General features: G+C 63.8%; 63 protein-coding genes and 1 tRNA gene (1 of these 64 cut by a window edge). 25 read left to right on the forward strand and 39 right to left on the reverse strand.

Going from position 1 to position 54330, the window contains the following annotated elements:
* Positions 1-394 precede the first annotated feature (394 nt).
* The gene (locus MU516_RS09925) at positions 395-1015 is read left to right on the forward strand and encodes a uracil-DNA glycosylase (RefSeq protein ID WP_260277071.1); all 621 of its coding nucleotides are present in this window, start codon (positions 395-397) and stop codon (positions 1013-1015) included.
* Positions 1016-1274: 259 nt separating this feature from the next.
* On the opposite strand, the gene MU516_RS09930 is transcribed toward MU516_RS09925, so the two are convergent.
* The 9 genes from MU516_RS09930 to MU516_RS09970 all read right to left on the reverse strand — a co-directional run bounded on the left by MU516_RS09930 (position 1275) and on the right by MU516_RS09970 (position 8786).
* Positions 1275-1769, reverse strand: a complete 495-nt coding sequence (locus MU516_RS09930) for a gluconokinase (RefSeq protein ID WP_260277072.1) — start codon at positions 1767-1769, stop codon at positions 1275-1277.
* A 17-nt stretch (positions 1770-1786) separates the two neighbouring features.
* A complete protein-coding gene (locus MU516_RS09935) occupies positions 1787-3058 on the reverse strand; it encodes a TRAP transporter large permease (protein ID WP_260277073.1) in 1272 nt (423 codons plus the stop codon).
* Positions 3058-3555 carry a TRAP transporter small permease gene (locus MU516_RS09940; protein WP_311319104.1) on the reverse strand — a complete coding sequence of 166 codons (498 nt, stop codon included), beginning with the start codon at positions 3553-3555 and terminating at the stop codon, positions 3058-3060. Before MU516_RS09940 ends, MU516_RS09935 begins: the two co-directional genes overlap by 1 nt.
* Positions 3556-3612: 57 nt before the next feature.
* A complete protein-coding gene (locus MU516_RS09945; protein WP_260277074.1) occupies positions 3613-4635 on the reverse strand; it encodes a DctP family TRAP transporter solute-binding subunit in 1023 nt (340 codons plus the stop codon).
* Positions 4636-4681: 46 nt separating this feature from the next.
* The gene (locus tag MU516_RS09950; protein WP_260277075.1) at positions 4682-5557 is read right to left on the reverse strand and encodes an NAD(P)-dependent oxidoreductase; all 876 of its coding nucleotides are present in this window, start codon (positions 5555-5557) and stop codon (positions 4682-4684) included.
* Positions 5554-5847: a putative quinol monooxygenase gene (locus tag MU516_RS09955; RefSeq protein WP_260277076.1), complete on the reverse strand. Its 294-nt coding sequence runs from the start codon at positions 5845-5847 to the stop codon at positions 5554-5556. The genes MU516_RS09950 and MU516_RS09955 overlap by 4 nt, the downstream gene beginning before the upstream one ends.
* Positions 5844-7202 carry an NAD(P)H-dependent oxidoreductase gene (locus MU516_RS09960; protein ID WP_260277077.1) on the reverse strand — a complete coding sequence of 453 codons (1359 nt, stop codon included), beginning with the start codon at positions 7200-7202 and terminating at the stop codon, positions 5844-5846. The genes MU516_RS09955 and MU516_RS09960 overlap by 4 nt, the downstream gene beginning before the upstream one ends.
* A 188-nt stretch (positions 7203-7390) precedes the next feature.
* Complete coding sequence (locus tag MU516_RS09965; protein WP_260277078.1) at positions 7391-8305, reverse strand: LysR substrate-binding domain-containing protein; 915 nt, start codon at positions 8303-8305, stop codon at positions 7391-7393.
* 163 nt (positions 8306-8468) lie between these two features.
* Positions 8469-8786 carry a hypothetical protein gene (locus MU516_RS09970; protein ID WP_260277079.1) on the reverse strand — a complete coding sequence of 106 codons (318 nt, stop codon included), beginning with the start codon at positions 8784-8786 and terminating at the stop codon, positions 8469-8471.
* 210 nt (positions 8787-8996) lie between these two features.
* Between MU516_RS09970 and MU516_RS09975 the strand changes: the two genes are divergently transcribed.
* The 5 genes from MU516_RS09975 (at position 8997) to MU516_RS09995 (ending at position 11578) form a co-directional block, all read left to right on the forward strand.
* Positions 8997-10361, forward strand: coding sequence for a type I restriction-modification system subunit M (locus MU516_RS09975; protein ID WP_260277080.1), 1365 nt, complete (start codon positions 8997-8999; stop codon positions 10359-10361).
* The gene (locus MU516_RS09980) at positions 10244-10516 is read left to right on the forward strand and encodes an SAM-dependent methyltransferase (RefSeq protein ID WP_260277314.1); all 273 of its coding nucleotides are present in this window, start codon (positions 10244-10246) and stop codon (positions 10514-10516) included. The genes MU516_RS09975 and MU516_RS09980 overlap by 118 nt, the downstream gene beginning before the upstream one ends.
* A complete protein-coding gene (locus MU516_RS09985) occupies positions 10513-10905 on the forward strand; it encodes a restriction endonuclease subunit S domain-containing protein (protein WP_260277081.1) in 393 nt (130 codons plus the stop codon). The genes MU516_RS09980 and MU516_RS09985 overlap by 4 nt, the downstream gene beginning before the upstream one ends.
* Positions 10905-11090, forward strand: coding sequence for a hypothetical protein (locus tag MU516_RS09990; protein ID WP_311319105.1), 186 nt, complete (start codon positions 10905-10907; stop codon positions 11088-11090). The genes MU516_RS09985 and MU516_RS09990 overlap by 1 nt, the downstream gene beginning before the upstream one ends.
* Before the next feature lie 287 nt (positions 11091-11377).
* On the forward strand, positions 11378-11578 hold the full coding sequence (locus MU516_RS09995) for a hypothetical protein (protein ID WP_260277082.1): 201 nt from the start codon (positions 11378-11380) through the stop codon (positions 11576-11578).
* Here the strand turns inward: MU516_RS09995 and MU516_RS10000 are convergent.
* From MU516_RS10000 to MU516_RS19455, 3 genes are all read right to left on the reverse strand, one after another.
* A complete protein-coding gene (locus MU516_RS10000; protein ID WP_260277083.1) occupies positions 11560-12840 on the reverse strand; it encodes a tyrosine-type recombinase/integrase in 1281 nt (426 codons plus the stop codon). The two genes, MU516_RS09995 and MU516_RS10000, sit on opposite strands and share 19 nt — an antisense overlap.
* A 135-nt stretch (positions 12841-12975) precedes the next feature.
* Positions 12976-13065 (reverse strand) — tRNA-Ser (locus MU516_RS10005).
* A 321-nt stretch (positions 13066-13386) separates the two neighbouring features.
* Positions 13387-13914 carry an ATP-binding cassette domain-containing protein gene (locus MU516_RS19455; protein WP_425606847.1) on the reverse strand — a complete coding sequence of 176 codons (528 nt, stop codon included), beginning with the start codon at positions 13912-13914 and terminating at the stop codon, positions 13387-13389.
* Between the two features lie 578 nt (positions 13915-14492).
* Here MU516_RS19455 and MU516_RS10015 point away from each other — a divergent pair.
* A complete protein-coding gene (locus tag MU516_RS10015; protein WP_260277085.1) occupies positions 14493-14846 on the forward strand; it encodes a cupin domain-containing protein in 354 nt (117 codons plus the stop codon).
* 117 nt (positions 14847-14963) lie between these two features.
* Here the strand turns inward: MU516_RS10015 and MU516_RS10020 are convergent, their stop codons facing one another.
* Entirely contained in the window at positions 14964-15614 is a 651-nt protein-coding gene (locus MU516_RS10020) for a L,D-transpeptidase (RefSeq protein ID WP_260277086.1), read from the reverse strand.
* A gap of 223 nt (positions 15615-15837) precedes the next feature.
* On the opposite strand from MU516_RS10020, the gene dalA reads away from it, so the two are divergent.
* Positions 15838-16350, forward strand: a complete 513-nt coding sequence (gene dalA, locus MU516_RS10025; protein ID WP_260277087.1) for a divisome-associated lipoprotein DalA — start codon at positions 15838-15840, stop codon at positions 16348-16350.
* A gap of 49 nt (positions 16351-16399) precedes the next feature.
* Here dalA and MU516_RS10030 read toward each other — a convergent pair whose 3' ends face one another.
* From MU516_RS10030 to hslO, 7 genes are all read right to left on the reverse strand, one after another.
* Complete coding sequence (locus tag MU516_RS10030) at positions 16400-17344, reverse strand: alpha/beta hydrolase family protein (protein WP_260277088.1); 945 nt, start codon at positions 17342-17344, stop codon at positions 16400-16402.
* A 112-nt stretch (positions 17345-17456) separates the two neighbouring features.
* A complete protein-coding gene (locus tag MU516_RS10035; RefSeq protein ID WP_260277089.1) occupies positions 17457-17972 on the reverse strand; it encodes a L,D-transpeptidase family protein in 516 nt (171 codons plus the stop codon).
* A 63-nt stretch (positions 17973-18035) separates the two neighbouring features.
* Positions 18036-19259, reverse strand: a complete 1224-nt coding sequence (locus MU516_RS10040; RefSeq protein WP_260277090.1) for a class I SAM-dependent RNA methyltransferase — start codon at positions 19257-19259, stop codon at positions 18036-18038.
* The gene (locus MU516_RS10045; RefSeq protein WP_260277091.1) at positions 19256-21100 is read right to left on the reverse strand and encodes an ABC transporter ATP-binding protein; all 1845 of its coding nucleotides are present in this window, start codon (positions 21098-21100) and stop codon (positions 19256-19258) included. The genes MU516_RS10040 and MU516_RS10045 overlap by 4 nt, the downstream gene beginning before the upstream one ends.
* Positions 21097-22272: a CCA tRNA nucleotidyltransferase gene (locus MU516_RS10050; protein WP_260277092.1), complete on the reverse strand. Its 1176-nt coding sequence runs from the start codon at positions 22270-22272 to the stop codon at positions 21097-21099. Before MU516_RS10050 ends, MU516_RS10045 begins: the two co-directional genes overlap by 4 nt.
* Positions 22269-22859, reverse strand: a complete 591-nt coding sequence (locus MU516_RS10055; protein ID WP_260277093.1) for an NUDIX hydrolase — start codon at positions 22857-22859, stop codon at positions 22269-22271. The genes MU516_RS10050 and MU516_RS10055 overlap by 4 nt, the downstream gene beginning before the upstream one ends.
* Positions 22856-23896: an Hsp33 family molecular chaperone HslO gene (gene hslO / locus MU516_RS10060; protein ID WP_260277094.1), complete on the reverse strand. Its 1041-nt coding sequence runs from the start codon at positions 23894-23896 to the stop codon at positions 22856-22858. The genes MU516_RS10055 and hslO overlap by 4 nt, the downstream gene beginning before the upstream one ends.
* A gap of 163 nt (positions 23897-24059) precedes the next feature.
* On the opposite strand from hslO, the gene MU516_RS10065 reads away from it, so the two are divergent.
* Entirely contained in the window at positions 24060-24509 is a 450-nt protein-coding gene (locus tag MU516_RS10065; RefSeq protein ID WP_260277095.1) for an NUDIX hydrolase, read from the forward strand.
* Positions 24510-24515: 6 nt separating this feature from the next.
* Here the strand turns inward: MU516_RS10065 and MU516_RS10070 are convergent, their stop codons facing one another.
* Positions 24516-25808, reverse strand: a complete 1293-nt coding sequence (locus MU516_RS10070) for a PP2C family protein-serine/threonine phosphatase (protein ID WP_260277096.1) — start codon at positions 25806-25808, stop codon at positions 24516-24518.
* 95 nt (positions 25809-25903) lie between these two features.
* Positions 25904-27151: a threonine ammonia-lyase IlvA gene (ilvA, locus tag MU516_RS10075; protein WP_260277097.1), complete on the reverse strand. Its 1248-nt coding sequence runs from the start codon at positions 27149-27151 to the stop codon at positions 25904-25906.
* Positions 27152-27276: 125 nt separating this feature from the next.
* Between ilvA and MU516_RS10080 the strand changes: the two genes are divergently transcribed.
* Positions 27277-28503, forward strand: a complete 1227-nt coding sequence (locus MU516_RS10080; protein WP_260277098.1) for an argininosuccinate synthase — start codon at positions 27277-27279, stop codon at positions 28501-28503.
* Between the two features lie 160 nt (positions 28504-28663).
* Here the strand turns inward: MU516_RS10080 and MU516_RS10085 are convergent, their stop codons facing one another.
* Positions 28664-29032 (reverse strand): hypothetical protein, encoded by a 369-nt coding sequence (locus MU516_RS10085; RefSeq protein ID WP_260277099.1) that lies wholly within the window; start codon positions 29030-29032, stop codon positions 28664-28666.
* 117 nt (positions 29033-29149) lie between these two features.
* Here MU516_RS10085 and mog point away from each other — a divergent pair, with 117 nt between their 5' ends.
* Positions 29150-29683: a molybdopterin adenylyltransferase gene (gene mog / locus MU516_RS10090; protein WP_260277100.1), complete on the forward strand. Its 534-nt coding sequence runs from the start codon at positions 29150-29152 to the stop codon at positions 29681-29683.
* A gap of 73 nt (positions 29684-29756) precedes the next feature.
* On the opposite strand, the gene MU516_RS10095 is transcribed toward mog, so the two are convergent.
* The 3 genes from MU516_RS10095 to MU516_RS10105 all read right to left on the reverse strand — a co-directional run bounded on the left by MU516_RS10095 (position 29757) and on the right by MU516_RS10105 (position 31497).
* Positions 29757-29993 (reverse strand): hypothetical protein, encoded by a 237-nt coding sequence (locus MU516_RS10095; protein WP_260277101.1) that lies wholly within the window; start codon positions 29991-29993, stop codon positions 29757-29759.
* Positions 29994-30404: 411 nt separating this feature from the next.
* Positions 30405-31124 carry an LrgB family protein gene (locus tag MU516_RS10100; RefSeq protein WP_260277102.1) on the reverse strand — a complete coding sequence of 240 codons (720 nt, stop codon included), beginning with the start codon at positions 31122-31124 and terminating at the stop codon, positions 30405-30407.
* Entirely contained in the window at positions 31117-31497 is a 381-nt protein-coding gene (locus MU516_RS10105; protein WP_260277103.1) for a CidA/LrgA family protein, read from the reverse strand. Before MU516_RS10105 ends, MU516_RS10100 begins: the two co-directional genes overlap by 8 nt.
* 164 nt (positions 31498-31661) lie before the next feature.
* On the opposite strand from MU516_RS10105, the gene MU516_RS10110 reads away from it, so the two are divergent.
* The 4 genes from MU516_RS10110 (at position 31662) to MU516_RS10125 (ending at position 37711) form a co-directional block, all read left to right on the forward strand.
* The gene (locus MU516_RS10110; RefSeq protein ID WP_260277104.1) at positions 31662-35114 is read left to right on the forward strand and encodes a chromosome segregation SMC family protein; all 3453 of its coding nucleotides are present in this window, start codon (positions 31662-31664) and stop codon (positions 35112-35114) included.
* 66 nt (positions 35115-35180) lie between these two features.
* The gene (locus MU516_RS10115; RefSeq protein ID WP_260277105.1) at positions 35181-35636 is read left to right on the forward strand and encodes a RidA family protein; all 456 of its coding nucleotides are present in this window, start codon (positions 35181-35183) and stop codon (positions 35634-35636) included.
* Positions 35636-36391 (forward strand): glycerophosphodiester phosphodiesterase family protein, encoded by a 756-nt coding sequence (locus MU516_RS10120; RefSeq protein ID WP_260277106.1) that lies wholly within the window; start codon positions 35636-35638, stop codon positions 36389-36391. Before MU516_RS10115 ends, MU516_RS10120 begins: the two co-directional genes overlap by 1 nt.
* 186 nt (positions 36392-36577) lie before the next feature.
* Positions 36578-37711 carry a GNAT family N-acetyltransferase gene (locus tag MU516_RS10125; protein ID WP_260277107.1) on the forward strand — a complete coding sequence of 378 codons (1134 nt, stop codon included), beginning with the start codon at positions 36578-36580 and terminating at the stop codon, positions 37709-37711.
* 262 nt (positions 37712-37973) lie between these two features.
* On the opposite strand, the gene MU516_RS10130 is transcribed toward MU516_RS10125, so the two are convergent.
* Positions 37974-38459 carry a peroxiredoxin gene (locus tag MU516_RS10130; protein WP_260277108.1) on the reverse strand — a complete coding sequence of 162 codons (486 nt, stop codon included), beginning with the start codon at positions 38457-38459 and terminating at the stop codon, positions 37974-37976.
* 79 nt (positions 38460-38538) lie between these two features.
* Between MU516_RS10130 and MU516_RS10135 the strand changes: the two genes are divergently transcribed.
* The 5 genes from MU516_RS10135 to MU516_RS10155 all read left to right on the forward strand — a co-directional run bounded on the left by MU516_RS10135 (position 38539) and on the right by MU516_RS10155 (position 42023).
* Positions 38539-39738, forward strand: a complete 1200-nt coding sequence (locus MU516_RS10135; protein WP_260277109.1) for an NAD(P)/FAD-dependent oxidoreductase — start codon at positions 38539-38541, stop codon at positions 39736-39738.
* Positions 39739-39811: 73 nt separating this feature from the next.
* Positions 39812-40384, forward strand: a complete 573-nt coding sequence (gene rsmD / locus MU516_RS10140) for a 16S rRNA (guanine(966)-N(2))-methyltransferase RsmD (protein ID WP_260277110.1) — start codon at positions 39812-39814, stop codon at positions 40382-40384.
* A gap of 477 nt (positions 40385-40861) precedes the next feature.
* The gene (locus tag MU516_RS10145) at positions 40862-41278 is read left to right on the forward strand and encodes an Ig-like domain-containing protein (RefSeq protein WP_260277315.1); all 417 of its coding nucleotides are present in this window, start codon (positions 40862-40864) and stop codon (positions 41276-41278) included.
* Positions 41259-41630: a metallophosphoesterase family protein gene (locus MU516_RS10150; RefSeq protein ID WP_260277111.1), complete on the forward strand. Its 372-nt coding sequence runs from the start codon at positions 41259-41261 to the stop codon at positions 41628-41630. The genes MU516_RS10145 and MU516_RS10150 overlap by 20 nt, the downstream gene beginning before the upstream one ends.
* A 27-nt stretch (positions 41631-41657) precedes the next feature.
* Complete coding sequence (locus MU516_RS10155; protein WP_260277112.1) at positions 41658-42023, forward strand: hypothetical protein; 366 nt, start codon at positions 41658-41660, stop codon at positions 42021-42023.
* Between the two features lie 57 nt (positions 42024-42080).
* On the opposite strand, the gene MU516_RS10160 is transcribed toward MU516_RS10155, so the two are convergent.
* From MU516_RS10160 to MU516_RS10170, 3 genes are all read right to left on the reverse strand, one after another.
* Positions 42081-42572: a dihydrofolate reductase gene (locus MU516_RS10160; protein WP_260277113.1), complete on the reverse strand. Its 492-nt coding sequence runs from the start codon at positions 42570-42572 to the stop codon at positions 42081-42083.
* Between the two features lie 5 nt (positions 42573-42577).
* Entirely contained in the window at positions 42578-43384 is an 807-nt protein-coding gene (locus MU516_RS10165) for a thymidylate synthase (RefSeq protein WP_260277114.1), read from the reverse strand.
* Between the two features lie 72 nt (positions 43385-43456).
* Positions 43457-45007, reverse strand: a complete 1551-nt coding sequence (locus tag MU516_RS10170) for a M10 family metallopeptidase (protein ID WP_260277115.1) — start codon at positions 45005-45007, stop codon at positions 43457-43459.
* 219 nt (positions 45008-45226) lie between these two features.
* Between MU516_RS10170 and rfbC the strand changes: the two genes are divergently transcribed.
* The 5 genes from rfbC (at position 45227) to MU516_RS10195 (ending at position 49719) form a co-directional block, all read left to right on the forward strand.
* The gene (gene rfbC, locus MU516_RS10175; RefSeq protein WP_260277116.1) at positions 45227-45787 is read left to right on the forward strand and encodes a dTDP-4-dehydrorhamnose 3,5-epimerase; all 561 of its coding nucleotides are present in this window, start codon (positions 45227-45229) and stop codon (positions 45785-45787) included.
* Positions 45784-46821, forward strand: coding sequence for a dTDP-glucose 4,6-dehydratase (gene rfbB / locus MU516_RS10180; RefSeq protein WP_260277117.1), 1038 nt, complete (start codon positions 45784-45786; stop codon positions 46819-46821). The genes rfbC and rfbB overlap by 4 nt, the downstream gene beginning before the upstream one ends.
* The gene (gene rfbD / locus MU516_RS10185) at positions 46821-47678 is read left to right on the forward strand and encodes a dTDP-4-dehydrorhamnose reductase (RefSeq protein WP_260277118.1); all 858 of its coding nucleotides are present in this window, start codon (positions 46821-46823) and stop codon (positions 47676-47678) included. Before rfbB ends, rfbD begins: the two co-directional genes overlap by 1 nt.
* Complete coding sequence (gene rfbA, locus MU516_RS10190; RefSeq protein ID WP_260277119.1) at positions 47675-48547, forward strand: glucose-1-phosphate thymidylyltransferase RfbA; 873 nt, start codon at positions 47675-47677, stop codon at positions 48545-48547. The genes rfbD and rfbA overlap by 4 nt, the downstream gene beginning before the upstream one ends.
* 140 nt (positions 48548-48687) lie before the next feature.
* A complete protein-coding gene (locus tag MU516_RS10195; RefSeq protein WP_260277120.1) occupies positions 48688-49719 on the forward strand; it encodes a glycosyltransferase in 1032 nt (343 codons plus the stop codon).
* 47 nt (positions 49720-49766) lie between these two features.
* On the opposite strand, the gene MU516_RS10200 is transcribed toward MU516_RS10195, so the two are convergent.
* The 9 genes in view from MU516_RS10200 to MU516_RS10240 are tightly spaced (at most 24 nt apart) and all read right to left on the reverse strand, a layout consistent with a single transcriptional unit that may run on beyond the window.
* Complete coding sequence (locus MU516_RS10200) at positions 49767-50327, reverse strand: hypothetical protein (protein WP_260277121.1); 561 nt, start codon at positions 50325-50327, stop codon at positions 49767-49769.
* Positions 50328-50337: 10 nt separating this feature from the next.
* A complete protein-coding gene (flgH, locus tag MU516_RS10205; protein ID WP_260277122.1) occupies positions 50338-51063 on the reverse strand; it encodes a flagellar basal body L-ring protein FlgH in 726 nt (241 codons plus the stop codon).
* A gap of 24 nt (positions 51064-51087) precedes the next feature.
* Entirely contained in the window at positions 51088-51501 is a 414-nt protein-coding gene (gene flgA, locus MU516_RS10210) for a flagellar basal body P-ring formation chaperone FlgA (RefSeq protein WP_260277123.1), read from the reverse strand.
* A complete protein-coding gene (gene flgG / locus MU516_RS10215; RefSeq protein ID WP_260277124.1) occupies positions 51501-52286 on the reverse strand; it encodes a flagellar basal-body rod protein FlgG in 786 nt (261 codons plus the stop codon). Before flgG ends, flgA begins: the two co-directional genes overlap by 1 nt.
* A gap of 11 nt (positions 52287-52297) precedes the next feature.
* On the reverse strand, positions 52298-53014 hold the full coding sequence (locus MU516_RS10220; protein ID WP_260277125.1) for a flagellar hook-basal body complex protein: 717 nt from the start codon (positions 53012-53014) through the stop codon (positions 52298-52300).
* Between the two features lie 3 nt (positions 53015-53017).
* Complete coding sequence (locus MU516_RS10225) at positions 53018-53284, reverse strand: flagellar biosynthetic protein FliQ (protein WP_260277126.1); 267 nt, start codon at positions 53282-53284, stop codon at positions 53018-53020.
* 3 nt (positions 53285-53287) lie between these two features.
* Complete coding sequence (gene fliE / locus MU516_RS10230; protein ID WP_260277127.1) at positions 53288-53578, reverse strand: flagellar hook-basal body complex protein FliE; 291 nt, start codon at positions 53576-53578, stop codon at positions 53288-53290.
* Between the two features lie 11 nt (positions 53579-53589).
* Positions 53590-53982, reverse strand: coding sequence for a flagellar basal body rod protein FlgC (gene flgC, locus MU516_RS10235; RefSeq protein WP_260277128.1), 393 nt, complete (start codon positions 53980-53982; stop codon positions 53590-53592).
* Positions 53983-53993: 11 nt separating this feature from the next.
* Positions 53994-54330: the 3' portion of a FlgB family protein gene (locus MU516_RS10240; RefSeq protein WP_260277129.1), read on the reverse strand. The gene runs 56 nt beyond the window's last position; only the last 337 of its 393 coding nucleotides appear in the window; the start codon falls outside the window, past its right edge — the gene reads right to left on this strand; it ends in the stop codon at positions 53994-53996.

A 54330-nucleotide genomic window follows, 5' to 3' on the forward strand; every position in this document is an offset into this window, starting at 1 on the left:
GGTTGACCTGCCAAAGAATATCTCCACAGTTGTCTGAGTAGTAACACGCTCATCCCACATACCAGCGCTCCGGGCTCGGCCGAGCTTGCAATCTCGAAATCCGGCTCCATGGAATTGACGTATGATCTGTCACGTTCGAGCGATCCGAGTATCCCTTGGTCAGTGGACATGCGTCGTGCGGCAAATAGCCGTAACCCATTCGGAATACAGCGACAGCACCGGAGCGATTGCTGGCAATGCACTTGGCCTCATGTTTCTGGGTCAGGCAAGGACGCACCGATGGGCGGCATAGATGGAGTGTCGCGATCTCATCGAACGTTTGGCCAAGCATCTAGCCTTGGCAATCACCGGGCAGATGGATGATCTAGTCAAGATCTATCTAGGGGCCTGACATATGGCAGACATCAAAAAACCCAGAAGCCTGAAAACGGCCGACGACATCGCCGCGCGCCGCGCCCTTCTGGGTCGTCCGCACATCGCACGGCTGACTGACTACACAGCCAGTCTACGGGGCGAAGATCGGGGGACGGTGCCAGAGTTCGATCCGCTGGACGGAGGAGTTTCAGCGCGGCTGCTTTTCCTGATGGAGAAACCTGGGCCGATGACCGATGATCTGGCCATCGTCGGCAAGGTCGGATCAGGGTTAGTGTCGCGCGACAACAACGATCCAACGGCCGAGGCCATCTTCGGCTTCATGCGCGAAGCTGAAATCGCGCGCGAGGAAACTCTACTCTGGAATGTGATCCCGTGGTGGAACGGGACTCGCGCGATCAGGAAGGCCGAGTGGGTTGCGGGCCTGGATCGACTGGAGACGCTCTTAGACCTTCTGAAGGGACTCGAAGTCGTCATTGCCGTCGGTCGCCGTGCTGCCCGGGCAGAAAATCTTGTCAGACAACGCGGTCTTGCATTCCGCTGTTCGGCGCACCCCTCACCCATCAACCGCGCCGCCCGCCCGGAGATCTGGAAAGCCATACCTGAGATCTGGGCACAGGCGGCAGCAGCAGAAAGAACATAAGGCAATATCGCTCCTGCCCCAGGAAAAGTGGTGGATGCCAGGGCACCATGCGGTTCAAGAACAATCGACTATCCCCGAATACGCGCGACCCGCGTCGTTGAAGCTCTGGAATAGGCGAAGCACTCGAAAAGCGCTTCGTCACGCACCGATGATAGACATAAATCGATGTCCAACTATGCGAGGCAGTTCAGTGGCTCCGGGCTTAGTCGTGCTCCGGGTCGCAGACGCCCCTGAATACCATGAGGCATCGCGAGCGCTGCTACAGTTGTCGGCTACGGATCTGCCGACTCAGGCATTGAACGATCGCATCCTGTGTGTCCTCGATATCCGCGATGACAGGACACTCCGATGGCGACGGGGGCTCAAGTGCAGCCAGTTGAGTGTCGAGTAGCGTCGTCGGCATGAAGTGCCCTTCCCGCCGCTGCATCCTGGCGATCAGGGTTTCGCGACGGCCACGCAGATACAGCAGAGTCAGAGGTGTCGGCGCCGATTCCCGTAGAAGATCGCGATAAGATCTTTTGAGAGCGGAGCAAGCGACGACCGTTCCCGGCACAAGACGGCTTGCGATGATCCGCAGCCAAGGCAGTCGATCCTCGTCACGGAGTGGCTCGCCCCGCGCCATCTTGGCGATATTGGAAGCGGGGTGCAGATCGTCACCATCGAGAAATGTCAGGCTCAATTGACCGGCAAGCGCACGCCCGATCGAGCTTTTTCCGCAGCCAGAGACGCCCATGATAACATAGCTGGCCCGCAAAGGATCTCCGGCAGGCGTCATGTCAGCAACGATACAGGCCACAGCACGATCTGCGGGAACGCCGCCACGATGATCAGAACGATGATATTGATCGCGTAGAATGGCATTGCGGCACGCACGAGCACCTGCATCGGTAGCTTGGAAACGTAGGCGGTCGCAAAGAGGCATGTTCCGACCGGGGGTGATGCCAGTCCCACCGCCAGCGACGCGGTCATGAAGATCAGAAAATGCATCGGATCGACGCCAGCCTGGACGGCTGCGGGCATGAGCACAGGAATGAGCATAAGCGCCGCCGCAACGATATCCATCAACATGCCGACGACCAGGAAGATCACGCCCATGAACAGCAGGACCATGAAGCCCGATCCGTCGAACAGTGTCAGCAGGGAGGAAGCCTTTCGGGGCAGCTGATCGATGGTGAAGATATAGGTCGCTGCGCTGGCCACCATCAGGATCAACAGCACCGCCCCCGCCGATCGCCCCGCCTGGATCGAGATCTGAAGAACGTCCCGAAAGCCAATCTCGCGATGGACGAGCCCCGCGACGACAAGCGTGTAAAGGACCGCAAGGCCGGCGGCCTCGGTCGGCGTGACGATGCCAGAGAACATGCCGGTCAGGATGATGACAGGGGCACCGACCGACGGCAGGGCGCGAAGCAAGGCCAGCGCTGAACGACGTGGATCGAACGCCATCTTGGTGCCGTAGCCATGCTTTCGCGAAACGAAGTAATTGTAGAGCGCAAAGGATAGCGCCAGCAGAATACCCGGACCCAATCCACCCGCCAGCGCCCCCCCGACCGACTGCCCTGCCGCAGCAGCCGCAATGATGATCAGGATCGACGGAGGAACCAGCGTGGCGAGCGTCGCTGTGATCAGCGTGAGGGCCGCGGAATACGGCAGCGGATAGCCTCGTGACGTCATCGACCGGATGGTGATCGGCCCGAGACTTGCGATGTCTGCGACCGAGGATCCTGAAATCCCTCCAAAGACGAACGACGAGGCAATGTTCACCTGCCCCAGGCCTCCCTTGAACCGCCCGATCATTGCCTGCGCGGCGTCGAATATTCTTTCGGAAAGGCCCCCACGCTCCATGATCAGGCCGGCCATGATAAATAGCGGCACGGCGATCAGAAGGAAGGAGTTGATCGATGTGGCCATCCGCTGGGTGATCATGCTGATCGGCAGATCGAACCACCACAGCACGGACAATGTGCCAAGTCCCAGGCTGACCGACAACGGCACCCCCAGAACGGCAAGGAAGAAGAACACGGCCAGAAGGGTCAGGCTCATCACGCAGTTTCCTTGTCCAAGTCGGCGGCCAGGTCGTTGTCTGAACCGCTATACCCCTCGATGACCGCACCAAGAATTGCCAGCGCAGAACCGATGACAAGCGGGAGCGTGGCCCACCACATGCCGACCTGCATGATGGGGGACTGTTCCCCGAACCTGATTTGCTGTTTCAGCAGCATCAGACCATGCCACCCGACAGCACCGAACAGAACCGCCGTTGCGGCAACACGCAAGACCCGCATGAACCGCAGCAATGTGCGCGGCGCCGTGTGGGGCACAAGTTCCAGAGCCGGATGGGCCCCAGCGCGGAAAGACGCAGCCAGTCCCATCCAGATCGTCCAGATGAAGAGAAATCGAGACATCTCTTCCGTCCAAGGGACAGACAGCCCAGCCAGTCTCGAACCGACCTGAAGTGTTATCAGCAAGACCATTCCCAGGACGGCCATCAAGATTGCCGCATCAATGATCCGCCATATAAGCCGCTCGATGCGTGCCATCCTTCGCCTCCCACAGGGTGATGTGTCCCCCGCGCAAGGCGGGGGATCCCATTATTTCTACTGCTGAACGAAATCGAGGCTTTTCTGCATGAACTCGGCGCCGATCTGTTCTTCGAACTGGGGATAGATGCCGCGTGCGATTTCCTGAACCCGGGCCAGTTCACCATCGGCGAACTGGTTCACCTGCATGCCCTGTTCCTGCAACTGCGTGATGATGTCCTGTTCAGCCGCGATCTCTTCGCTGTTATGAGCTTCGATCATTTCGTCGGCGGCTTCCTGGACGGCTTCGCGCTGCTCTTCGGGAATCCGTTCCCACGCACCGTTGGACAGCGCCAGCAGGAAGCTGTCAGCGACATGCTGGGTCATGTTCAGCTGCCCCTGCACCTCGGCGAACTTGTTGTTCAGGGGTACCTCGACCGGATTTTCCTGCCCGTCGATCGCGCCAAGCTGCAGTGCGGAATAGACTTCGGAAAAGGCCATCGGCGTCGGGTTCGCCCCCAGCGCCTCGAACAGCGAAACGAAAAGCGCATTGTTAGGCGTGCGCAACGTGACGCCGTCAAAATCCTCGGCCGTGGTGATCGCAGTGTCGCGGGTTGTCACGTTGCGGAACGTGCGCAGGAAGAAGCCCAGCCCTTTTACCCCAAGCCGGTCAAGCGACGCCATCAGTTCATCCCCGGGCTCACCGGCCAGATAGGACTGCAACTGATCGTAATCCGAGAACAGGTAGGGCAGCGAGATTGCGTTCATGCGCGGCTCGAATGATGCATAGACCGAACTGGCCAGGATCAACCCGTCCAGCGAGCCAGCCCCAAGCTGATTGATCGCAGCGTTCTGGTCACCGCCGAACAGGACCCCGTCGGGAAACACCTCTACTGTGACTTCTCCGTCGGTCTTTTCTTCCACAAGTTCGCTAAACCGCGTGGCGGCACGTCCGACCGAGCTACCGATCGGGTCCGGCACGGCGAGACGCAACGAAGTCTGGGCAAGTGCAGCGCCCGGCAGTCCCGACAATGCGGTGCCGATCAGGGCGAGCGTGGCAAGGCTGCGGGTCATCGCCCGGCGTGTCATGATGAATTGCATTTCGTTTCCTCCCTTGGTTATTCGATGGCGCGTGGCGCCGGTTGATTCAGGTCTCAAGTCCGTTTCTGCGCCGCATTTCGATGAGCAGTGCCGAATGGTCCAAATCTCCGCCGCCATGGGCGATGAGATCGCTGAACAGCTGGTCCGCGAGGTTCAGCATCGGCAGTTCCAAGCCAAGGCCGTGGGCGACGTCGCGGGCGGCACTTGTATCCTTCAGTTGATACCTCGCCGGCCCGCCCGGCTGAAAATCGCGCGAGATCATCCTCTGACCGTGCAGTTCCAGGATCCGCGAGGCCGCGAAGCCGCCCATCAGGGCATCGCGGACGCGGGCGGGATCGGCGCCGCCGGCCTCGGCCAGCAGGATCGCCTCGGCGACGGTTGCGATGGTGGACGCGACCGTGATCTGGTTGATCAGCTTCGTCAGTGCGCCTGTGCCCGCCGGGCCGATATGGACAACCCGGCCCATCGGCGACAGCAGCGGCCGCGCGGCCTGAACATCGGTCGTTGCGCCGCCCGCCATGATCGACAATGATCCGGCCTTGGCAGCAGGTGTTCCCCCAGACACAGGCGCGTCGATCCAGCGCAGGCCCATCTGTTTTGCCTGCTCGGCCAGCTCCAGTGCTTCGGGGTGGCTGATCGAGGACATGACGATCAGCAGCGCACCGGAGGCCAGGCGGGCGGCCACTCCATCGTCAAGCAGGACCTGACGACATGCCGGTCCATCGGACAGCATGACGATACAAACCGAAGCATCTTCGGCGGCCTCGACTGCGCTGTCGGTGACCTCGACGCCATGGCCGATTGCATCAGCCTTGGATCGGCTGCGGTTCCAGGCCCGGATCTGGACACCCGATATGGCAAGGTTGCGGCACATCGGGGCTCCCATCAGGCCCGTGCCCAGGAATGCAACGGTTTCGGTCATGGCGACACGCGCTCGAAGAACTGGACCGGACCTTCCTGGCAAAGGTGCAAAGCCCGGCGAAACGCGTCCAGATGCGGGGTTTGCAGATGCAGATCGAAGGCCGCGCGATCGGTATAAACCTCATAGAAGATCACACGAGCAGGCTGCGAGGTCCGGTCGACCGAAATATCGAATTGCAGACATCCCTCTTCGGTGGCCAGTGACGCAGATGCGTCGTCGCGTGCGGCCGACAGGAATGCATCCAGGTTCGCCTCGTCCACCTGAAAGCTTGGCAGGACAACAAAGCTCATGCCGCGCGTTCCTGACCCGGCGCCATTTTTTCCGTCTGCTCTTGCCTTACGGCGACAACATCCAGGTCATCGACCAGATCGACGTCATCGAAGGTCACGATCTGATCGCGCGGCACATCCCGCTTCAGCCTGACCTTGTGCGCCAGGCCGATCGGCAAGGCATTGATCCGCGTGGACAGAGTCGCGGGTACAGCCTTCGCCCAGGTGGCAAAGCCGCCCTCGCCATCCAGCCAGTCACCCGCCTTCAGGTCGCTCTTGGCGGTCGCGACTGCGTCACCACGGAACTCGACCGCGGTGCCGGTCGGTTCACCGCGCAAGCATGCCGACAGGACCGAGACCGAAGTCTCAAGTCCGATCAAGTGGAACGGCCGCCACATCGAGGCATACCAGCCGGAATCGTCCGTGAGCAGGCCATACTGGTCAAAGCACTGCCGCGTGTATTCGTCGGGTGCGCGGAAGGTCACGAACATGCCATACTGGATATTGTTCATCACCACGCGGCCATCCGGCTCGCGGCTGGCCGCGATGTCGGTCAGACCCGCACGGGGCAACCGGCCGCCATCGGCCTCGGGCTTGAACACCTGCGCCAGATCCTGAAGCCCCGACGGATAGAAGGCCAGACCGTCATCGGGGCAGTCGAGCCCGGTTCCGTTGGCGACTGCCGCCATTTCAATGGCGGCCTTGGTGCCGTCCGTGAAAGAATTATACATCTTGGGATTGAAATCGCCCTTGGCGACAAACTCATCGGACCAGCCGAAGAAGCCCCAGACCGTGTCGGGCGTCGAATAGCGGTATGGCGGGCGGAAGTTCATGCCCTTGCCAGCCGAGACCAGCTCGAACCCCGACGACCTGACCCAGTCCACCAATTCGCAGCAGAACGCGGGTTGGTCGCCATAGGCCATCGAATAGACAACGCCTTTGTCCCGCGCTCTTTGCGCCAGAAGCGGCCCGCACATGACATCGGCTTCAACATTCACCATCACGATGTGCTTCGCGGCATCGATTGCCATCACCGCGTGGCGGACCCCGGCCAGCGGGTGCCCAGTCGCCTCGATGATGCAATCGATCCCGTCGAATGCGCACAAGGCAGCGGCGTCATCAGTGACGAATGTGCGGCCGCTGTCCATGGCGTCGCCAAACGACGTCGCAGCATATTGTGCCTCATCCCAGCCGGTCCGCGCCAGCGAGGCGCGCACCTTGGCGACATCCAGGTCAGCGACCGCGACGACGTGATATCCGGGGATCTTGCGCGCCTGCGCCAGAACCATCGAGCCGAACTTGCCGGCGCCAATCAAACCCACACGGATCGGTCGTCCGGCGGCATTTCGGGCGGCAAGCATGGATGACAGTGACATCTAATTCTTTCCTTGGCTGGCGGCGCCGTAGCGCGAATACCGGTGCAAGGGAGAGAGCTCAGGCAACCTCGGAGGCAACTGCCAAGGGCAGTCGCGATAAATTCTCCGATGATCGATGGTCTCCCCCCGTCGATTGCACCAAGTATTACCCGACGCACATCGCAAAGAAAAATTACTCTTTCTTTTTTTCAGTTTAGAAAATCTATGCTATTGATGGGACTTTCCGCAGCCCAACTTTGCGCCTCTTCGCGAAGCCACTCGATCAACCGCATAAGGCGTTGCCGCCTCAAGTTCGACCTGGGGCAGACCAGCCATTGGGTCGCAACCTGCAACAGCGGGGTGCGTCCGACTGGCACGACCAGTCGCCCGGATCGCAACTCGGCCTCGATCATCAACTCGCTCTCTAGCGCGACGCCATACCCCAGAACAGCCGCATCGATCGCCATGTGGGATCGGTCAAATGACAGACGGGCATCCGGTGTGGGATCAAGTCCCTGGGCTTCGATCCGGGAACTCCATTGTATCTGTGCCTTGGCCGAGCGGATCCGGGGTAGTTCCAGAACCTGTTGCGGAGAAAGGGAGCCCGCAGCGGCCACCATCGGAGCGCAGACAGGAACAAAACGCTCGGGCGTCAGAGGCTCCGTGTAAAGCCCTGGCCACCCCCCCAGCCCGTGCCGGATCTCCAGGTCGACATTATCACGGGTGAAATCGACCGGTTCATTGCTGCCATCGATCCGCAGCTTGGCATCGGGCACGCGCTCCATGAAGCGGCCAAGCCGCGGCAGCAGCCATTTGGACGACACGGTCGGCGTGGCGCGGATGACCAAGGTCGTATGATGCTGCTTGCCCCGCATCATGTCGGTCGCCCGGATCACGCCATCGACCTTGTCGGAGATCAACTCGAAATAGCGCTCGCCCGTTTCAGTCAGGGAAATGCTGCGGCCCTTGCGCGTGATGAGTGCCGCTCCGATCTGTTCTTCAAGAGCCTTGATCTGCTGACTGACGGCCGAGGGCGTCACGTTCAGTTCCGCAGCCGCCTGCGCGATCGAATTCAGACGGGCTACGTAATGAAAGACGACTATAGCGCGGAAAGGTGGCACCACATCAACTCCGCCTTTGTTGGGGACCCTTCAATCACATGCCGAGCCATGAAAGTCGACTCGACCCGAACTCGTATCGCCTCTTCGATCAACGCTGCAGGCGAAGACACGATGAAAACAAGGCGGAGTGGCGGCAGAAGTAGTAGGATCCGGATATGCCGCCTGTCTAGTTGCTACCCGGATGCCTCGCAGAAGTGGCGTTTTTCTGTTTCATTTCATCACCGTCTGCATGGGCGTGCTCTGACAAGTTATCATCCTCAATCTCGAGCAAAGGCCCTCGCGCGATCAGCCATAGTCCGCCCGCCAGGAGGGTCGGTCCAATCAAAAGGTAAATGGCGACGAGCCAGGATAGTGCCCATCCATCCGCCTCGAACCGATAGAGACCTGCTGCGATAAAGACGACTCCCATTGCCAGCATAAGCCGGTGGTTCGCCTTCCACCTTTCGATGCGGATCTGACGAATGTCGGGCACAAGTTTAGTCATGTTTCATTACCTTCTGTTTCTTGGCACATTCATCTTGAACCGATACCGAGGCCTTGTCTTGCGGGAAGAAGACCAACTGCTGCCTTCCCAGCGACTTTGAACCGTCACTGGAACCGGCGACTCGGAGAATTGATCCCTAGCTGGTTCTGGACGATAACACCTGGAACAAATCAACCGGCTGGCGAACCAACGCCAGGCAGAGGACGGCAGATGACGATCGAAAAGACGCTCTTTGCGGCGGCGGACAAGATGCGCGGGTCCATGGATCCGGGCGAATACAAGCATGTGGCCCTCGGCCTGCTGTTCCTCCGCTACATCGGCACCGCCTTTCAGAGGAAATATGACGAACTGCTCCCCGAGGGCGGGGAGGTCGCCGAGGACGTCGACGAATACCTCGCCGACGGCATCTTCTGGGTGCCCGAGGCGGCGCGCTGGAGCATTCTGGCCGCGAACGCAAAGGACAAGGGCATCGGGGTCAAGGTCGACAACGCCATGCGCGCGATCGAGGCCGACAACGAGCAACTCAAGGGTGCGCTCCCTAAGGTCTTCGGGCGCGAGTCGCTGGACCCGGCCATCGTGACCGGCCTGATCGACCTCTTCTCGAACATCGAGTTCGACGGCACGCCGCGGGACTTCGACCTGATCGGTCGCATCTACGAGTATTTCATCTCCGAGTTCGCCAGCAACGAGGGCAAGCGCGGCGGCGACTTCCACACTCCGAAGCCGGTCGTCGAGCTCATGGTCCAGATGATCGAGCCCGCGCGCGGCCGCTTGTATGAGCCGTGCCACGGGTCGGGCTCCTTCATGGTTCAGTCCGAGAATTTCCTCAATGCGCACAAGTATCGCCGGGCCGACCTCGCCATCTACGGGCAGGAGCGGAACCATACCACCTACGGCCTCGCCCGGATGAACCTCGCCATTCGTGGGATCGTGGCGAACCTGCAGTGGAACGCCGAGGGCACGCTCCTTCGGGACGCCTTCCCGGACGAGAAGTTCGACTATGTCATGGCCAATCCGCCGTTCAACATCTCGGACTGGTCCGGCGACATCCTGGCAGAGGACCGGCGCTGGAAATTCGGAACGCCCCCGGTAGGCAATGCCAACTTCGCCTGGATGCAGCACATCTACGACAAGCTGGGCAGCACCGGGATCGCTGGCGTGGTCATGGCCAACGGTTCCATGTCGTCCATGTCGAGCGGAGAGGGTGACATCCGCCGCGCCATGGTCGAGGCCGAGGCAGTGGACGCCATGATTGCCCTGCCGGGGCAGCTCTTCTACGGCACCCAGATCCCGGCCTGCATCTGGATCCTGGCGAAGGACAAGTCGAACGGCGTGGCCAAGGATGCCAAGCTGCGCGACCGGCGCGGTGAGGTGTTGTTCATCGACACCCGCAAGATGGGCGCGCTGGTGCCGGGATCGCGCAAGCAGAAGGAGCGTCGCGGGAGGAAATCACGCGGATCGCCACCGCCTACCACGCCTGGCGTGGAGAGCCGGACGCGGGCGCCTATGCCGACGAGCCGGGCTTCTGCAAGGCGGCCTCCATGGAAGAGGTCGCAAAGCATAACTACGTCCTGACCCCGGGGCGCTACGTTGGCGCTGGCGCAGCCGAGGAGGACGGCGAGCCCTTCGAGGAGAAATTCGACCGCCTGACGGCGGAGCTCAGGGCGCAGTTCGTCGAGGAGCGGCGGCTGGAGAAAGAAATCGAAGCCCGGCTGGAGGCCCTGGAATGATTGAAGAACGGCACCAGACCACGATCGGTGACGTTCTTAAGGAGTTCGGCGGTGAGGTGAAAACCGGGCCGTTCGGCACCGCACTGAAGGCTTCCGAATATTCGGCCTCCGGCGTTCCAGTTATTTCAGTCGGTGAGATCGGGCATGGCATGATTCACCTCCACGATCGGACGCCGTTTGTAGATGAAGCTGTTACGAACCGGATCCCGGAATATGTGCTGCGGGAGGGCGATATTGTATTCGCCCGCAAAGGCAGTGTTGATCGAACCGCTCTTATCGGCAAACGGGAAGCCGGCTGGTTCCTTGGTTCCGACGGCATCCGCCTGAGGCTCCCCAGCACGGTATCCCGAGCTTGGCCCGCGCACTGGAAACGGACCCGGCCTATCTGATGCGCTTGGCACTCGAGCAGGCTGTCGGAAAGACGGCCTCGGTTGCCGTGCTCGAGACCTTCGGGACGACGACGACCGTGAACGAGCGCGCCTGGCTGGATGAAATCCGCGACGCATCCGGCAACACCGATCCAAAATTGACGGCCCGCTCACGGATTGCGCTGCGTGCGATCTTCGGCCGGTGACGACTGGCGAACCTATCGGCTCGCCTCCCTCCAACAGGGGGCGTGCCGGTCAGACCGCTCACTGCAAGGTCCGGATCAAATTCGACTGCGTCACCTTGGTCGAAGCGAGAGCACGCGCAGATCCTGCGCACCTCGAATGGTGGTCTCCGAGATCAGCCTGAAGATGGGATCCCTGGAGCTTCGCCCATTCCCCATCGGCACCGAAGGATTTGTAGGATCGGGCGTCCCGAAAAAAGTGCTCTTACCCATGAGACGATCTACCTGACCGCCACTAAAATTGTAGTATGATGAAAGATGCGGTTCCAACACAGATCAACAAGGAGCGCCTGAAGTGCGCCCACCGCAAAGTTGCGGCGATGGTTGCTGTGGATTCGGCATTTGTGCCCATCTTTCTGCGCTTGGAGCAAGAAATCGCAGCCATGGAGGCGCGTGACGATGTGATCGAGCGCGCCCGTCGCGTTGTCGCCGATCAGAAGGCTACTGCCTGAACCACGCGCTGAAGATGCTCGAGGCTTGCCCCCTTGCCATATCGTTCGCGGTCGAGCCGATGTCCGAACAGGTCACGTCTGATCCGGTCATCGACACCTGCGGCGAGCATACGGTCTTCGAACGAGCGCCGGAGACCGTAAAGACTGTGATCCTTGGTTTCGAGAAGTCCATTCGCCCGCAGGAACTTGTTGACGGTTGCCGATAGACCCGGCTTGTCGCGGTATCGGGGAAACCCAGATGGATGCTGCCGCATGGCGTTCAGGCTCACACCGCTGAGGGGTATGACACGCTTCGCGTAGGCACTTTTGAGTTGCCTGCCCTCTGCGGCGATGGAGATATGCGGAACGCCTGCGTCCAGGAAGATATGTCCCGGCCCGAGGTTCGCGATCTCACTCGGTCGAGCACCTGTATTTATCATGGCCAGAAGAACAGCCTTGGCCTCGTCGTTTAGGCTATCCAGCGCACCGTCGGCCAGAAGCTTCTCCTTGATCCAACTATCCGAGAAAGAGGGACGTTGACGCGCCTCACCTTCCCGAAAGCTCAGTCCATCGAAAGTCAGGGTGAGGGGAAGTCGCTTCATGCGGACCACGGTCTTCAGGATATCGCCGAGATGGATCAGATCCTTGTTCGCTGAATTTGCACCGACCTCGCCTGCCTCGATCCGGTCCATCCACCAACTCCGGAAATCCAGCATGTCGTCCGGGGTGATATCAGCGAGAAACTTGTCGCCGACCACGTCGATGAAGTTCTTCACGGCCTTGATACGCGGGTTCCGCCAGCGCCTGCGTTGATCCTGGGATTTTCCGAGCGCACTTCCACGTGCGAGATCCCAATAAATCTCGAGTGCCCTGGATATCGAAATGCCCGGTTCATTGACGGCACCAAGCAGCGCGGCGGACTCGCGCAGATCTGGGGTTCTCGTGCGATGATCTTCGCTCACCGACTCAATCCGTCGCAGCAGCTCATCCAGCGGCAGTTCCGAGACCTTATCCATCGGCGCATATCGGAACCCGCGCATTTCAGCCAGTTCCTGGGCCGCCGAGAAGCGTCGCTCGGCATCGGCCGAGTCGCCCGCCAATTTCGCCTCCCAGCCTTCGATCATTGCGTCCCACACCGGTCCCGCCTTGCTTTCGGCCAGAGCGCGACTGTCGGTATTGAGGGCAACCCAGACGAGCTTACGCGACTCTACGCTCGCATAGCGTAGGGGCACCCGCCTCATCAGGGACAGCTTTCCCTTCTTTCCACGAGCAACAATGGTCAACCTCACCCCCTAGCAAACGAGGCCTGTATAGCGATTTGTATAGCAAGAAGTATAGCTAATACCACGACCTGGAACCAAGAATGAGGGCAAGTCCTAACCATTTCAGGTTCTTGGCAGCATCATTTATTGGGAATATGGCGGAGACGAAGGGATTCGAACCCTCGAGGCCCTTTCGGGCCTGCACCCTTAGCAGGGGTGTGCCTTCGACCACTCGGCCACGTCTCCGCCGCCTCGTATATTGGGCGCGTTTGGCGGAGACAAGACCCTTCTGCCCCGAACTTGCAAGCAAGGGTATTTGATATGTGCGCTGCTCGGCAATACTCCGCATTCTAGAAGGCATACGGACGTGAAATTTTCTCGGCAGGACCGGCGAGGCGATTCAGTTGAGGAAGCGCCGTTTCATCGAGGCCCAGATCATGGGGGCGTCGCGCCGGGTGGTGGGCTGGTCGCGTCCGAGCCTCGCCTGAGGCATGGAAGCAGCAGCGAAGCATTCTACAGTGTGCGCGGCAGAGTCAGGTGGCATGGATGCATCCATCTTCAGCCAGATTAGGGTGCCGTTTGAAAACCGGCAGCTGGCGCGAAGGCATTTGGAACGGCATGCAAACTGGACCGGCATTTTGGAGAGATGGCGGGCATCCCGTCTGCCATCTGCAGACCGGCTTGGATCAAGCGGGCGTAGAACATCGATGAATGTATCCGAGCCGCCGCCCGGGTCCGGCGCCGCGCGGTGCTGGCGCATAAGAATTCGGACGTTCTGCGCCGCCTCGCGAAACATGATCTGTCGCCGCCCGTCCCGCGCGTGGTGAGAATCTCAATCGACGCAGACGATTCTGCCCAGCTGGGCAGGGGGCAGAAGCTGCGCGTGGGACCGTCCGCTACTCTGCAACCCTGTTCCAGCACCAGCAGCCGTTTGCAGGACATCACCGCGTGATTCAGGTCAGGCAGCGCGACGATGCTGGTATGCGCAAGGGTCGAGACCACGCGCAGCAGTTCCAAATGATGCTGAACGTCCAGATCGTTCGTCGCCTCGTCCAGAAAAAGCTCGCGCGGCTCTTGCGCCAAGGCGCGGGCGATCTGGACGAGGCGACGCTCACCTCCGGACGGTCTTTGCCGGCTGGCGCGGTGAAATCAAGTCATGTCAAACTGATCCATCATGCGATCCGTGACAGTCATGACGGCGGCCGAACATCCGGCCAGCGGCGCGCGCTGGCGATGCAGATGGGCAGCGTTGGCTGGGTCATGTCGCTGCGCGACACGATGTCGGCCAGCTTCCTGAGGACCGTGCCGACGACCGCCGAAGCTGCCTGACCGACATGACATCACGTCCCGCCCCTGCCGCGCATTTTCCGAGGAGACGACGATACGGGCGCGTTGAACAACCGCGCGGCTGCGACCCCGCCAGGATGGTCCGACCCGCCGCGCCCGCTGTCCGACAAGAGTGGATGTTACCGCTTGATGGCTGGAATCCGGCTGATCGACGGGTCGGTCGTCAGGACTTCGATCATGGTCTCGGCCCGGTCCAGATCCCACCGATTCCGGTCCAGCGACGCCGCGACGAGATGGGTAGGATCGGCGGCGATGGCGGCAGGATTAGGTTGTCAATCGCCAGCGGCAGAGAGATACCTTGGGCAAGCGGGCTGCAAAGAGGTACAATGGCTGACGCGATAAACTTGGCCGCGAGGCTCGCTACTTTCGATGAGAAGTGGTCTCCACGCACCATTGCATCGTTCAACGGTCACGACGTGATGGTCGTGAAGGTAGAGGGGCGATTCACCTGGCACTCTCATGCTGACACGGATGATTTCTTCCTCGTCATTTCGGGCGAAATCGACATCCAGCTCAGGGACGACACGGTAACCTTGAAAGCAGGAGAGATCTTTGTCGTTCCCAGAGGCGTTGAGCATTGTCCATTTGCCCGAACAGAAGCGCACCTGATGCTTATTGAGCCGACTGGCACGCCCAACACCGGGAACGCCGATACGGCCGCAGATCGCAAAGTCATCTGAGACTTCGGGGCTTTGGGCTCGAAACGGTCATTGCGTTCCGAGCCTTGGCCTCATCTACCTGTGCTATTCACTGCAAAGGGCCGACTTGCAGCCACTCGCCGCAGGTCAAATCTTTTGTCAGATCAGCAGCACCTGCGTGCCGACATTCGACAACCCGAACAGTTCCTGGATATGTTCGTTATACAGACCGATGCAGCCGTTCGACGATTTCCGGCCGATCTTGCGCGTGTCGTGCGTGCCGTGGATGCGGTAATACTGCCAGGACAGGTACAACGCATGAGTGCCAAGCGGGTTGTCCGGGCCCGGCGGCACGAAGTCCGGCCATTCGGGATTGCGTTCCTTCATCTCGGGTGTGGGTGCCCAGGACGGGCCCTCGACCTTGCGGATCACCTCGGTCCGGCCGGTGCGGGTCAGGTCCTGGCTGACCGGGATCGATGACGGATAAACGCGATAGACGCTTTCGTCCTCGGACCAGAAATGCACCGCGCGCGAGGTGATGTCGCACAGGATCGCGCCATTGGTCAGATGTTCGAAATAGGGCCGCCAGTCCTGTGCGTGGAAACTGGAAATATTGTGGCGCTGGTTGGTCTGGGCGTCGTACTGCACCGCCCCCGCATCCGGCGTGGCGCCAGTGGTCGCGCCGACGATCGGCTGGCCTGTATAGGGGTCGAACTGCTGCGCGACGGACGGCAACGCCAGGCCGGCGGCGCCAAGCGCTGCGGCCGAACCCAAAAAGGCCCGGCGGTTGAGGGCAGATGATCTGCGCATCGGCATATGTCCTTCGTTCGGATGGCCGTTCTTGCGGACGGCCTTGACTGCTCCGCCTCATGCGGATGGCGAAATATATACGCGTTTCACGGGTTTCGGGCAAATCACAAACCGCTGTCAGAGGCGGCGCTGCAACACCTTTGGCCGCTCACGGATTCTTGCGTTTGAAGCGGCGCGCGGCATTGGATAGACCTGCGCCTGACGCCTTTGAGGGATGCCGATAATGTTGAAATTCAAGTTGCTTGCGGTGATGTCGCTGATCGCGCTGGCTGCCTGCCAGCCGCGCACCGCGCCGCAACTGGGCACTGACGGACAGCCGCTGCCGGTCGCCTATCGCATCGATCAGCGCGAGGCTGCGGAAATTCCCGGCCGTGTGTTGCAGCAAATCAACATGCTGCGCGCCAATACGGGTGCGGCGCCCCTGACTCTGAATCCGCAACTCAGCGCCGCTGCGCTGGCACATTCGCGCGACATGGCGGCGCAGAACCGGGCCTGGCATTGGGGCTCTGATGGTTCATCGCCGCTGGACCGAGTTCGCGCGCAGGGCTATTTCGGCCATGTGGTTGGCGAGAATATCTCGGAAACCTATGAAAACGACATCCAGACGCTGAACGCCTGGATGGCCGAACGTGACACCCGCGATGTGATCATGGACCCCGCCGCGACCAATCTGGGCATTGCCTGGTATCAGGAGCCCTCGGGCAAGGTGTGGTGGACTCTGCTGACCGGGGCGTGATGGCAGCCTGTCCGGGCCGCGATCTTCGCGGCCGACGGACGGCAGCATCCTAGTCGCGCGCGCCGTTCAGAAACGCGATGATCGCCTTGGCGATGCGGTCATGGGCCTGTTGCCGGGCCTCGGGCGATGCGCCGCACAGCGCCGGGTCGCCCCCGTCTTCCAGCAGGATCCGCGCGCCCTTGGCGGTGCAGACCGGAAACGCATCGAAGGGGCCGGCTTGGGGCAGTTCCTGAATGCCGCTGCCTGCGATGGAATTCTGTTCGTCCGACAGGATCAGCAGGGCGGGCACCGCGTCGGACGCCGCGTCGCCGGCGAAGGCTGACGCGTATTCCGGGTCCAGCGCAACAGCCGCGCCGATCCGCAAATCGCGCCGAGATCGGTCAAGCCTGTCCCTGTCCACCTGTTCGGGGGCGACATCATGTGCCGCGAACCATGCGCAGTCGGGGCCGCCTGCGTCGTCGCCGGAACAACTGCCTAGATATCCGTCTGGGTCAAGCCTGCGCCCCGCGACGGACAGGGCCGCCGTGCCGCCAAGGGCAAAGCCCGCGACCGCGATCCTGTCCTGGTCCACATGATCCGACCAGACCGGATCGCCAAGAACCAGATCCAGAGCATCGCGGATATCGTCGGGACGGCGCCAGATTTCATCGACGGCCTGCCGCGGGTTCTGGGGGCGGAGGCCGTTCACCTCGACCACCAGAAACCCCGCTTGTGCCAGGGCCGCAGCAAGCCATGCGCCGGAATTTGCGGCGGATCGCAGACCGCCATGGGACAGCATGACCAGCGGTAACCGGCCTGAGGGGACCGGCGCATCCTCGGCAGCGGGGGCGCCCTCGAACACCGCGTTTGCGCCGACCGTGATCGACGCGTCGGCTTCGGCGGGGTACCAGATCGACAGGGCAAGCGGCCGTTCGGCGTTATCGATAACCTGCATCACACCCGGCGCGGATCGGGCCATGCCGTGCGCCGCCAGCATGAACAGAAGCGGAAGCACAGCAAGCTTCATTCCGGGGCTCTGCCATGATCGGCGGGATCGGTCATCACGTGTCTTGTCCTTGGCGCTGAGGATCCGGCTGCCCGATGGCCCGCAGGCAGCCGACATGCGGTCAGGGATAGATGACGATCGGCACGCCGGGGCGCAGCATGGCGTAGACATCCTCGATTTCTTCGTCCTTGACCGCGATGCATCCCGCCGTCCAGTCGCGCTTCTTGGGTGCCAGCGCGTTGCCCTCGGGGCCCCAGCCATGGATGAAGATGTCTCCACCGGGCTTCTGACCCAGCGCTTCGGCGAAGGCGGTATCGCGCTCGTTCGGATAAGACACACCCACCGACAGGTGATAGGCGCTGCGCGGATTGAAGCGATCGATGAAATAGACGCCCTCGGGGGTCTTGCCGTCACCCTCGAACTGCTTGGTGCCGATCGGTGCGTTGCCCAGCCCGATGTCATAGGATTTCAGCACGGTCTGGTTGTTCAGCAGATACATCCGCCGCTTGCCCTTGTTGACGACGACCTGCGTCACCGGGGGGCCATTATAGGTCTTGAACTTTGATTTCGTGGAACCACACGCCGCCAACATGGCCAGCAGCGAAATGGTGACGCTCCGTCGGGTTGCTCGATACATCACTGCCTCGGATGGTATGTCTTGTTTTTATGCGCCTTGATTAGCACGAAACCCGTAAACGGGCTAGCGGCGCCGGATCTGCGCGACGATCTCGACATGCGGTGAAAAGCGGAACTGATCCACTACCCACAGCCGCGCCAGATGCAGCCCGCCCTCGGCCAATATCCGCGCATCCCTTGCAAAATTCACCGGATCGCATGCGACGAAGGCGATTGTGTCGATCCCCGAGGCTGCGATCTGGCGGCATTGCGCCTCGGCGCCCGCGCGGGGCGGGTCGATCACGATTGCGTCAAATCGGGCAATTTCGTCGGCCAGCAAGGGGTTGCGGGCAAGATCGCGAATCTCGGTGGTGACGCGGTGCAGCCCCTGCGCGTTGCGCCATCCGGCATCCAGCGCGGCCAGCGGCGCGCCCAGCCCCTCGACCGCGTGGACCGGGGCGATCTGTGCCAGCGGCAGGCTGAAGGTGCCGCAGCCGGCGAACAGGTCGGCGATCATCGATGCACCCGACGTGATCTCGCGCACGGCGGCCAGCAGCGCCGCCTCGCCTTCGGCTGTGGCCTGCAGGAACGCCCCCGGCGGCGGCACGACCCGCGCCCGCCCCATCGGCAGGGCCGGCGCACGGCGGGTGATCGGCTGGCCGTCCCAGTCCAGCCGCGCCAGATCGCCCTGATCGCACAGCGCGGCCAGCGACTGGAACAGTTCCGTATCCAGCGCCTTGCCGCCCCGCGCGGCAACGTCCAGCCCGGCCGGGCCGTGGATCACCGTCAGCGTCATTTCGGCCGATCGCGATGCGCCCGCGGCAACGATCCGGCGCAGCAACGGCAGCGCCTCGACGATCCGGGGATGCAGAACATGGCAATCGACAAGATCCACGATCACATCCGAGGCGCGGGCGTGAAACCCGACCAGCGCGCCCTTTTTCGTCCGCCGCCCCGACAGCACCGCCCGCCGCCGCGACCGCAGCGGCGATACATGGACCCCCGCGACCGGCGTATCCAGCCCCTGCGCGGCCAATGCCGTCTCGACCACCTGTCGCTTCCACGCGGTGGTAAAATCGTCGGTGGCATGCATCAGAGAACACCCCCCGCAGGCGCGGTAATGCCCGCAGACCGGCTTGATCCGGTCGGCCGAGGGGGTGAGGATGCGCGGCGCGGCGATCCGACCCTCCGCGGCCTCGCCCTCGATCACCTCGCCGGGCAGGGTCAGCGGGGCCAGCGCCCGGCCCTGATCGCCCACCGCGACACCGTCACCGCGCCGCCCCAGCCGTTCGATCTGCCAGATGCTCACTCGGCGGCCTCTTCGGTGCCCAGAAACCCGCCCGACTGACGGTCCCAATAACGGGCATACAGCCCGGCCTGTGCCAGCAACTGGGCATGCGTGCCCTGTTCGACGATCCGCCCGGCATCCATCACGATGATCCGGTCCAGCTCGGCGATGGTGGACAGCCGGTGGGCGATGGCCAGCACCGTCTTGCCGCGCATCGCCCGGACCAGCGCGTCCTGCACCTGCGCCTCGACCTCGCTGTCCAGCGCGCTTGTCGCCTCGTCCAGGACCAGGATCGGTGCGTCCTTGACGAAGGCGCGGGCCAGCGCGATCCGCTGCCGCTGCCCGCCCGACAGCTTGACGCCCCGCTCGCCCAGATGCGCGTCATATCCCGTGCGTCCGGCGTGATCCTGAAGCCCCAGGATGAACTCGTGCGCCTCGGCGGCCCGCGCCGCCGCCTCGATCTCGGCATCCGAGGCGTCGGGCCGTCCATACAGCAGATTGTCGCGTGCGGATCGATTGAACATCGCGGTTTCCTGCGTGACCATTCCGATCTGACGGCGCAGGCTTTCCTGCGTGATCCGCCGCAGATCCTGTCCGTCGATCCGGATCGCGCCGCGTTCCACATCGTAAAGCCGCAGCAACAGGGCAACCAGCGTCGATTTCCCGGCACCGGACGCACCGACAATCCCGACCTTCTCGCCCGGCGCGATGTCCAGCGTCAGGTCGCGCAGCCCGCCCGCATCGCGCCCATATGCGAAATCGACGTGATCGAACCCGATCCGGCCCTGCACGCGGTCCAGCGTCACGGCGTCCGGCGCATCGGTCAGCGCATGCGGCGGCGACAGCGTCTTCATGCCGTCCTCGACCTCGCCGATGCTGCCCCATACCCCCATCAGCGCCATGCTGACCCAGCCGGTCATCTGGCTCAGCCGCATTGCGATCGCGCCCGAGGCCGCGATGTCGCCGGGCGTCGCCAGACCCTGCCGCCACAGGATGATCGACCCGCCGACAAGGATCACCGGCAGCACCCCCGCCACGATCATCAGCGACAGCCGGAACCAGGTGGACACGATGCCGAAATCCAGTGCCCGTTCGCGGAACCCCGCCATCGCGCCAAGGGCCGCGCGATCCTCGTGCTCGGCATGGGCGAACAGCTTGACGGTCTTGATATTGGTGATCGTGTCCACGACCTGTCCGGTCACCATCGCGCGGGCCGAGGCGCGGGCGCCAGACCGTTGCCGGATGCGCGGCAGAAAGAACCGGATCAGTGCAAAATAGGCCAGAAGCCACAGGATCAGTGCGACGCCCCCCCACCCATCGACCGACAGCAGGAACACCGCCGAGCCGATCACCGAGGCCAGTGCGAAGGCCACCACATTCACCATCTCGCTGGCCACGTCGGTCACGGCACGGGCGGTCTGCATCTGTTTCTGCGCCAGCCGTCCGGCGAAATCATTGTCGAAGAACGTCACCGCGTGGCCCATCGTCCAGCGATGCAGGCGCGACAGCACCAGTGGCAGGATATTGGGGCCGATGATGACGCTGGAACTGGCCGTGGACAGGCCGAAGATCGCCGGGCGCAGGATCAGGAAGAACGCGATGAACAGCGCGATCAACAGCCAGTTCTGCGACCAGAATCCCGCGGTAGCGGTGCCGCTGACCGCATCGACGACGCGCCCCAGAAGCATCGCGGCGATCACGTCCGCCGCACCGCCCATGGCCGAGGCGACGGCAGCCACGCCAAGGCCGCGCCACGCGCCCGACAGGCACCAGCGAAAGAACGCCAGCAGCGTGTCGGGCGGCGGCCCGTCAGCGGGGCGAAAGGCATCGACCATGCGCCCGAAACGCTGATGCAGGCTCATGTCGCGTCCTTTCCGGCCAGAATCGCGGCGTCGATCAGGGCCGGGGCAGGGACCGCAAAGTCGCCTGCGATCCACATGGCCTCGGCGGCCTGCAGGCCACGCCCGACCTCGGCGCCCTGAAGGCGCGGCATCAGGTCGCGCGCGCCGATGGGCAGCGTGGCGCCCGCCGCATGATGCAGCCTTTCGGTCCAGCCATCGGGCAGGACCTGCCCCGACGCGGCGCGGATCAGCGCATGGTCGGTCGCCACCTCGGCACCCAGCCGATAGCCCGCCTCGTCCAGCGACCATCCGGCCTGCAGCGCGTCGGCCAGCACCTGCTGTGTCCGGGCGTCGTTGCGCGACAGCCGCAGCGCGTCGCCGACCTGCGGCACCCGCAGGCAGGCCAGCCGGCGCTGCCACGACGGGGGGGGCGCGGGATCGGTTGCCGCCTCGGCCTCGATCAACGCGGGCAGGGTGTCGGCCTTCGCGTCGGGCAGGATCTGCGCCAGAACGCCGGTGCTGTCCATCAGCGCGACCGCAGGCGCGGGATCGGGCGCGGCCAGCAGCTTCCTGATCTCGGCTCCGATCCGTTCGCGCGCGATCTGCGCCAGCCCATCCTTCAGCGTCGCGCAGGCGGCGACGGCATCGGGATCGGCCTCGCGCCCATACCACGCCAGAAAGCGGAAGAAGCGCAGGATGCGCAGATAATCCTCGCGGATGCGCGCCTGCGGATCGCCCACGAAACGCAGCCGTCCCGCAGCCAGATCGGGCAGCCCGCCGACCGGGTCGATCACCGTGCCCTCGCGGTCGGCATAAAGCGCGTTCATGGTGAAGTCGCGGCGCCGCGCATCCTCGGCCAGATCGTCCGAGAAGGCGACCACCGCGCGCCGTCCGTCGGTTTCCACGTCGCGCCGGAACGTCGTGACTTCAAAGCCCCGATGGTCGGCTACAACGGTGATCGTGCCGTGGTCGATCCCGGTCGGCACGGGCTTCAGCCCGGCATCGCGCGCCAGTTGCGCCACCGTCTCGGGGCGTGCGTCGGTGGCGATGTCGATGTCGTCCACCGCGCGCCCGATCAGCGCGTTGCGCACCGCGCCGCCGACCAGAAACCCGCGATGGCCGCCAGCCTCGATGGCGTCCAGAACCGCGCCAAGGCCCGGATCGCGCAACAGATCCGCGGGCAGCCGGGTCATCGGTTCAGCCTGCGCGCAAGGCCCAGCATGATCCGCGCGGTCGCGCCCCACAGGTAATAGGGCCCCCAGGGGGCGACGTGATAGCTGCGCCAGCCCCCGCGCCAGCGACGCCGTTCGACGCGGTACTGCGCCGGGTCGGCGACATGCGCGAAGGGCAGGGTGAACACCTCATCGACCTCGCCGGGTTCGGCGATCGGGACGAACGGGCCGCGAATGATGCCGATGACCGGCGTCATGACAAAGCCGGTCACGGTCCGATGCGGCGCCAGCGTGCCGATCAGATCGACCTGCGCGGGGTCCAGCCCGACCTCTTCGCGGGCCTCGCGCAGCGCCGCGGCGATCTCGTCGTCGTCGCCCGGGTCGACCTTGCCGCCCGGCAGCGCGATCTGTCCCGGATGGTGCCGCAGCCCCGAGGCGCGCTTGGTCAGCACCAGCCGCCCGTCATCCTCGTGAAACGCGGCCAGAACCCCGGCAGGCCGTGTCGGCGCGTCGGGCAGGGGGGCGTTGTCCAGATCGTAATCCGAACTTGGCCCGGCCCTTTCCGCCAGCGCCGCGCGCAGCCGCGATTCCGACCAGCCCTGGGTCACTTGGCCGCCCTGTCCTTTGCGTCATCGTCGCCGTCCCGCGCGATCGGCTGGCCGTCGGCATCGACGGTCGCCTCGAACCCAAGGCTGTTCGGATCGAACTCGTAATGCGCGCCGCAGAACTGGCAGTCGGCGGTCACGATGCCCTCGTCCGTGGTCATGTGGGCGATGTCCTTGGCCGAATAGATCGACAGCGTGTCGCGCACCCGGTCCGAGGTGCAGGAACAGCCGAACTCGACCCGCTGCGTATCGAAGACGCGCGGCGCTTCCTCGTGGAACAGCCGCAGCAACAGGTCGGTCGGACCGACCTTGGGGCCGATCAGTTCCAGCGTCTCGACCGTGTCCAGCAGGATGTTGGCGCGGTTCCAGTCCTCGGATTCGGCGCCCTGCAGGATATCGGCCGCCTCGATCAGCCCGCCTTCGCCGCTGCCGCCATCCCCCGCATCCATCGGCTGGGCCGGCAGGGTCTGCAACATCACGCCGCCGGCGCGCCAGTGTTCGGGCTCGCCCGACAATTGCGACCGGCCATGGGCCAGCGAAAACCGGGTCGGCAACTGTTCGGACTGCGCGAAATAGGTCTGCGCGCAGGACGACAGCGATCCCCCCGACAGGGGCGTTATGCCCTGATAGGGCTGCGAGCCCTGGCCCTGGTCGATCAGGATCGCGAAATAGCCTTCGCCGATCTGCTCGAACGCGGGGCGGTCGTCCAGCCGGTCGGTGTCGAAACTGGCCCAGGCGCGGATGCGGGCCGGGGCGCCCTCGCTTTCGGGGGCATAGTAATCGGCGGCAATGGTGCGCACCGCGCCGTTGCCGCGCACCTGCAGGCTCAGTTTCCAGCGCAGCTTGATGGTCGGCCCGATCAGCGCCGCCAGCAGCGCCAGCTCGGCAACCAGCGCGCTGACCGGGGCCGGATAGGCGTGCCGCGACAGGATGTGGTCCAGCACGCCATCCAGCCGCGCGACGCGGCCACGGATCGACGAACGGTCCAGTTGAAAGGGCAGAACCGTGTCGTCCCAGGCGATCCGGTTGATCATGCTCATGGCGTATCCTTGAAGTTCGTTCTGGCACCGCGACAGGCGCGGGCCGGGTCGCGCCCCAATATAATCCTTTCGCCGCCGATCCCAAGGGGGGCCGCGCGGCACGGTTTGCCGCTCGGCATCAGCCGGGCTATGCATCGGTTCCGCAGTTCTAGCAGGAGCGATCATGATTCCCCGCCTCGGCCCGCCACCGCGCGCCAGCGCAACCTATCGACGCCGCCCCGGCGCCTATGCGATCCTGGTGCGCGACGGGCGGATCCTGCTGACCCATCAGACCGTGCCCCGGCCCGAATACCAGCTGCCCGGCGGCGGCGTCGATCCGGGCGAAAGCCCGCTGCCGGCGCTGCACCGCGAGGTGATGGAGGAAACCGGCTGGACGGTCGGCGGGCTGCGGAGGCTGGGGGCCTATCGGCGCTGCTGTTTCATGCCGGACTACGACCTGATGGCCGAAAAGCTGTGTTCGGTCTGGCTTGGCCGTCCGATCCTGCGGCGCGGCCCGCCGCGCGAGGCGGGCCACAGTGCCCACTGGATGACACCCGCCCAGGCGCTGGACCGGCTTGCCGATCCCGGCGGAAGGCGGTTTCTGGAACGGGTCATGGCGACCGGTCTTCTCTAGCCGCGATCAGCGGCCTGGCAGGCTGACCGGGTCGGCGGGTCGCAGATATTCGACCAGCACCGCCGACATGTCGTCGGGGCGTTCGCCACGGCAGTATTCCGATACCGACCACGCCATCGATTCCAGAAAGGCGTGTCCGCCCAGGAAGGCGTTCGTGCGCATGATCGCCTCAAGACCCTCGTCGCCCAGCATTCGTCCGCCGGGGGTCGTCGCCTCGGTGATCCCGTCCGAGGTGATCAGCAGCCGATCTCCCGGCTCCATCCGGAACTCGATCTCGTCGAAGATCGGCCGTTCGAACACCCCCACCGGCATGCCGCCATCGCCGATCCTGATGACCCGCCCGTCCTGTTTCTGCAGCATCGGATGGGGATGGCCCGCCTGAACCATCTGGACCTGTCCGGTGGCGTGGTTCAGTTCGGCATAGATCATCGTGAAATAGGTGTCGGTGTTCATCTCCTCCAGCATCATGTTGTTGAAGAAATGCGCCAGCGCCGCGGGCGGCACGGCGTCGCTGCCCGATTGCGCGGCGCGCAGCGCGACGTTCTGATCCGATGCGCCCGACAGATGCACGGAAAGCTGGGCGGTCAGCAGCGCCGCCGTGACCCCGTGCCCCGAAACGTCCAGCGCGTATAGCCCGACCCGGTCGCGGCTGATCGGGAAGAAACCCACCAGATCGCCGCCGATATGGCCCGCAGGCCGCAGCAGCAGCGACAGCTGGATCGGCCCGAACCGGCCCGCGCGTTCGCGCACCAGCCCCTGTTGCAGCTTGCGCGCCTCGCGCAGGTCGCGATCGATGGCGGACTGGGTTTCGCGCAGCGCATCCAGTGCCTTGCGCAGCTGGTCGTTGCTGGCACGCAGTTCCTCTTCAACGCGCAGGATCCGCTCGCCCGCCGACAGACGCGCCAGCAGTTCCTGCCCGGCGACCGGCTTGGTCAGGAAATCGTCTGCCCCCGCCTCCAGCCCGCGGGCGATGTCGGCCTCGTCCGCGTCCGAGGTCAGCAGGATGAAATAGCCGTGTCCGTTGCGCTCTCGCCTGCGGAAGGCGCGGCACAGTTCCAGCCCGGACATCCCCGGCATCGTCCAGTCCGACAGGATCAGATCGGGCTCGTCCACATCGCAGGCGGCCAGCGCGGCGTCCCCGTCCGCAGCCACCGCCACCCGATATCCCGCGCGCCGCAATTGCTGTGCGATCAGGTCGCGCTGCGGCCGGTCGTGATCGACCAGCAGCACACTGCGCGCCCGTCGGACGGCACCGGTGGCAGGGGAGGGAACGGCAGAGGGTCGATTCGCGGCTGTCATGATCGCCGTTCTAGATCCGGCCGCGTAAAGACGCGGTAAATCCGTCCGGGCGTTTAGTTCAAACTGTGCCTATCTGCGGCCTCGGCGTGCCGCCATCAGACCAGCAGTTCGGCCAGAATCGTGTCGTTGGTGATGTCGCGATAGGCGAACCCGGCATCGCTCAGCCTGTGGGCCAGCGTGATCAGATTGTCCGGTTCCGTCGTTTCGATCCCGATCAGGACCGAGCCGAAATTGCGCGCCGATTTCTTCAGGTACTCGAACCGCGCGATGTCGTCGTCCGGCCCCAGAAGCTGCAGGAAGTCGCGCAGCGCGCCGGGGCGCTGCGGCATGCGCAGAACGAAATATTTTTTCACGCCGCTGAATCGCTGCGCGCGTTCCTTGACCTCGGGCAGCCGCTCGAAGTCGAAATTCCCGCCCGAACAGACGCAGACCACCGTCTTTCCACCCAGATCACCCAGATCGCCCAGCACATCCAGCGCCAGCGCGCCGGCGGGTTCCAGCACCACGCCTTCGGTATTCAGCATCTCCAGCATGGTCCGGCAGATCCGGTCCTCGGGCGCAAGATACACGTCCGAGGGCGAAAAGCGGCGCAGCGCCTCGAATGGCAGGGCGCCGATCCGGGCGACCGCCGCGCCGTCCACGAAACTGTCCACCGCCGGCAGGGCCACGGGCGCACCGGTTTCCAGCGCGGCCTTCAGGCTGGCCCCGCCAAGCGGCTCGGCAAAGGCGAATTGCGTCGCGGGCGCGGTCTCGCCCAGATAACGGGTGACCCCCGCCGACAGGCCGCCGCCGCCCACCGGCAGCACCACCAGATCCGGCGCCCGGCCAAGCTGGCCCAGCATCTCCAGCCCCACAGTGGCCTGCCCCTCGATGATGTCGGGGGCGTCGAAAGGCGACAGGAACTGCGCCTGCTTCTGGGCGCAGAAGGCCTGCGCGGCGGCCAGCGTCTGGTCGAAGTAATCGCCGGTCAGCACGATTTCGACCGCGTCACCCCCGAAAAGCTGCGTCTTGTGGATCTTCTGCTGGGGTGTGGTGATCGGCATGAAGATCGTGCCGCGCGCGCCGAAATGGCGACACGCATAGGCCACGCCCTGCGCGTGGTTTCCGGCGCTGGCGCAGACGAAATGGGCATTGCTGCCGGGCGTTCCGTCCACTAGCTTGCGCATCGCGTTGAAGGCGCCGCGCAGCTTGTAGCTGCGCACCGGCGTCAGGTCTTCGCGCTTCAGCCAGATATCGGCGCCATATTTCGCCGACAGGTGGTCGTTGCGTTGCAGCGGCGTTTGCTCGAACAGGTCGCGAAGCGCGGCCTCGGCATTCCGGACGGAGGCGACAAAGTTTTCCATAACCGCTGCCCATGCCGCGAAAGCGCCGGTTTGGCAAGGGGCTGAGGCGCTTGCTGGTCTTCCGGCCCTTGTGAGCGCGCGCGATTAGCCGTATTCCCCCACGGAAATTCGAAAAGGGTTCCGCCATGTCCGACGCGCCGAAGAAAGTCGTCCTCGCCTATTCCGGGGGGCTCGACACCTCGATCATCCTGAAATGGCTTCAGACCGAATATGGCTGCGAGGTCATCACCTTCACCGCCGATCTGGGCCAGGGCGAGGAACTGGAACCCGCGCGCCAGAAGGCCGAAATGCTGGGCATCGCCCCCGAGAACATCCATATCGAGGATCTGCGCGAGGAATTCGTGCGTGATTTCGTCTTCCCGATGTTCCGCGCCAACGCGCTGTACGAGGGGCTGTACCTGCTGGGCACCTCGATCGCCCGGCCGCTGATCTCCAAGCGGCTGGTGGAACTGGCCCATCAGCACGGCGCCGACGCCGTGGCCCACGGCGCGACCGGCAAGGGCAACGATCAGGTCCGCTTCGAACTGTCCGCCTATGCGCTGGACCCGGCGATCCGGGTCATCGCGCCCTGGCGTGAATGGAACCTGTCCTCGCGCACGAAACTGCTGGAATTCGCCGAACAGAACCAGATCCCCATCGCCAAGGACAAGCGCGGCGAGGCGCCGTTCAGCGTCGATGCCAACCTGCTGCACACCAGCAGCGAGGGCAAGGCGCTGGAAGATCCCGCAGTCGCGGCCCCGGAATATGTCTATCAGCGGACCGTGAGCCCCGAGGACGCCCCCGACACGCCCGAATATATCGAGGTGACCTTCGAACGTGGCGACGCGGTGGCGATCAACGGCGCCAAACTGTCGCCCGCCACGATCCTGACCGATCTGAACCAGTACGGGCACAAGCACGGCATCGGCCGGCTGGATTTTGTCGAGAACCGGTTTGTCGGCATGAAGTCGCGCGGCATCTACGAAACCCCCGGCGGCACGATCCTGCTGGAAGCCCATCGCGGCATCGAACAGATCACGCTGGACAGCGGCGCAGGCCATCTGAAGGACAGCCTGATGCCGCGCTATGCCGAACTGATCTATAACGGTTTCTGGTTCAGCCCCGAACGCGAGATGCTGCAGGCCGCCATCGACAAATCCCAGGAACATGTCACCGGCACCGTCCGCCTGAAACTGTATAAAGGCAGCGTCACCTGCGTCGGCCGCTGGTCGGATCACTCGCTTTACAGCGAAGCCCATGTCACCTTCGAGGACGACGCCGGTGCCTATGACCAGAAGGACGCGGCGGGCTTTATCAAGCTGAACGCCCTGCGGCTGAAACTGATCGGTAACCGCAATGCGCGGGTGAAATAGGCAATGCCCTAGCCTATGAGAGGATGCCCCGCCAAACAAACCAGGCGGGGCTTTTCACTGGAAGGAATTGTGTGACGGTTCGGGGGCGGACAGGCGGTAGCCGAAACCAATATACCTTACAATACGTCGATATTCAGAGGGCCTCCCTCATGTCCCACTCTTACTCACATGCCAAAGACGGTTTCCTGAAGTCCACGACAGTATAGCTGCCGCGCGGGTTCTTTTGACCAATGAGTGTGTAGGTGCATTCCCAGCTATTAACGCCTCCGCCGGTCGTTGTCGCGGTGCCGCTAACCCAGTTCCCGTATGCTGTCGCATTGTAGTTTGTGGTTGTCGGCATCGCCATTGACTGGCTTCTTTGCCAAATGAATGCGCGTCGGCCGTCGGGCAAATCCATAACCCCGTTGGGTACGCCATAGTCCATCGCGGCCTCGGTGATGTCTTTGCCAACATATGTCTTCATGATGTCCGAAGCGCAGCCAGCCAATGCGACTGTGATCATCACCATAGACAGCTTAATATAATTCATACTCTTGCCATACCTTCTCGTTGCTAAATCCGATCGTGCTAGAATCTTATCAGTGCTGCAACTAGAAGTAAGCTTCGCAACTTGGCAAACTACCTTAGATACCGAAAGGCCCCGCCCATGACCCGTCCCGCCCGCATCGCCATCCTGACCGTTTCGGACCGTGCGGCGCGGGGCGAATATCAGGACAAGGGCGGTCCCGGCGCCGAAGAGTGGCTGCGCGACGTGATCAACTCTCCCGTCCAGATCGACCGTCACATCGTGCCCGATGGCCGCGATGTCGTGGCTGCGAAACTGCGCGATCTGGTTGAAGGCGGCGCCGACCTGATCCTGGTGACCGGCGGCACCGGCCCCGCGCCCCGCGACCAGACGCCCGAGGCGGTCATGGACATCGCCCACCGCGAATATCCGGGCTTCGGCGAGGAAATGCGTCGCGCCAGCCTGCGCGAGGTGCCGACCGCGATCCTGTCGCGCCAGACGGCGGTCAGCCGCGATGCCACGCTGATCATCACCATCCCCGGCAAACCCTCGGCCATCGCCACCTGTCTGAACGCGGTGTTCGCTGCAGTTCCCTATTGTCTGGACCTGCTTGGCGCCGGCTACATCGACACCGACCCGGCAAAGATCCGGGCGTTCCGCCCGAGGGCGAAGTGACCCGAGCCGGCTCCGCAAAGCCGGCGTGTTCGTCACTTCACGATCTTTCACGCATGCCCGCGCGGCGACCGCATCAGCCGGATTTCTTGCGGGACGGGCGCGGCTTGGGCTCGGACTGTGCCTGCGCGTCTGCCGCGCGCTTTTCGTCCCGTTCCAGCCGCGCCTCCTTCAGCTTTGCTGATTGCTCGTCCCGGCGCGCCCGATCCTCGTCGATGATCTGCATGGCGGCTGCGGTCGTGCGGTCCTGAAGCGTTTCCGGCGGTTTGAAATACTGGCCGAACAGCGGGCTTGGTTTGCTTTTGCGCGTCACATGGCTCTCCCTGAAAATATTGGCATGCGGTGTGATGGCCCCGACGGGCGGGATTCGCTGCCCCGGTTCTGGTGTCGTCGGGAATCCCCGGTGCCGTATCGTTGGCGGTTTGCGTCGCGGCCGTGGTGAAGGCTTGGGCGGGTGATGATCGCAAGATCTCCGTGACGCCCCGCGAAAATGCCGGGTTACACCCCTCTATATGGGAAGTCTGCGGCAGAATACATCCTTGTCATCGTGGTTTGTCGAACCATGCGCCCCGCAACAGGGTCAGCCGACCGTGCGTTGCCTGTGTACGGGCTGTGCACGCCCGGTGCACGGGATGTGCTGCGAAAAGTCCAGCAATTCCTGGGCCCATCGCGGATGGACGTGGTGAACCGGCCTCACGCAACGCCCGCCCCGTTGCGCAACGCCTCAGCCGCCGAACAGGCGCAGTGCCAAGGGCGCGATGATCGCCGTCAGAACCGCGTTCAGCCCCATGCCGATGCCGGAAAACGCACCCGCGGTTTCGTTCACCTGAAAGGCGCGCGCTGTGCCGATCCCATGGGCGGCGACACCGACCGAAAAACCCCTTGCGCGCCAGTCGCGTATGCGCAGCGCGTTCAGCAGTGGCGTGACGATGATCGCACCGAAGATGCCGGTCAGCAGGACCAGTGCGGCGGTCAGCGTGGGCTGGCCTCCGATCCGTTCAGCGATGCCGATGGCGACTGGCGCGGTCGTGGATTTCGGCGCCAGAGACGCCAGAACAGAGCCTTGGATTCCAAAGGCTTTCGCAATCGCCAGCGCCGAGAGAACGGCGACCGACGATCCCACGACCAGCCCCGCCAGCATCGGCCAAGCGGCCTTTCTGACGCGCGGAAGATTGTCGTAAAGCGGCAGCCCCAGCGCCACCGTCGCAGGCCCCAGCATGAAGTGGACGAACTGCGCGCCCTCGAAATATGTGGCGTAGTCCGTGCCGGTGCCCCACAGCAGCAGGCCAAGCACCACAACCGCGATTAGCACCGGATTCGCCCAGCTTTTCCTGTGGGTTGCGCGAAATGCCGCGTCGCCGATCAGATAGGCGACCAGCGTCGCGGTCAGCCACAGCAGCGGGCCCTCGGACAGATAGGACCAGATCAGCAGCGGATCAGTCATCGCCGGGTGCCTTCATCGCCGACGGATCCTCGGACCGTGTCAGCCGTGCCACCGCGGTGAAGGCCAGCGCGCCTGCGCCGATAGCCAGCACCGTCGATCCCGCCAGCGCCAGTGCAAGCCCAAGCCCGTATTCGCGCAGCAATCCCCAATGCGCGACGATGCCCACGCCCGCCGGCACGAAGAACAGCGACAGATGCTGCAGCAGCCCCAGCGTCGTGGGCCGGATCCGTTCGGCGACCGAGGGTCGCAGGATGCAGGTCGCGACAAGCAGCAGCAGCCCGACGACGGGGCCGGGCAAAGGCAGGTCTAGCGCTCGGGCGGCGATTTCGCCGACAAGCTGGAAAGACAGGATAATGGCAAGCGTCGCGATCATGTCGGGACGCTAGCGCCGTCCGTGCATTTAGGCCAGCGGCATCACGACGGGCGCGCATCTTGGGGATAACTATTCGCACGATCCCATATCTGGGGTTTTGGTTGACTTGTTGCGGTGGCACGGCAACAATTCCCTAATCGAGCAGAACATGACGGAGCGCCAGCGTGCGATTCGACCGACTCCGCCTCAACGGCTTCAAGAGCTTTGTCGACCCCACGGATCTGGTGATCCGCGAGGGTCTGACCGGCGTGGTCGGGCCGAATGGCTGCGGCAAGTCGAACCTGCTCGAGGCGCTACGCTGGGTGATGGGCGAAAACCGTCCCACCGCCATGCGCGGCGACGGGATGGAGGACGTGATCTTTGCAGGCACCTCGCGCCGTTCGGCGCGCGGCCATGCCGAGGTGTCGTTGACCCTTGATAACCGCGACAGGCTGGCGCCGGCGGGCTTCAACGACGAAGATCATTTCGACATCGTTCGACGCATCACCCGCGATGCGGGGTCTGCCTACAAGATCGCCGGCAAGGATGTGCGGGCCCGCGACGTGCAGATGCTGTTCGCGGACGCCTCGACCGGGGCGCATTCACCCGCGCTGGTCCGGCAGGGACAGATCAGCGAGCTGATCAACGCCAAGCCGAAAAGCCGCCGCCGGATCCTGGAAGAGGCTGCGGGGATCAGCGGCCTGTATCAGCGCCGGCACGAGGCCGAATTGAAGCTGAACGGCGCCGAGAACAACCTGACCCGCGTCGACGACACGCTGGACCAGTTGACGACGCAAGCCGCAAGCCTCGCGAGGCAGGCGCGCACGGCCGCGAAATACCGAGAGATCGGCGCCGCACTGCGGCTGGCCGAGGGTGTGCTGTTGTATCGTCGATGGGCCGAGGCCGAGGCCGCGCGACTGACGGCAGCCGAAGCGATGGCCGAAGCCCTAAAGGCGGCAGGTGCAGCGGAAACCGCATCACGCGAAGCCAGTTCACGGCGCGAGGCCGCGGACGAGGCGCTGCCACCGCTGCGCCAAGAGGAACAGGTGGCGGCGGCGATCCTGTCGCGACTGGTCGTCGAACGCGAAGCGCTGGACGAGGCCGAGGCGCGGGCTGCCGACACGGTTCGTGCGTTGGCTGCGCGCATCGCACAGCTTGATCGCGACATCGAACGGGAAGAGGCGCTGAACCGCGATGCTGGCGAAGTCGTAGAGCGCTTGTCGTGGGAGAAGACCGAGCTTGAGAAATCCGGTCAGGGCCATGACGGACGGCTGGATGCGGCCGCTGCTCGGGCTGACGAAGCCGCCGAGGCACTGCGCGAGGTCGAAGGGCGACTTGCGGAACTGACCGACGAATCGGCGCGGCTTGCCGCGCGGCACCAATCGGCGGAACGGCTGGTGTCGGATCTGCGGGCGATGCTGGAACGTGCGGAACGCGCCGCCGCCGAGGCCGATGAGAACGCGCAGCGCGCCGCCGCAACCGGCGCCGACGCCGAACAGGCGCTGCGCGACGCCGAAGCAGCGCTGGAGGCCGCAAGCCAGCGTGCCGAAGCCGCCGAAGAGGCGCTGGCAGACGCCGAGGCCGCGCGGGCCGAGGCCGAGACGGGCGAAGCCGCTGCCCGTGCCGCAAGGTCCGAGGCAGAGGGAGAATCCGGTGCGTTGGCCGCCGAGATGGCGGCGCTGCGTCGGCTGGTCGAACGTGGCCAGTCCGATGGCCGCGCGATCCTCGACCGGGTGCGGGTGGCCAAGGGATACGAGATCGCTTTCGGTGCGGCGCTTGGCGACGATCTGCGCGCCGGGCTTGCCGAGGATGGCGAAACCGGCTGGCATCTGCTGCCGGGTTGGGACGCGCCGCAGGCACTGCCGCAAGGCGCGACGCCGCTGGTGGAACAGGTTTGCGGCCCGGACGCCCTTGCCCGGCGGCTGTCGCAAGTGGGGCTGGTGGCCGATGCCGCAACCGGTGCCGCCATGCAGGCCGATCTGAAGCCCGGTCAGCGACTGGTGACGACCCAGGGCGATCTTTTCCGCTGGGACGGAATGCGGGTGATGGCGGGCGATGCGTCGTCTTCGGCCGCGCTGCACCTTCAAAAGGTCAATCAACTGAACGAGATCACCACGCAGGCAGAAGAGGCGGAAGCCCGCGCTGCCACCGCGGCCGAGGTTCATGACGCGGCCAAGGCTCGGCTGGCCGATGTCGCCGGGCGCGAGAAATCCGCCCGCGACGCCCGGCGCGATGCGGAAAGGCTGCTGTCGGATGCCTCGCGCGCGGCGACCCGGGCTGAATCGGATCTGGCGATGGCTGTCAGCCGCGCGGAATCGGCGCGCGGCGAGGTCGCCCGGCATCGGGCCGATGCGCAGGACGCCCGCAGTCGGCTGACACAGGCGGAACGCGTGCTGTCGGACCTGCCCGACCGCGATGACGCGGCGGCAGCGGTCGAGAACGCCCGCACCGGCGTCGAAGCCGCGCGCATCGCCACCATGACTCGCCGTGCGGCACTGGACGAGTTGCGCCGCGAAGGCAACGCGCGGATCAAGCGACTGCAAGAAATCGCCAAGGAAGAATCGGGCTGGAAGCTGCGGCTGCAACAGGCCGGTACGCGTGCCGCAGAACTGGCGGCGCGCCGCGACGGCACGGCCGACGAACTGGAAGCGGCCGAGGCCCAGCCCGCCATTCTTGCCGAGAAACGCGACAGCCTGTCCGAGCGTGAGGCCGAGGCCGAAACACGCATGACCCGCGCCCGCGAGGCGCTGTCCGTGGCCGACGATGCGGCCCGGTCGGCCGCGCATGCCGAACGCGACGCCGAGCGCGCCGCATCCGAGGCACGCGAGGTCCGCGCTGCCCGAGAGGCACGGGCCGAAGCAGCGCGCGACAGCGAAGCCGGGGCGCGCGCGCGCATCCACGAGGAGACGGAAGGCACGCCACAGGCCCTGCTGGACAGTCTGGGCGATGCCGACACCGACACGCCTGCGACCGCGCTGGAAGACAAGATCGCCCGCCTGCGCAGCCAGCGCGACGGGCTGGGCGCGGTCAATCTGCGCGCCGACGAGGACAAGCGCGAACTGGAAGAGGAACGCGACCGGCTGGCGGGCGAAAAGACCGATCTGGAAGAGGCGATCCGCAAGCTGCGCGCCGGGATCGGCAGCCTGAATCGCGAGGGTCGCGAACGTTTGCTGGCGGCCTTCGACACGGTGAACGCAAACTTCACGACGCTGTTCACCAGCCTGTTCGGAGGCGGCGAGGCGCGTCTCGTGCTGGTCGAATCCGACGACCCGCTGGAAGCTGGACTGGAAATCATGTGCCAGCCGCCGGGCAAGAAACTGTCAACGCTGTCGCTGCTGTCGGGCGGCGAACAGACGTTGACCGCGCTCGCGCTGATCTTTGCGGTGTTCCTTGCCAACCCGGCCCCGATCTGCGTCCTGGACGAGGTCGATGCGCCGCTGGACGACGCCAATGTCAGCCGGTTCTGCGACCTGCTGGACGAAATGACCCGCCGCACGGAAACCCGCTTTCTGATCATCACCCACCATGCGGTGACGATGGGGCGGATGGACCGGCTATTCGGCGTCACCATGGTCGAGCAGGGCGTCAGCCAGCTTGTCAGCGTCGATCTGAAACGCGCCGAGGCTCTGGTCGCCTGAGCTGGGTCGCGCTAGGCTGCGCACCGAATCCGGCCTGTCCGGAGCCACAGCTTGACGAGGATCATCATGAGCATCGAAGCGACCCTTGCCGAAAAAGGCATCACCCTTCCGGACGCGCCCGCGCCGGCGGCCAATTATGTGCCCTTCGTGAAAAGCGGGAACCTGATCTTCGTGTCGGGCCAGATCAGCGCGGACGAAAACGGGCTGATCAAGGGCAAGTTGGGCGACGGCATGTCGGTCGAAGACGGCGCGGCCGCCGCGCGCCGCTGCGGGCTGTCGCTGATTGCGCAGCTGAAAGCTGCGATCGGCGATCTGGACGGCGTCAAGCGGGTGGTGAAGCTGACCGGCTTCGTGAACTCAACCCCCGATTTCACCGATCAGCCCAAGGTCATCAACGGCTGTTCCGACCTGATGGTCGAAGTGTTCGGCGATGCCGGACGTCACGCCCGCGCCGCCGTCTCGGCCCCGTCGCTGCCGCTTGGCGTCGCGGTCGAGATCGAGGCGATCTTCGAGGTCGCGTGATGGCCGGCCTGCCGCCCGAATTCCTGCGCCTGCCCATCGCCCATCGCGGCCTGCACGGCGAGGGCGTGCCCGAAAACAGCCTGGCGGCCGCGACAGCGGCCATCGAGGCGGGATATGCGATCGAGATGGACATCCAGCCCGCCGCGGGCGGTGTGCCGATGGTGTTTCACGACTATGATCTTTCACGGCTGGCGGGCGATCAGGGGTTCATCGCCGATCTCGACCCGGACGACCTGGCCGGGATGCGGCTTCTGGACAGCGACGAACAGATCCCGACGCTGGCCGCCATGCTGCGGCTGGTCGACGGGCGGGTGCCGCTGCTGATCGAGATCAAGGATCAGGACGGACGCCTTGGCCCGCATATCGGCGATCTGCCCGGTCACGTCGCAGCCCAAGTGAAGGGCTATCAGGGCCCGGTCGCGGTGATGTCGTTCAATCCGCATGTCGTGAAAGCGTTTCACGATCTGGCGCCGGATATCGCCGTCGGCATTACCTCTTGCGGCTTTCCGGCCGAGGACTGGCCCGCACTGGACGAGGAGACGCGCAAGCGTCTGGCCGACATCGACGATTTCGCCGATTGCGGTGCGTCCTTCATTTCGCATGACAGGCGGGATCTGACCAACCCGCGTGTCGATGCATTGAAGGCACAGGGCGTGCCGATCCTGTGCTGGACCGTGCGCAGTCCAGAACAGGAGGACGCCGCGCGCCGTGTCGCCGACAACATCACCTTCGAAGGCTATGCCCCGCAGATCTGAGAGCATCGGGTGCCGCGGAAAATCCGCGGCGCCCCCTTGCGTCCCGCGATGGTCGGGGGAGTTGCACCCCCCGGCCCCCCTGCGCGGGCGGACCATTCGAGGCTGCATGCCCTGTACAGGCTGCGCCGCATCCCGTGATGACACGGTGGGCTGACAAACCCGATTGCAGCACTTAGCTTGCCACGCATGAGCGCGCCTCTGACCCTGACCACGCATCCCGCCATTGCCGCCATCCCGCCCGATCGCTGGGACGCGCTTGGTGACGGCAATCCGTTTACCGCCCACCGGTTCCTGCACGCGCTGGAAAGCTCTGGCTCGGTCGGCAAGGGCACGGGCTGGCAACCGCTGCATCTGACGGTCGAGCGCGGGGACGAGATCGTGGGAGCGGCGCCGCTTTATGCAAAATCCCACAGCCAGGGCGAATACATCTTCGATCACGCATGGGCACAGGCCTATCTGCGCGCCGGTGGCGATTACTACCCCAAGCTGCAATGCGCGGTGCCCTTCACACCCGCAACCGGTGCACGGCTGCTGTCGCCAGATCCCGCGGTGCGTCAGGCGCTGCTGGCCGGGATGACCCAGATTGCGGAACGGGGCGGGGCGTCGGGTGTGCATGTCACCTTCTGCACGGAGGCCGAGGCCGGGCTGGGGGCGGATGCGGGTTTCCTGCCGCGTGTGACCCAGCAGTTCCATTGGTTCAATCGCGACTACCAAGCCTATGACGATTTTCTGGCCGACCTGTCGTCGCGCAAACGCAAGGCCTTGCGCAAGGAGCGTCAGCGCGCCCGGGAATTCGGTGGCACGATCCGCCACCTCACCGGCGACGACCTGCGCCCCGAACATTGGGATGCGTTTTGGGTCTTCTATCAGGATACCGGCAGCCGCAAATGGGGCACGCCCTATCTGACACGCGCCTTCTTTGACGAGGTCCAGCGGACCATGCGCGATGACGTGCTGCTGGTGCTGGCCGAACGCGACGGGCGTCCGGTCGCGGGGGCGCTGAATTTTATCGGACCGGACGCGCTATACGGTCGCTACTGGGGCTGTGTCGAGGATCACGCCTTCCTGCATTTCGAACTGTGCTACCATCAGGCGATCGACTATGCGATCGCCCACGGGCTGGCGCGGGTCGAGGCGGGGGCGCAGGGCGAACACAAGCTGGCAAGGGGGTATCTGCCTGCCGAAATCCATTCGCTGCACTGGGTTCGCGACGAGGGTTTTCTACGCGCGCTGGCCGAGTATCTGGATCAGGAACGCGCCGCCATGGGGCAAGAGATCGAGTTCCTGACCGATTGGGGACCGTTCCGAAAATCGGGCTAGCCGCGCAATTGCAGGGGTGGAGAGCGAACATATAAGTCGCGGGCTTACTGCCCCTTGGCTTGAGGGCTGAGTGTGTGGCCAATCGGTGCGAACGGGCCCGTTCCAAGACCGTCTGGCGATGCCTTGTCCGGGTTGGTCGCGCCTATATAAGCGATGTGAGGGCTCGATTTCGCCGCTAGCCGGGATGGAGCGCAAGAGACGAAATCGAGCCTGGTCGTGTTGAAGGCGCCGGCCTTGACGTCAGTAGGTCAGGGCGCCGCGATCAGACTTTTTCAAGCAGCGCCTCGCCGGCGCTGACGCTGCATGTGCCGGGAGAATCCTCGACGTCGATGACCTCGACAGCGCCATCGCGCAGCAGGGCGGCGAAACGCTTGCAACGTCCGAACAGACCCGCCGGTGGCGCGTCGAAATCCAGACCCAGTGCCTTGGTCACTTGTCCGTCGGCATCGGCCAGGACGTCAATTCCGGCGTCGGGTGCGCCGGTCGCCTCGGCCCATGCGGCGCAGACGAAGGGATCATTGACCGTCAGGCAGACGATCCGCGAAACGCCCTTGTCGCGGAACTGCTGCGCGGTCCGGATGAAGCTGGGCATATGGGCGTTGGTGCAGGTGCCGGTGAACGCGCCGGGCAGCCCGAAAATGGCCACGCGCCCGCTGTCCAGTTCGGCGGTATCCACCGCTTCGGGCCCGTTTGCCCCGACCTTCAGCAATTGACCTTCGGGAAACTTGTCGCCGGGCTGGATGCTCATTGCGTACTCCATGAATTGCAACGGATTCGCGCCGACTATAGGCTGCGGTCGAAAGACAGGCCAGCGGCGGAACAATCTTATGCGTATCGTGATCCTTGGGGCAGGGCAGGCTGCGGCATCCATGGCGGCGCGCCTGCGGGCCAAGGGCCATGACGGGCCGTTGACCGTGATCGGGGCCGAGCCGGTCGCCCCGTATCAGCGCCCGCCCCTGTCCAAGGGATATCTGCTGGGGCAGATGGGGCTGGACCGGTTGCTGCTGCGCACGCCTGAATGGTGGGTCGAACAGGGCATCGATCTGCGCCTGTCGGAAAACGCCACCGCCATCGACACTGCCGCGCGTCTGGTCACCACGGATCGCGGCAGCGTTGAATACGACGCGCTGGCGCTGACACTTGGCGCGGCGCCGCGCCGACTGCCTGCCGAGATGGGCGGCGATCTGGCCGCCGTGCATGTCGTGCGCAGCCTTGCCGATGTCGATGCAATCCAGCCCGAGATGCGCCCCGGCCGCCGCCTGATCGTGATCGGTGGCGGCTATATCGGGTTGGAGGCCGCAGCCGTAGCCCGCAAGCTGGGGCTAGAGGTGACGCTGCTGGAATCCGCGCCGCGCATCCTGGGCCGTGTCGCCGCGCCCGAGACGGCCACGATGATCCGCGACCTGCACCTGTCCCACGGGGTCCGGATTCGTGAAGCCGCCAGCATCGACCGGATCACCGGCACCGACCGCGCCACGGGGGTGGTCCTTGCGGATGGGCAGGAACTGCCCGCCGATCTGATCGTGACCGGCATCGGCGTCTTGCCGGAAACCCGGCTTGCGCAACAGGCGGGTCTGACAATCGACAACGGCATCGCTACCGACGATCACGGGCTGACCTCGGATCCGGCGATCTGGGCGGCCGGAGACTGCGCAAGCTTTCCGTTCCAGGGCGAACGGATCCGACTGGAAAGCGTGGGCGGCGCGATCGACATGGCCGAGGCGGTGGCCGACAACATGCTGGGGGCAGACCGGTTCTACGAGGCAAGGCCATGGTTCTGGTCCGACCAGTTCGACGCCAAGCTGCAGATCGCGGGTCTTGGAACCGGCTACGACCAGATCGTGACGCGCAAGGCCGACGGCATACATGGCGGATCGGTCTGGTATTTCCGCCTGGATCGCCTGATCGCAGTGGACGCGCTGAATGACGCCCGCGCCTACATGATCGGGAAAAGGCTGATCGAGGCCGGTCGCTCGCCCGATCCACAGGAAATCCGGACCGCCACGGATCTCAAGGCGCTGATGTGACCTTCCTCTGTGCGGAAATAGCCTCGGCGGGATCGGGGGGCAGGCAGTCCCCCGGCTGTCGCGGGACGCAATCATGAGGATCGTCGGCGGCAATCTGCGCGGCCTGAAGCTGGCCGAACTGGGCGATGGCGACATCGCGGCGCATCTGCGCCCCACCACCGACAGGGTGCGCGAGGCGATCTTCAACCTTCTGACGAACGGCGTGCAGGGCAACCCGGTGCCCGGCGCGCGGGTGCTTGACCTATTCGCGGGGACCGGCGCGCTGGGGCTCGAGGCGTTGTCGCGCGGCGCGGCGCGCGCAGCCTTTGTCGATGACGGGGTAAAGGCGCGGGCGCTGATCCGCGCCAACGTCGAAAAGGCGCGCGCGATGGGCGTGACCGATTTGTGGCGACGCGATGCGACCCGGCTGGGGGTCAACCGTGCCGCGCCCTACAACCTGATCTTTCTCGATCCGCCCTATGATCAGGGGCTGGGCGAACAGGCGGTGACCTCGGCGCTGCAAGGGGGGTGGGTCGCGCCCGGCGCGATCCTTGTCTGGGAAGAGGCCCGTCCGCCGCTGGTGCCCGCGCCGCTGATCCGGATTGACCAGCGGCGCTATGGTGACAGCGTGGTCACACTGCTACGGGCGCCCGAAGATCTGGCCTGAGGTCTGTGCGGACCCGAATTGCTGCCATGCATTCATGGCTTTCGTCTTGTGTGACTGACGCCATTGCGCGTTCAGGCCGACGATCTGTCGGCACCACGACCGGACCCGTGATCGTCCCGACAGGAAAGCCGTGATGCGAAGCCCTTCGGCCGCGGCGCGATCACACAAGCTTCAGCCATGCGTCACGCGGCCGCCACAGTCCTGCCTAGGATAGCGTGATCCCGCGCCGCCAAGCAGTACGGTGTTCAAAGCGTTCTGCAGGGATGGAAGCTATGAGCTGGAATATTGGCGGCGGGGGTAGACACGCATCGTTGTCGGGCCTTGGGGATAGGGGGCAATGCGTTTGAACGGCTGGAGTCGTTCAGCCACAAGTTCGACCTCGACTGGTCGGCAAAACCGTGGTTCGGCCATGGACCGGGCAAGGGATGGTGGTGGGTTTGCCGCCCCGACAAGCCGGAACCCTAGAATGCCGCGCCACTGGCGGCTGATGACCATCCGCGCACGGATGATCGGGGATACTCGGTCCATGTGCTGACCAATGACACCGACGCCGATGGCGACAAGATGACGATCACTCACATCAACGGGATCGAGGTTGGTCGTCGCGACAAGGTCTTGCTGATGAACGAGGACGGCGAAAAGCTGGGCTGGGCCAAGCTGAAGAAGCAGGGCGAAATCGTCTTTCACAAGTTCAAGAATGTCGATCAGCTCGACCCAAGCTATACCGTGTCTGACGGCAAGGAAGGCGACGATGAAGGCAAACTGACCGTCGGCAACGCGGACAGCACCTTCCGCCTGAACCTGCTGCATTTCACCGATCAGGCGGCCGGCGGCCGGCGCCCGCGCGGTCGAGGACGCGCCGCGCCTGTCGGCGGTGCTGAACGCCCTGCGTGACGAGGACGTCGATGCCGACGCCACGCTGGCCGGTCTGATTTCGGGCGATGCGGCCGAAGGCTTTGCGGGCACGGCCTTCCTCTATCTGTCGGCCAATCTCGATTTCTCGACCGACCCCAATCTTGCGCCGCTTGCAGTGGCCGGTGGTCAGGCCCCGTTGGCCAATCCCGGCATGAACAAGGTGGTGCCGCTGGCCCATATGCAGCAGCTTTCCATCGAGCAGGCGCTGGCGCCATTGCTGGAGAATGTCGATATCATCGTCGCTGGCGGATCGAACACGCGCCTTCTGGACAAGAACGACCGCTTGCGCGACGGCGTCACCGCGCAGGGCCAGTATCCGATCTTTGTCTAAAACGCCGCCGGTAGCACGACCGCGATCGTGAATGCCGATGTCAGCTACAGAGATGTGGGCCGCCTGGTCGTCGATTTCGACGCCGACGGCAACATCATCCCCGCCAGCTATGATGCGGATGTCTCGGGCGTCTATCCGTTCCCGACCGGTGATGATCTTGATTTCGTCTCGTTGACGAATGGCGGCGGTCGCAGCGGCAACGCGACCTTCGCCGACGACGGCACCGAACAGGATGCGTTCGCCGAATATCTTCTGGCCGATCATGCCATGACCGAGACCGCGTTTGACGATGCGGATACCGGTCGCGACATGGACAGCCGGATCGTTAGCCTGGCGTGGCAGGACGGTCTGGCGCTGGATACCGCGGTGGACGAATTCCTGTTTGCCGCCTGATCGTCACCGACCATCGCCCGCCGCGCATGAATTGTGCGGCGGGTTTGACCGCACGGATCAGGACGCCGCGATCCGGCGATACTCGGTCAGGCGGCAGATCGGGTCTTCCTGTCGCAGAACGCGGGTGTCAGTGACCTTCCAATCGACCGGGTTCAACGCGGGAAAGAACGTGTCCGCCCCCTCGACGCGGGTCTCGATCGTGGACAGCAGGATGCGATCGGCAAGCGGCACCATCAGGCGATAGATTTCGCCTCCGCCTATGCAATACACGCGCTGATAGCCCGCCGTCCGTGCGACGCTCAGTGCGTTGTCGAATGAGGTAAAGATCGCACCCTGCCGATCATCGCCTGATCCGCGAGAGATGACGATGTTCAGCCGGTTGGGCAGCGGCCTTTTGGGCAGGCTTTCCCATGTCTTGCGGCCCATGACGATGGCGCCGCCCGTCGTCTCGCGCTTGAAAAAGGCGAAATCCTCGGGAATGTGCCAGGGGATGGTGTTGCCGCGACCGATGGCGCCATTCAGATCCTGGGCTGCGATCAGGGTCAGCATGGCGATCAGACCGCAACCGGCGCCTTGATCGCGGGATGCGGATCATATCCCTCGATCACGAAATCCTCGAAGCGGAAATCGGACAACTCGGCGACCTGCCGCGCGATCGTCAGACGCGGCAGCGGACGAGGCGCGCGGGACAGTTGCAGTTTCACCTGTTCCATATGATTGTCATAGATATGCGCGTCCCCGATCGTGTGGACGAAATCGCCCGCGCGATAGCCCGTCACATGGGCCAGCATATGGGTCAGAAGCGCATAGCTGGCGATGTTGAAGGGCACCCCAAGGAACATGTCGCCCGAGCGCTGATAAAGCTGCAGATGCAGCTTTCCGCCCAGGATTCTGACCTGCCACAGCGTGTGACACGGGGGCAGTGCCATCTGTCCCAGCTGCACGGGATTCCAGCCGGACACAATCAATCTGCGGCTGTCCGGCGTGGTTCTGATGGCGTCGATCAGCGATCGGATCTGATCGGCCTCGACAGGGGCTTCGGCTCCGACCTCGGTGCCGAAGCGGCGCCATTGATGGCCATATATCGGCCCCAGATCGCCGTTCTCGTCTGCCCATTCGTCCCAGATCGAAACGCCGTTCTCCTTGAGATAGCCGATATTCGTGTCGCCCGACAGGAACCACAGCAATTCATGGATAATGGATCGCAGATGCAGCTTCTTGGTCGTGACCAGCGGAAACCCCTGCGACAGATCGAACCTCATCTGCATCCCGAACATAGACCGGGTGCCAGTCCCGGTCCGGTCGGTAGAATTTTCGCCGTTCGAAAGCACGCTGGCCAGCGCGTCCAGATATTGCTGCATCAATCCCCCTGCGGCTGAACCGTCCGATGCGAAACAGCTATCTTTCTTGGCAGCCCGTGCCAAGAAGGGAAGCTAGAACAACAGATCTCCGCCGCTCAGCGGGCGGTCGTCGGCCAGAACGATATGCAGATCGGAAACGCCGTCTCCGTCCAGATCAGCGAATAGATGCAGCTTGTCGTTCCTCTCGACCGCGCGAAGGACACCATCCTCCAGTGATCCACGCCCGCGACGGAAATCGTCCAGACCCAAATTTCGCAGGTCAAGAAGATCCTGGTTGCTCGTGAAGTCGCGGATCACGTCCACATCGCCGCGTCGAATATCCTGTGATCGGAACACAAAAACATCCGCGCCTGCGTTGCCGCTCATGATGTCTGACCCGCGACCGCCGCGCAGGCTGTCGTTTCCGCCACCGCCCGACAGCGAATCGTTGCCATGATCACCCCAGATGATGTCTTCGCCGGCGTGGCCCCAAAGCCGGTCGTTCCCGGATTGCCCTCGCAGGCGGTCATTGCCAGTACCGGCCAACATCCTGTCATTGCCACTGCCGCCGCGAAGAATGTCGCTGTTCGGACCACCGTCAAGAAAATCCGCGCCATTGTCGCCGATCAGCAGATCCGCGCCCAATTGACCAAACAGCCGGTCATTGCCGGAACCGCCGTCAAGAATGTCGCTGTCGTTGCCGCCGCGCAGAGTATCCGCGCCACCCGACCCCGCCAGCCTGTTGGCGGCGCGGTTTCCCAGGATCACGTCATCACCGCTGCCGCCGCGGGCGTTTTCGATGACGGTGCCATAGGCGATCCCCAGCGTGCCGTGCCAGCCCAGCACGTCCGAAAATGCCCCGGGCTGCAGATCGATGTGTTGATCGTGCCAGTCACGGGACATGTTCAGCATATCGATGCCGCCGGTGTCGTGGATCGTCAGCATGACCGGCTGAAGATCGCTGCGGTTGTCCAGCAGGTCGCTGAACTGTTCATAGATGCCCGTCGCCGTGCCGTCGAAACCATAGACGTCGCCGCGCTTTTCGACCTTCGGTGTTCCGTACAGCCGATGTATCGCCAGAATATCCGCGGGCATCGGGGTCAGCACATAACCATAGCTGGCGCTGACATTCGGGTTCTCGAACGGTGCGAAATACGACATGACCGACATCTGCCAGCTGTCCAGCGCGAAGTTCTGATCCCCCCAGCCGGCTGATCCGTTGTAGTTTCCGGCGTGTCCCAGGCCCAGGGCATGACCGATCTCGTGAATCCAGGTCTGCGTGTAGTAGCTGACAGTCTCGCTGCCATAGGCGTTCAGCCAGTCGCGCCCGACATTCGCGACCGACCACAGCAGGGTATTATCGTTGGATCGGTAACCGTAGGAATAGGCGCCGACATCGCTGTCGGTCAGGCGCAGATCGTGATTATTCGCCGTGCCGTTCATCGCGAATCTCAGCCCCGAGACCGCACTCCAGGCATCCAGCGCAAGCCTGACGATCCCGCGATCCGCGCCGGTCGTGAAATCCGTGTACACGCGCAGCGTATCACCGGCCTGCACATCGAACGATGCAGCAGGGTAACCCGCATCGTTGAAATAGCCGGTGGTCAGATAATTCGCGATTCGGGACGCGTCCGAATACGACATCAAAAAATTCCTTCTCAAATTGCATGTGCATTAGCGCCTTGCGATTCGTCGCTCAAGCTGCAGACAGCCAATTTCGGAGTGATTGAAATTCAAATGCAACACAGCTGTTTCATTGCAGAGCCTAGCATGGCTATTTGGACATGAAGGGGTGTCGGCCCCGTGACTCGGGCGACGTGCTTGCCTATACGGACCGGGACAGGTGTTAAATGGTTCGAAAAGATGCAGATTGAGCAGACTTCCCTGCCCGGCGTGCTGGTCATCACACCGGCAAGACACGGCGATGATCGCGGGTTCTTTTCCGAAAGCTGGAATCGCAAGACCCTGGCAGCGGCCGGTGTGGACATGCCCGAGTTCGTTCAGGACAATCACTCGATGTCGCGTCAGGCGGGAACATTGCGGGGTCTTCATTACCAGGCGCCACCGCATGCACAGGGTAAGCTGGTGCGCTGCGGGCGCGGGCGGCTTTTCGATGTGGCCGTGGATGCGCGGCGCGGCAGCCCGACCTATGGCGAATGGGTCGGCGCGGAACTGTCGTTCGAGAATGGCCGGCAACTGTGGATCCCTGCGGGTTTTCTGCACGGCTTCGTCACGCAGGAACCGGACACGGAAATCATCTATAAATGCACCGCGTATTATGATCGCGACAGCGACGGCGCTGTGGCATGGGACAGTCTTGGGATCGATTGGGGCGTGACCGCGCCGATCCTGTCGGACAAGGACCGTGCGGCGCCGGGTTTCGCGGAATGGAATTCTCCTTTCGTTCATGAAGGTGACGCATGAAAATTCTTGTGACGGGCGGGGCGGGGTTCATCGGTTCCGCGGTGGTGCGCCTTGCAGTGCAGCGTGGCTTTGACGTCGTGAACCTGGATGCGCTGACCTATGCCGCGAACCTGTCCAACGTCGCGCCTGTGGCCGACAGCCCGCGCTACAGTTTTGAGCATGCGGATATTCGCGATCGGGCCGCGCTGGACCGGATCCTGGCGCAGCATCGACCCGATGCGGTGATGCACCTCGCCGCCGAAAGCCATGTCGACCGGTCCATCGACGGGCCGGGCGAATTCGTCGAGACGAACGTGATCGGCACCTTCAACATGCTGGAAGCGGCGCGGGCCTATTGGCTGCGCGAGGGTCGCCCCCAGACATTTCGGTTCCACCATATCTCGACCGACGAGGTATTCGGTTCGCTTGGCGAGACCGGGCAGTTCACCGAAGATACGCCCTATGACCCGCGCAGCCCCTATTCGGCCAGCAAGGCGGGGTCGGATCATCTGGTCCGTGCGTGGCATGAAACCTACGGCCTGCCGGTGGTGCTGACCAATTGTTCCAACAACTACGGCCCCTATCATTTCCCCGAGAAGCTGGTCCCCGTCGTGATCCTCAGGGCGCTGGCTGGCGAGACGATCCCGGTCTATGGCGATGGTGGAAACGTCCGCGACTGGCTGTATGTCGAGGATCATGCCGACGCCCTACTGCTGGTGCTTGCGAAGGGGAAGATCGGGCGCAGCTACAATATCGGCGGCGAGAACGAGGCGACGAATATCGATCTTGTGCGCACGATCTGCGCACATATGGATGAACTGCATCCCACCGGTGCCGCGCATGATCGGCTGATCTCCTTCGTGCCCGACCGTCCCGGTCACGATCGTCGCTATGCGATCGATCCGACCCGGATCCGGGATGAGCTGGGCTGGCGCCCGTCGGTCACCGTTGACGAGGGGCTGCGGCGCACCGTGGCCTGGTATCTGGACAATCGGGACTGGTGGCAGCCGCTGCTGTCGCGCGATGGTGTTGGTCGGCGGCTGGGAACAGCGTGATGCAGGGATTGCTGGTCTTCGGCCGGACCGGGCAGGTCGCGCGCGAACTGGCAGAACGTGCGCCGGGGGCCGTCTTCCTGGGCCGCGATGACGCCGATCTGACCGATCCTGATGCCTGCGCGCAGGCGCTGCGCTTTGCCGCCCCGCGCCTTGTGATCAACGCTGCCGCCTATACCGCGGTGGATCGCGCCGAGGCCGAGGCCGAGACTGCGCATCTGGTCAACGCATTGGCGCCCGCTGCGATGGCGCGTGCGGCGGCCGGTCTTGGCGTGCCGTTGCTGCATATCTCGACCGACTATGTCTTCGACGGCAGCGGCGATGCCCCACGGACCGAGGATGCGCCGACCGCTCCGCTTGGGGTCTACGGCTCCACCAAGCTTGCGGGCGAAAATGGCGTTATCGATGCAGGGGGGCAATCGGCCATCCTTCGGACATCCTGGGTGTTCTCGGCGCATGGCGGGAATTTCGTGAAGACGATGCTGCGGCTTGGTGCCGAACGCGACGAACTGGGAATCGTTGCGGATCAGGTGGGCGGGCCGACCGCCGCCGCCCACATCGCCGATGCGCTTCTTGCGATGGGCAAGGCGATGCTGGCGAATCCCGAACGTCGGGGTATCTACCACTTTGCAGGGACGCCGGACGCAAGCTGGGCCGATCTTGCGGTCGAGATCTTCGCTCAGGCGCGGTTGGCCTGCAATGTGCGACGCATCGCCACGTCGGAATACCCGACCCCGGCGCGGCGGCCGTTGAATTCGCGGCTGGATTGCGGTGCCATCGCCCGCGATTTCGGCATCACGCGCCCGGATTGGCGCAAGGGGCTGGCCGAGGTGCTGGCAAGGCTGGAGCAGGACAGATGACACAGCGCAAGGGCATTATTCTGGCGGGCGGGTCCGGTACCCGGCTGTATCCGATCACCATGGGCGTGTCGAAGCAGCTTTTGCCGTTATATGACAAGCCGATGATCTACTATCCGATCACCGTACTGATGCTGGCCGGCATCCGCGAGATCGCGATCATCACCACCCCCGAGGATCAGGCCCAGTTCCAGCGGCTTCTGGGCGATGGCGACCAGTGGGGGCTGCGTTTCGAATGGATCATCCAGCCGTCGCCCGACGGGCTTGCGCAGGCCTATCTTCTGGCCGAGGATTTTCTGGCCGGCGCACCATCCGCTATGGTCCTTGGCGACAACATTTTCTTTGGTCACGGTTTGCCGCTGTTGATGGCGGCGGCCGATGCGCGGGATACGGGCGGGACTGTCTTTGGCTATCGCGTCAGCGACCCTGAACGCTACGGGGTGGTCGATTTCGATTTGCAAGGACAGGCACGGGCGATCGTCGAAAAGCCCGCGAAGCCACCGTCCCACTATGCGGTGACGGGTTTGTATTTCCTTGACGGCACCGCCCCCCAGCGCGCGGCGCAGGTCAAGCCATCGGATCGCGGCGAACTTGAAATCACGACCTTGCTTGAAAGCTATCTGGCGGATGGCGAACTGACGGTCGAGAAGATGGGGCGCGGTTTCGCGTGGCTGGACACCGGAACCCATGCCAGCCTTCTTGATGCAGGGAACTTCGTCAGGACCCTGGAAAATCGGCAGGGCCTGCAGACCGGCTGCCCGGAAGAAATCGCATTCGAAGCCGGATGGATCGACGCGGATCAGCTTCGCGACCGCGCCGGGAAATTTTCGAAGAACGCCTACGGCAAGTATCTGCTGAATTTGCTCGACTGATCGGCCGGTAGCCGGCACGTTCGCGGCGTGTCTGCAAGAGCCATGGTGACAAAGGACTTTCACGGCAGTCCTGCTGCGGATAGGAACGCGGCCGGTCGGCGTGTCTGCACAGTCCCAAGAAGTCCAAACAAGAGAATGCCTTGAGCCAGCCAGACCCCTACAGACCCAGAATTGCGGCGATCGTCGTCACCTTCAACAGACGGCCGCATCTGCAGAAAACGCTGGCGCGGCTATTGGCCGAGCCGCTGGATCACGTGGTCGTCGTCGACAACGGATCATCAGACGGCAGTCGGGAATGGCTTGCCGCGCAAGATGATCCAAGACTTCAAGTGATCGAGATGCCGCACAACGGTGGTGGGGCGCTTGGCTTCGAGACGGGGATGCGCAAGGCGCAGGCGCGCTTTGATCCGGACTGGTATCTGTTGATGGACGATGATGCCCGTCCGCAGGCAGGCGCGATTGCAGAATTCAGACAAGGGCTGGAACTGGATCGCTGGGGGGATGCCGACGCGCTTGCGGCGGCGGTGCGTTTTCCCGACGGCCGCATCTGCGAGATGAACCGCCCATGGGTCAACCCGTTCAAAAGCATCTCGGTCTTCTTGCGCGTGATCGCAGGTGGCGGACGCGCCGCGTTCCACATTCCGGACGCGGCTTACGCGACCGATCAACCCAGGGGGCTGGACGGCACGTCCTTCGTCGGATTCTTTGTCGCGCGCGCGGGCGTTCGGCGTGCGGGATTCCCGGACGGGCGTCTTTTCATCTATGGCGACGATGTGCTGTACACGCTTGGGTTGACGCAGTCGGGCGGAAAGCTGCTGTTCGCGCCCGATCTGCGGTTCGAACATGAATGCGGGGTGCAAACGGCCGGCGCGATGCTGCGTCCGCTCTGGAAGACCTACTACCATCACCGCAATCTCTGGTTCGTCTATCGTCGCACGGCGGGGCGGCTGCTGTTCCCGTTTCTGATCGCGGCGATGGTTCCCAAATGGCTGACGAAGGGCAGGTCACTACCCCCGCCCGAGCGTGCCGTCTGCCGGCGCCTGATCCGTCTGGCGGTAACGGACGCCTTCCGCGGCAATCTTCGGCGCGGCCATCCCGAGATTCTGGCGATTGCCGATGCGGCAACTGCGGCCGGCAACACCGGCGATCGAGAAACGTCAAGGCAGGACTGACGGATAGTCCGGTTTGCCCGCCCAACCTTGGGTCGCGGGCAGGCCGTTCAACCCTGCTGTCTGGCGATATCCTCGATCAGCACCTTGTCGACAGAAAGCTCGGTCGCGTCTTGCGCCGCCTTCAAAAGTCCTTCGCGCATCACGCGTAGCCTGGCCTCGGCGGTGAAGTTCCCGTCGAAGGCGCCCGTATTGGCCAGCACCATCAGCTGTCGCAGCAATGCATCGCGCAGCCGGTGTTCCTGTTGCTTCATCGGTTCCAGATCGGCTTCGGTCGTTTCGACGGTCAATGTCATGATCATCATCGCGCCCATATCGCCATTGCGCATCATGGGCACGAAGAATTGCGATGGAAACGTGAACCAGGCCGCAGCGCCGGGGTCGCCCCCATGTCCGTCGCCCCCATGCCCGCCCCCGCCATGCGCATCCTCAGAGTGGCCGGTATCGGTAGAGCCATGTGCCTCCGTGGCCGCCGTTGCATCCGCTGCGCTTGATCCGTCTGCGTGCGCACCTTCTGCGTTTGCCTTGGCCGCGGGCCTCAGCATGTCGCCGCCGATGCTGCCCGCGGCAAGTGCCAGGACGGGAATCAGCATGATCAGGATTTTCTTCATTCGGCGCACCTCAATAGGGAAGCAGGATATCGGCGATCTGCTGGCCGTATCGCGGCTGCTGAACATCCGTGATCTGACCTCGGCCGCCATAGGAAATACGGGCGCCTGCGATCCTGTCATATTCGATTTCGTTGTTGCGATCGATGTCGCCCGGCCGGACGAAGCCGGATACCGTCAGTTCGCGCAATTCATAGTTCACGCGGACCTCTTGCATGCCCTGTATCTGCAACGTTCCGTTCGGCAGGCGGTCGATGACCGTGGCTGCAACGCGCAGAGTCAGCTTGTCACGACGCGTGATGTTGCCGCTTCCCTTGTAGGTCGATGATGACGAGGCGTCGGCAAGATCGTCGAAGCTTGCGCCCTCGGGCAGCTTGTCGGCAAGCCGCTGGGGAATCCCGATCATCTGCGGCATGCTGACCTCGTCTCCGGCCGCGCGCGACCGGCCCGAACTGTTGCTGATTTCCGCGCGGTCGTCGATCTCGATCACCACGGTCAGGATGTCGCCGCGTGTCGAGGCGCGCCTGTCGCTGATCAGCGACGAGGTTGTGCCGGCCCACAGCGACGCCGCTGCTTCGGGACGGCCCGAATCGACCGGAATTTCCAGCGGCGGGTTGGTCATGGCGATGAATTCCTCGCTGTTGCGCGGAGAGCTGAGGTGAGGTGCCTGACCGACATTGGCGACCCGAGAGCAGGCACCCAATGCCAGGACAAGACAAAGAAAATGTGTGGATTTCATGCGGTATTCCTTGTCTTTCTACTGTCAGCGACCGGCCAGAAGGCTGCCGTCGGGCATCACGCGGGCGGTGATGGTGCTGCGGGAATCCAGATTCATCACCCGGACCAGATCGCCGGCGGCGCCGTCGCCAAGAACCCGCCCCTCGGCCTCGATTCGCAGCGGTCCGCGTAGAAACGACAGGCGTACCAGTTGATTGCGGCTGACCAGCCTGGGAGCCTGCAACAGGTTGGCTTGGATCGGCCGGCCTTCGTAAATGGTGATGCGTGTCTGCAATCCGATCGCCTGCGACGGATCGCTGAGACCCGCACGCGCGCTGTCGATGGCACGCAGGTCGGTTGCGGAAATGACCGTGCCGGCGGGCAGGGTGCGGGCCGCCGCCAGAGTCCCGGCCTGGGCCGAGAGGGGTAGCAGCAGGATCAGGACCAGGGCGCGGATCATCAACGCACCTGCGTTGTCGCGCCAAGCATCTGGTCGGCGGCAGTAATGACCTTGGCGTTCAGTTCATAGCCGCGCTGCGCCTTGATCAGCTCGGTGATCTCTCGCACCGCATCGACCGAGCTTTCCTCAAGGTAGCCCTGCCGCAGCGTGCCCAGACCCTCCTGTCCGGGATTGGCGACCTGCGCCGCGCCCGATGCGGCGGTTTCCAGAAACAGGTTCGACCCGACAGCCTCCAGCCCTTTTTCGTTGGAAAAGCTGGCAAGCGTGAACTGGCCCAGCAACTCGGGTTCGACCCGGTCGTTGAAATAGGCATAGACCTCGCCGCCGGCATTGATCGAGATTGACCGCGCGTCGTCGGGAATGGTGATGCCGGGCACCACCGGATAGCCGTCCGAGGTCACGATCTGCCCTTCGGCCGATCTTTTCAGCCCGCCGTCGCGTGTATATCCCGACAGTCCGGAAGGAAGCGTCACCTCCAGATAGCCATCGCCGTCGATCGCCATGTCCAGATCGCCTCCGGTCTGGCTCAGCGACCCCTGTTGCAGATTGATGCTGACCGCGCTGGGCCGGACGCCCAGACCCAGTTGAACGCCGGCGGGAATCACGGTGCCATCGGCTGCCGTCACGGTGCCGGGGCGGGTTGCCTGCTGATAATGCAGGTCGGCGAACTCGGCACGCCGCGCGTTGAAGCCCGTTGTCGACATGTTGGCGAGGTTGTTCGAGATGACCTCGACGCGTGTTTGCTGGGCGCTCATGCCGGTGGCGGCAATCTGAAGGGCTCTCATGGTTTTTCCTCTCAGCGGGTCATGGATGTGATCGCGTTGCGGATCCGCTGATCCTCGCGGTCAAGGAAGGACTGGCCCAGCTCGTAAGCGCGCTGGACCTCGATCATGCGGGTGATTTCGAAGACGGCATCCACGTTGGATTCTTCCAGGAAACCCTGGCGGATACTCGCCTCCTCGACCGGCTCGGGGTCGCCATCGATGGCGAAGCCGGTGCCTCCGTCATGGGTGATCTGCGCGCCCTCGGGTGGGGCAAAGACGCCGATGCGGCCGAAGTTTATGCCGTTTGCCGACAGCGTGCCATCGGCACCAACGCCGACCTTGCTGGCGCCCGCCGGAATGATGATCGGTGCTTGGCCTTCGTCCAGAAGGCGATGACCGTCCGCGTTCATCAGTTCTCCTTCCGGCGACGGCATGAAAGCCCCGGCACGTGTCAGGCGCGGTCCCTCCGGCGTGTCCAGCATGAAGAAACCCTCGCCCTCGAGCGCCAGATCGAACGTGCCGTTGGTCTGCGTCAGCACGCCCTGATCCAGATCGACAAGCCGGCCGCGGGCATGCGCCATGGATAACGTGTCGCCTTGTCGATCAAGGGCGGACAGGTGTTCGGCGAAGATCACGCCTTCGCGGCGAAAGCCGGTCGTATTTGCGTTGGCAATGTTGTTTGCGACCACGCGCATTTCGTTCATCAATCCGGATTGCCGGGTCAGCGCCGCGTAGATCGCGTTGTCCATGGTTCAGCTTCCCGCGATCAGGGGGATGATCTGACCGATATAGAAATCGGACAGGGCGGTGGTCATGAAGCTCATGGTGACCCAGAAGACCGCCAGCATCAGCCCGACCTTGGGAACGAATGTCAGGGTCATTTCCTGCACCGAGGTCAATGCCTGGAAAAGTCCGATGACGACCCCTGCGACCAATGCCACACCCAGCATCGGGGCCGAGATACGGACAGAGATCAGCAAGGCCTGGCGCAGCATGTCGAACAGAAGAGTTTCGCTCATGGCTCAGACCGGCATCCGCAGGATTTCCTGATAGGCCTCGACGACCTTGTCGCGGATCGCGACCACGGTCTCCATCGCCAGCTGGGATTCGGCGATTGTCTGGACCAGTTGGTGGGTGTCGGTCTGGCCGGTCATCGCGCTGGTCGACACCGCGTCTACCTGGGCCATCTGGGAGGCAAAGTCCTGGGCCGCCTCACCCAGTTTCGCGACCGAGGCGGGGGCGGCGGCCATGTCGGGTTGAACCGCGCTGCGCGCGGCGTTGTAGGCATTGGCGGCATTGACTGCAGTGATCATCAAAAATCCTTTCAGCGACGCAGAATATCCAGAAGGGACGCGCCCATCTGTCTGGTCTGTTCGAACATCTTCAGATTGGCTTCGTAGCTGCGCCCGGCCTCGCGGGAATCCGCGATTTCGATGACCAGGTTCACATTCGACCCCAAATAATATCCCTGCTCATCGGCCATGGGGTGGGACGGATCATAGATCCGTGGCAGTTCGGTGCGGTCGAGGATGGTTTTCGAGACCTCGACGGCGCCGCTGGGACGACCGAATTCCACAGCCTCCTCGAAGGCGACCAGTTTTCGGCGATACCCCGGCGTGTCTGCGTTCGCGACGTTCTCGGCCACGCGACGCAGCCGTTCGGCCTGGGCCTGCATGCCGGACGCGGACAGTCGAAGGGGGGATACGGGTTCTGCCATGAATACCTCCCTCAGGCCCGCCGGCCGATGCTGGTCCGCATCAGGTCGAGGGCCGAGCGATAGACCCCAAGCGACAATTCGTGCTCGCGCTTGAGTTCGGCAGCCTTCAGCATTTCGGCCTCAAGCGAGACAGAATTGCCGTTGGGCGAGACGCCGGTCTCGGTCGTGGCGACACGAAGTTCGGCGGGTGACCATGTCGGGACGGGCAGATGACGGGGGCGTGTGGTCCGCATTGCCGCAAGGTCGTCGCGGCGGCGATAGCTGTCCTCGAACGGCTGCAGATCCTGTGCCTTGAAGCCAGGGGTGTCGGCGTTGGCGATGTTCCTGGCGACGATGGTCTGTCGTTCC

This window comes from Paracoccus maritimus, from assembly GCF_025195095.1.
Classification (GTDB): domain Bacteria; phylum Pseudomonadota; class Alphaproteobacteria; order Rhodobacterales; family Rhodobacteraceae; genus Paracoccus; species Paracoccus maritimus.

What these genes read in the sequence shown, in the direction of transcription:
- MU516_RS09925 (WP_260277071.1), top strand. Translation starts at nt 395, where the DNA reads ATGGCAGACATCAAAAAACCCAGAAGCCTGAAAACGGCCGACGACATC.
- MU516_RS09935 (WP_260277073.1), bottom strand. Translation starts at nt 3,058, where the DNA reads ATGAGCCTGACCCTTCTGGCCGTGTTCTTCTTCCTTGCCGTTCTGGGG.
- MU516_RS09940 (WP_311319104.1), bottom strand. Translation starts at nt 3,555, where the DNA reads ATGGCACGCATCGAGCGGCTTATATGGCGGATCATTGATGCGGCAATC.
- MU516_RS09945 (WP_260277074.1), bottom strand. Translation starts at nt 4,635, where the DNA reads ATGCAATTCATCATGACACGCCGGGCGATGACCCGCAGCCTTGCCACG.
- MU516_RS09950 (WP_260277075.1), bottom strand. Translation starts at nt 5,557, where the DNA reads ATGACCGAAACCGTTGCATTCCTGGGCACGGGCCTGATGGGAGCCCCG.
- MU516_RS09955 (WP_260277076.1), bottom strand. Translation starts at nt 5,847, where the DNA reads ATGAGCTTTGTTGTCCTGCCAAGCTTTCAGGTGGACGAGGCGAACCTG.
- MU516_RS09960 (WP_260277077.1), bottom strand. Translation starts at nt 7,202, where the DNA reads ATGTCACTGTCATCCATGCTTGCCGCCCGAAATGCCGCCGGACGACCG.
- MU516_RS09970 (WP_260277079.1), bottom strand. Translation starts at nt 8,786, where the DNA reads ATGACTAAACTTGTGCCCGACATTCGTCAGATCCGCATCGAAAGGTGG.
- MU516_RS09975 (WP_260277080.1), top strand. Translation starts at nt 8,997, where the DNA reads ATGACGATCGAAAAGACGCTCTTTGCGGCGGCGGACAAGATGCGCGGG.
- MU516_RS09985 (WP_260277081.1), top strand. Translation starts at nt 10,513, where the DNA reads ATGATTGAAGAACGGCACCAGACCACGATCGGTGACGTTCTTAAGGAG.
- MU516_RS09990 (WP_311319105.1), top strand. Translation starts at nt 10,905, where the DNA reads ATGCGCTTGGCACTCGAGCAGGCTGTCGGAAAGACGGCCTCGGTTGCC.
- MU516_RS09995 (WP_260277082.1), top strand. Translation starts at nt 11,378, where the DNA reads ATGAAAGATGCGGTTCCAACACAGATCAACAAGGAGCGCCTGAAGTGC.
- MU516_RS10015 (WP_260277085.1), top strand. Translation starts at nt 14,493, where the DNA reads ATGGCTGACGCGATAAACTTGGCCGCGAGGCTCGCTACTTTCGATGAG.
- MU516_RS10020 (WP_260277086.1), bottom strand. Translation starts at nt 15,614, where the DNA reads ATGCGCAGATCATCTGCCCTCAACCGCCGGGCCTTTTTGGGTTCGGCC.
- dalA (WP_260277087.1), top strand. Translation starts at nt 15,838, where the DNA reads ATGTTGAAATTCAAGTTGCTTGCGGTGATGTCGCTGATCGCGCTGGCT.
- MU516_RS10035 (WP_260277089.1), bottom strand. Translation starts at nt 17,972, where the DNA reads ATGTATCGAGCAACCCGACGGAGCGTCACCATTTCGCTGCTGGCCATG.
- MU516_RS10045 (WP_260277091.1), bottom strand. Translation starts at nt 21,100, where the DNA reads ATGAGCCTGCATCAGCGTTTCGGGCGCATGGTCGATGCCTTTCGCCCC.
- MU516_RS10050 (WP_260277092.1), bottom strand. Translation starts at nt 22,272, where the DNA reads ATGACCCGGCTGCCCGCGGATCTGTTGCGCGATCCGGGCCTTGGCGCG.
- hslO (WP_260277094.1), bottom strand. Translation starts at nt 23,896, where the DNA reads ATGAGCATGATCAACCGGATCGCCTGGGACGACACGGTTCTGCCCTTT.
- MU516_RS10065 (WP_260277095.1), top strand. Translation starts at nt 24,060, where the DNA reads ATGATTCCCCGCCTCGGCCCGCCACCGCGCGCCAGCGCAACCTATCGA.
- MU516_RS10070 (WP_260277096.1), bottom strand. Translation starts at nt 25,808, where the DNA reads ATGACAGCCGCGAATCGACCCTCTGCCGTTCCCTCCCCTGCCACCGGT.
- ilvA (WP_260277097.1), bottom strand. Translation starts at nt 27,151, where the DNA reads ATGGAAAACTTTGTCGCCTCCGTCCGGAATGCCGAGGCCGCGCTTCGC.
- MU516_RS10080 (WP_260277098.1), top strand. Translation starts at nt 27,277, where the DNA reads ATGTCCGACGCGCCGAAGAAAGTCGTCCTCGCCTATTCCGGGGGGCTC.
- MU516_RS10085 (WP_260277099.1), bottom strand. Translation starts at nt 29,032, where the DNA reads ATGAATTATATTAAGCTGTCTATGGTGATGATCACAGTCGCATTGGCT.
- mog (WP_260277100.1), top strand. Translation starts at nt 29,150, where the DNA reads ATGACCCGTCCCGCCCGCATCGCCATCCTGACCGTTTCGGACCGTGCG.
- MU516_RS10100 (WP_260277102.1), bottom strand. Translation starts at nt 31,124, where the DNA reads ATGACTGATCCGCTGCTGATCTGGTCCTATCTGTCCGAGGGCCCGCTG.
- MU516_RS10105 (WP_260277103.1), bottom strand. Translation starts at nt 31,497, where the DNA reads ATGATCGCGACGCTTGCCATTATCCTGTCTTTCCAGCTTGTCGGCGAA.
- MU516_RS10115 (WP_260277105.1), top strand. Translation starts at nt 35,181, where the DNA reads ATGAGCATCGAAGCGACCCTTGCCGAAAAAGGCATCACCCTTCCGGAC.
- MU516_RS10120 (WP_260277106.1), top strand. Translation starts at nt 35,636, where the DNA reads ATGGCCGGCCTGCCGCCCGAATTCCTGCGCCTGCCCATCGCCCATCGC.
- MU516_RS10125 (WP_260277107.1), top strand. Translation starts at nt 36,578, where the DNA reads ATGAGCGCGCCTCTGACCCTGACCACGCATCCCGCCATTGCCGCCATC.
- MU516_RS10130 (WP_260277108.1), bottom strand. Translation starts at nt 38,459, where the DNA reads ATGAGCATCCAGCCCGGCGACAAGTTTCCCGAAGGTCAATTGCTGAAG.
- MU516_RS10135 (WP_260277109.1), top strand. Translation starts at nt 38,539, where the DNA reads ATGCGTATCGTGATCCTTGGGGCAGGGCAGGCTGCGGCATCCATGGCG.
- rsmD (WP_260277110.1), top strand. Translation starts at nt 39,812, where the DNA reads ATGAGGATCGTCGGCGGCAATCTGCGCGGCCTGAAGCTGGCCGAACTG.
- MU516_RS10160 (WP_260277113.1), bottom strand. Translation starts at nt 42,572, where the DNA reads ATGCTGACCCTGATCGCAGCCCAGGATCTGAATGGCGCCATCGGTCGC.
- MU516_RS10165 (WP_260277114.1), bottom strand. Translation starts at nt 43,384, where the DNA reads ATGCAGCAATATCTGGACGCGCTGGCCAGCGTGCTTTCGAACGGCGAA.
- MU516_RS10170 (WP_260277115.1), bottom strand. Translation starts at nt 45,007, where the DNA reads ATGTCGTATTCGGACGCGTCCCGAATCGCGAATTATCTGACCACCGGC.
- rfbC (WP_260277116.1), top strand. Translation starts at nt 45,227, where the DNA reads ATGCAGATTGAGCAGACTTCCCTGCCCGGCGTGCTGGTCATCACACCG.
- rfbB (WP_260277117.1), top strand. Translation starts at nt 45,784, where the DNA reads ATGAAAATTCTTGTGACGGGCGGGGCGGGGTTCATCGGTTCCGCGGTG.
- rfbD (WP_260277118.1), top strand. Translation starts at nt 46,821, where the DNA reads ATGCAGGGATTGCTGGTCTTCGGCCGGACCGGGCAGGTCGCGCGCGAA.
- rfbA (WP_260277119.1), top strand. Translation starts at nt 47,675, where the DNA reads ATGACACAGCGCAAGGGCATTATTCTGGCGGGCGGGTCCGGTACCCGG.
- MU516_RS10200 (WP_260277121.1), bottom strand. Translation starts at nt 50,327, where the DNA reads ATGAAGAAAATCCTGATCATGCTGATTCCCGTCCTGGCACTTGCCGCG.
- flgH (WP_260277122.1), bottom strand. Translation starts at nt 51,063, where the DNA reads ATGAAATCCACACATTTTCTTTGTCTTGTCCTGGCATTGGGTGCCTGC.
- flgA (WP_260277123.1), bottom strand. Translation starts at nt 51,501, where the DNA reads ATGATCCGCGCCCTGGTCCTGATCCTGCTGCTACCCCTCTCGGCCCAG.
- flgG (WP_260277124.1), bottom strand. Translation starts at nt 52,286, where the DNA reads ATGAGAGCCCTTCAGATTGCCGCCACCGGCATGAGCGCCCAGCAAACA.
- MU516_RS10220 (WP_260277125.1), bottom strand. Translation starts at nt 53,014, where the DNA reads ATGGACAACGCGATCTACGCGGCGCTGACCCGGCAATCCGGATTGATG.
- MU516_RS10225 (WP_260277126.1), bottom strand. Translation starts at nt 53,284, where the DNA reads ATGAGCGAAACTCTTCTGTTCGACATGCTGCGCCAGGCCTTGCTGATC.
- fliE (WP_260277127.1), bottom strand. Translation starts at nt 53,578, where the DNA reads ATGATCACTGCAGTCAATGCCGCCAATGCCTACAACGCCGCGCGCAGC.
- flgC (WP_260277128.1), bottom strand. Translation starts at nt 53,982, where the DNA reads ATGGCAGAACCCGTATCCCCCCTTCGACTGTCCGCGTCCGGCATGCAG.